General features: G+C 73.0%; 51 protein-coding genes and 4 pseudogenes (1 of these 55 cut by a window edge). 30 read left to right on the top strand and 25 right to left on the bottom strand.

The genetic code is table 11. The features are described from left to right. Positions 1-1,034: the 5' portion of a penicillin-binding transpeptidase domain-containing protein gene (locus ACFOYX_RS10455; RefSeq protein ID WP_322443638.1), read on the bottom strand. The gene continues 934 nt to the left of window position 1, outside the view; 1,034 of the gene's 1,968 nt are visible here — the first part of the coding sequence; it begins with the start codon at positions 1,032-1,034; its stop codon lies off the left edge, out of view. 286 nt (positions 1,035-1,320) lie between these two features. On the opposite strand from ACFOYX_RS10455, the gene ACFOYX_RS10450 reads away from it, so the two are divergent. After that, the gene (locus tag ACFOYX_RS10450; RefSeq protein WP_322443637.1) at positions 1,321-6,378 is read left to right on the top strand and encodes an NAD-glutamate dehydrogenase; all 5,058 of its coding nucleotides are present in this window, start codon (positions 1,321-1,323) and stop codon (positions 6,376-6,378) included. A gap of 69 nt (positions 6,379-6,447) precedes the next feature. On the opposite strand, the gene ACFOYX_RS10445 is transcribed toward ACFOYX_RS10450, so the two are convergent. Then, positions 6,448-7,227 (bottom strand): class F sortase, encoded by a 780-nt coding sequence (locus ACFOYX_RS10445; protein ID WP_322443636.1) that lies wholly within the window; start codon positions 7,225-7,227, stop codon positions 6,448-6,450. Next, the gene (locus ACFOYX_RS10440; protein ID WP_322443635.1) at positions 7,214-8,212 is read right to left on the bottom strand and encodes a hypothetical protein; all 999 of its coding nucleotides are present in this window, start codon (positions 8,210-8,212) and stop codon (positions 7,214-7,216) included. Before ACFOYX_RS10440 ends, ACFOYX_RS10445 begins: the two co-directional genes overlap by 14 nt. Positions 8,213-8,895: 683 nt before the next feature. Here ACFOYX_RS10440 and ACFOYX_RS10435 point away from each other — a divergent pair. After that, positions 8,896-9,099 (top strand): annotated as a pseudogene (locus tag ACFOYX_RS10435) (glycoside hydrolase family 6 protein); the annotation flags it as partial. A gap of 149 nt (positions 9,100-9,248) precedes the next feature. Here ACFOYX_RS10435 and ACFOYX_RS10430 read toward each other — a convergent pair. The 3 genes from ACFOYX_RS10430 to ACFOYX_RS10420 form a co-directional block, all read right to left on the bottom strand. After that, the gene (locus ACFOYX_RS10430) at positions 9,249-9,623 is read right to left on the bottom strand and encodes a hypothetical protein (protein WP_109805804.1); all 375 of its coding nucleotides are present in this window, start codon (positions 9,621-9,623) and stop codon (positions 9,249-9,251) included. Between the two features lie 293 nt (positions 9,624-9,916). After that, positions 9,917-10,819 carry a hypothetical protein gene (locus tag ACFOYX_RS10425; protein WP_322443634.1) on the bottom strand — a complete coding sequence of 301 codons (903 nt, stop codon included), beginning with the start codon at positions 10,817-10,819 and terminating at the stop codon, positions 9,917-9,919. A 13-nt stretch (positions 10,820-10,832) separates the two neighbouring features. After that, complete coding sequence (locus ACFOYX_RS10420) at positions 10,833-11,426, bottom strand: hypothetical protein (protein WP_109805806.1); 594 nt, start codon at positions 11,424-11,426, stop codon at positions 10,833-10,835. Between the two features lie 167 nt (positions 11,427-11,593). Here ACFOYX_RS10420 and ACFOYX_RS10415 point away from each other — a divergent pair. The 9 genes and pseudogenes from ACFOYX_RS10415 to ACFOYX_RS10375 all read left to right on the top strand — a co-directional run. Then, positions 11,594-11,824, top strand: a pseudogene (locus tag ACFOYX_RS10415) (hypothetical protein); the annotation flags it as partial. Positions 11,825-11,885: 61 nt separating this feature from the next. After that, complete coding sequence (locus tag ACFOYX_RS10410) at positions 11,886-12,338, top strand: catalase (RefSeq protein ID WP_322443643.1); 453 nt, start codon at positions 11,886-11,888, stop codon at positions 12,336-12,338. Positions 12,339-12,573: 235 nt separating this feature from the next. Further along, a complete protein-coding gene (locus ACFOYX_RS10405; RefSeq protein ID WP_322443633.1) occupies positions 12,574-14,916 on the top strand; it encodes a nitrate- and nitrite sensing domain-containing protein in 2,343 nt (780 codons plus the stop codon). Next, a complete protein-coding gene (locus ACFOYX_RS10400) occupies positions 14,916-15,338 on the top strand; it encodes a roadblock/LC7 domain-containing protein (protein ID WP_322443632.1) in 423 nt (140 codons plus the stop codon). The genes ACFOYX_RS10405 and ACFOYX_RS10400 overlap by 1 nt, the downstream gene beginning before the upstream one ends. After that, positions 15,328-15,717, top strand: coding sequence for a DUF742 domain-containing protein (locus ACFOYX_RS10395; protein ID WP_109805829.1), 390 nt, complete (start codon positions 15,328-15,330; stop codon positions 15,715-15,717). The genes ACFOYX_RS10400 and ACFOYX_RS10395 overlap by 11 nt, the downstream gene beginning before the upstream one ends. Beyond that, entirely contained in the window at positions 15,698-16,300 is a 603-nt protein-coding gene (locus ACFOYX_RS10390; RefSeq protein WP_322443631.1) for an ATP/GTP-binding protein, read from the top strand. The genes ACFOYX_RS10395 and ACFOYX_RS10390 overlap by 20 nt, the downstream gene beginning before the upstream one ends. A gap of 113 nt (positions 16,301-16,413) precedes the next feature. Further along, positions 16,414-17,451, top strand: a complete 1,038-nt coding sequence (locus ACFOYX_RS10385) for a lactonase family protein (RefSeq protein WP_322443630.1) — start codon at positions 16,414-16,416, stop codon at positions 17,449-17,451. A gap of 187 nt (positions 17,452-17,638) precedes the next feature. Further along, the gene (locus ACFOYX_RS10380) at positions 17,639-19,390 is read left to right on the top strand and encodes a VWA domain-containing protein (RefSeq protein ID WP_322443629.1); all 1,752 of its coding nucleotides are present in this window, start codon (positions 17,639-17,641) and stop codon (positions 19,388-19,390) included. Positions 19,391-19,598: 208 nt separating this feature from the next. Next, the gene (locus ACFOYX_RS10375; RefSeq protein WP_377533900.1) at positions 19,599-21,083 is read left to right on the top strand and encodes a sugar transferase; all 1,485 of its coding nucleotides are present in this window, start codon (positions 19,599-19,601) and stop codon (positions 21,081-21,083) included. Between the two features lie 42 nt (positions 21,084-21,125). Here ACFOYX_RS10375 and ACFOYX_RS10370 read toward each other — a convergent pair whose 3' ends face one another. Continuing rightward, on the bottom strand, positions 21,126-22,256 hold the full coding sequence (locus tag ACFOYX_RS10370) for a PP2C family protein-serine/threonine phosphatase (RefSeq protein ID WP_322443628.1): 1,131 nt from the start codon (positions 22,254-22,256) through the stop codon (positions 21,126-21,128). Between the two features lie 95 nt (positions 22,257-22,351). Between ACFOYX_RS10370 and ACFOYX_RS10365 the strand changes: the two genes are divergently transcribed. Then, positions 22,352-22,882, top strand: coding sequence for a MarR family transcriptional regulator (locus ACFOYX_RS10365; protein ID WP_322443627.1), 531 nt, complete (start codon positions 22,352-22,354; stop codon positions 22,880-22,882). 57 nt (positions 22,883-22,939) lie between these two features. On the opposite strand, the gene ACFOYX_RS10360 is transcribed toward ACFOYX_RS10365, so the two are convergent. Continuing rightward, positions 22,940-24,199, bottom strand: coding sequence for an ROK family transcriptional regulator (locus ACFOYX_RS10360; protein WP_322443626.1), 1,260 nt, complete (start codon positions 24,197-24,199; stop codon positions 22,940-22,942). A 48-nt stretch (positions 24,200-24,247) separates the two neighbouring features. On the opposite strand from ACFOYX_RS10360, the gene xylA reads away from it, so the two are divergent. The 3 genes from xylA (at position 24,248) to ACFOYX_RS10345 (ending at position 28,384) form a co-directional block, all read left to right on the top strand. Further along, on the top strand, positions 24,248-25,435 hold the full coding sequence (xylA, locus tag ACFOYX_RS10355) for a xylose isomerase (protein WP_322443624.1): 1,188 nt from the start codon (positions 24,248-24,250) through the stop codon (positions 25,433-25,435). A gap of 11 nt (positions 25,436-25,446) precedes the next feature. Continuing rightward, on the top strand, positions 25,447-26,907 hold the full coding sequence (gene xylB, locus ACFOYX_RS10350; RefSeq protein ID WP_322443623.1) for a xylulokinase: 1,461 nt from the start codon (positions 25,447-25,449) through the stop codon (positions 26,905-26,907). 64 nt (positions 26,908-26,971) lie between these two features. Beyond that, positions 26,972-28,384, top strand: a complete 1,413-nt coding sequence (locus ACFOYX_RS10345) for an MFS transporter (RefSeq protein WP_109805818.1) — start codon at positions 26,972-26,974, stop codon at positions 28,382-28,384. A gap of 87 nt (positions 28,385-28,471) precedes the next feature. Here the strand turns inward: ACFOYX_RS10345 and ACFOYX_RS10340 are convergent, their stop codons facing one another. From ACFOYX_RS10340 to ACFOYX_RS10320, 5 genes are all read right to left on the bottom strand, one after another. Continuing rightward, positions 28,472-30,127, bottom strand: coding sequence for a glycoside hydrolase family 13 protein (locus ACFOYX_RS10340; protein WP_322443641.1), 1,656 nt, complete (start codon positions 30,125-30,127; stop codon positions 28,472-28,474). A gap of 81 nt (positions 30,128-30,208) precedes the next feature. Then, a complete protein-coding gene (locus tag ACFOYX_RS10335) occupies positions 30,209-31,282 on the bottom strand; it encodes a LacI family DNA-binding transcriptional regulator (RefSeq protein ID WP_322443622.1) in 1,074 nt (357 codons plus the stop codon). A gap of 60 nt (positions 31,283-31,342) precedes the next feature. Then, positions 31,343-32,305 carry a carbohydrate ABC transporter permease gene (locus tag ACFOYX_RS10330; protein ID WP_109805821.1) on the bottom strand — a complete coding sequence of 321 codons (963 nt, stop codon included), beginning with the start codon at positions 32,303-32,305 and terminating at the stop codon, positions 31,343-31,345. A gap of 1 nt (position 32,306) precedes the next feature. After that, a complete protein-coding gene (locus tag ACFOYX_RS10325; RefSeq protein WP_109805822.1) occupies positions 32,307-33,356 on the bottom strand; it encodes a carbohydrate ABC transporter permease in 1,050 nt (349 codons plus the stop codon). A gap of 72 nt (positions 33,357-33,428) precedes the next feature. Further along, positions 33,429-34,772 (bottom strand): ABC transporter substrate-binding protein, encoded by a 1,344-nt coding sequence (locus tag ACFOYX_RS10320; protein ID WP_322441590.1) that lies wholly within the window; start codon positions 34,770-34,772, stop codon positions 33,429-33,431. Between the two features lie 261 nt (positions 34,773-35,033). On the opposite strand from ACFOYX_RS10320, the gene ACFOYX_RS10315 reads away from it, so the two are divergent. Continuing rightward, positions 35,034-35,807, top strand: coding sequence for a peptidoglycan DD-metalloendopeptidase family protein (locus ACFOYX_RS10315; protein ID WP_322441589.1), 774 nt, complete (start codon positions 35,034-35,036; stop codon positions 35,805-35,807). A 155-nt stretch (positions 35,808-35,962) separates the two neighbouring features. On the opposite strand, the gene ACFOYX_RS10310 is transcribed toward ACFOYX_RS10315, so the two are convergent. The 4 genes and pseudogenes from ACFOYX_RS10310 to ACFOYX_RS10295 all read right to left on the bottom strand — a co-directional run bounded on the left by ACFOYX_RS10310 (position 35,963) and on the right by ACFOYX_RS10295 (position 37,772). Then, entirely contained in the window at positions 35,963-36,109 is a 147-nt protein-coding gene (locus ACFOYX_RS10310) for a GPGG-motif small membrane protein (protein ID WP_201750034.1), read from the bottom strand. Further along, a pseudogene (locus ACFOYX_RS10305) lies at positions 36,100-36,878 on the bottom strand (metallophosphoesterase). Before ACFOYX_RS10305 ends, ACFOYX_RS10310 begins: the two are co-directional and overlap by 10 nt. 10 nt (positions 36,879-36,888) lie before the next feature. Next, positions 36,889-37,158 (bottom strand): hypothetical protein, encoded by a 270-nt coding sequence (locus ACFOYX_RS10300; RefSeq protein WP_109805826.1) that lies wholly within the window; start codon positions 37,156-37,158, stop codon positions 36,889-36,891. Next, entirely contained in the window at positions 37,155-37,772 is a 618-nt protein-coding gene (locus tag ACFOYX_RS10295; protein WP_336636228.1) for a nucleotidyltransferase, read from the bottom strand. The genes ACFOYX_RS10300 and ACFOYX_RS10295 overlap by 4 nt, the downstream gene beginning before the upstream one ends. 119 nt (positions 37,773-37,891) lie before the next feature. Between ACFOYX_RS10295 and ACFOYX_RS10290 the strand changes: the two genes are divergently transcribed. After that, complete coding sequence (locus ACFOYX_RS10290; RefSeq protein ID WP_322441588.1) at positions 37,892-38,620, top strand: dTMP kinase; 729 nt, start codon at positions 37,892-37,894, stop codon at positions 38,618-38,620. On the opposite strand, the gene ACFOYX_RS10285 is transcribed toward ACFOYX_RS10290, so the two are convergent. Continuing rightward, positions 38,605-39,294 carry an SDR family oxidoreductase gene (locus tag ACFOYX_RS10285; RefSeq protein ID WP_322441587.1) on the bottom strand — a complete coding sequence of 230 codons (690 nt, stop codon included), beginning with the start codon at positions 39,292-39,294 and terminating at the stop codon, positions 38,605-38,607. The two genes, ACFOYX_RS10290 and ACFOYX_RS10285, sit on opposite strands and share 16 nt — an antisense overlap. A 309-nt stretch (positions 39,295-39,603) precedes the next feature. Here ACFOYX_RS10285 and ACFOYX_RS10280 point away from each other — a divergent pair, with 309 nt between their 5' ends. From ACFOYX_RS10280 to ACFOYX_RS10270, 3 genes are all read left to right on the top strand, one after another. Continuing rightward, positions 39,604-40,518, top strand: coding sequence for a MurR/RpiR family transcriptional regulator (locus ACFOYX_RS10280; RefSeq protein WP_109804932.1), 915 nt, complete (start codon positions 39,604-39,606; stop codon positions 40,516-40,518). Further along, a complete protein-coding gene (murQ, locus tag ACFOYX_RS10275) occupies positions 40,515-41,462 on the top strand; it encodes an N-acetylmuramic acid 6-phosphate etherase (protein ID WP_322441586.1) in 948 nt (315 codons plus the stop codon). The genes ACFOYX_RS10280 and murQ overlap by 4 nt, the downstream gene beginning before the upstream one ends. Before the next feature lie 457 nt (positions 41,463-41,919). Beyond that, the gene (locus ACFOYX_RS10270) at positions 41,920-42,909 is read left to right on the top strand and encodes a sigma-70 family RNA polymerase sigma factor (protein ID WP_322441601.1); all 990 of its coding nucleotides are present in this window, start codon (positions 41,920-41,922) and stop codon (positions 42,907-42,909) included. 86 nt (positions 42,910-42,995) lie between these two features. On the opposite strand, the gene ACFOYX_RS10265 is transcribed toward ACFOYX_RS10270, so the two are convergent. Continuing rightward, positions 42,996-43,964, bottom strand: coding sequence for an NlpC/P60 family protein (locus tag ACFOYX_RS10265; RefSeq protein WP_322441585.1), 969 nt, complete (start codon positions 43,962-43,964; stop codon positions 42,996-42,998). A gap of 502 nt (positions 43,965-44,466) precedes the next feature. Between ACFOYX_RS10265 and ACFOYX_RS10260 the strand changes: the two genes are divergently transcribed. Then, positions 44,467-44,994 (top strand): DUF6232 family protein, encoded by a 528-nt coding sequence (locus ACFOYX_RS10260; protein WP_109804927.1) that lies wholly within the window; start codon positions 44,467-44,469, stop codon positions 44,992-44,994. Positions 44,995-45,051: 57 nt separating this feature from the next. Here the strand turns inward: ACFOYX_RS10260 and ACFOYX_RS10255 are convergent, their stop codons facing one another. Beyond that, positions 45,052-45,378, bottom strand: a complete 327-nt coding sequence (locus tag ACFOYX_RS10255) for a DUF3817 domain-containing protein (protein ID WP_109804926.1) — start codon at positions 45,376-45,378, stop codon at positions 45,052-45,054. Positions 45,379-45,403: 25 nt separating this feature from the next. Continuing rightward, on the bottom strand, positions 45,404-45,817 hold the full coding sequence (locus ACFOYX_RS10250; RefSeq protein ID WP_322441584.1) for a hypothetical protein: 414 nt from the start codon (positions 45,815-45,817) through the stop codon (positions 45,404-45,406). 121 nt (positions 45,818-45,938) lie between these two features. Between ACFOYX_RS10250 and ACFOYX_RS10245 the strand changes: the two genes are divergently transcribed. Genes ACFOYX_RS10245 through ACFOYX_RS10235 form a run of 3 tightly spaced genes read left to right on the top strand, consistent with a single transcriptional unit; the run spans position 45,939 to position 47,151 of the window. Next, positions 45,939-46,253: a DUF6158 family protein gene (locus tag ACFOYX_RS10245; protein WP_109804924.1), complete on the top strand. Its 315-nt coding sequence runs from the start codon at positions 45,939-45,941 to the stop codon at positions 46,251-46,253. After that, a complete protein-coding gene (locus ACFOYX_RS10240) occupies positions 46,253-46,582 on the top strand; it encodes a hypothetical protein (protein WP_322441583.1) in 330 nt (109 codons plus the stop codon). Before ACFOYX_RS10245 ends, ACFOYX_RS10240 begins: the two co-directional genes overlap by 1 nt. Positions 46,583-46,611: 29 nt before the next feature. Continuing rightward, positions 46,612-47,151: a DUF1360 domain-containing protein gene (locus ACFOYX_RS10235; RefSeq protein ID WP_322441582.1), complete on the top strand. Its 540-nt coding sequence runs from the start codon at positions 46,612-46,614 to the stop codon at positions 47,149-47,151. Positions 47,152-47,202: 51 nt separating this feature from the next. On the opposite strand, the gene ACFOYX_RS10230 is transcribed toward ACFOYX_RS10235, so the two are convergent. From ACFOYX_RS10230 to ACFOYX_RS10220, 3 genes are all read right to left on the bottom strand, one after another. Beyond that, positions 47,203-47,412: a hypothetical protein gene (locus ACFOYX_RS10230; protein WP_109804933.1), complete on the bottom strand. Its 210-nt coding sequence runs from the start codon at positions 47,410-47,412 to the stop codon at positions 47,203-47,205. A 101-nt stretch (positions 47,413-47,513) separates the two neighbouring features. Continuing rightward, positions 47,514-47,747, bottom strand: coding sequence for a hypothetical protein (locus ACFOYX_RS10225; RefSeq protein WP_255544558.1), 234 nt, complete (start codon positions 47,745-47,747; stop codon positions 47,514-47,516). Between the two features lie 352 nt (positions 47,748-48,099). Further along, the gene (locus ACFOYX_RS10220; protein ID WP_238454392.1) at positions 48,100-49,185 is read right to left on the bottom strand and encodes a 3-deoxy-7-phosphoheptulonate synthase; all 1,086 of its coding nucleotides are present in this window, start codon (positions 49,183-49,185) and stop codon (positions 48,100-48,102) included. A gap of 314 nt (positions 49,186-49,499) precedes the next feature. On the opposite strand from ACFOYX_RS10220, the pseudogene ACFOYX_RS10215 reads away from it, so the two are divergent. After that, positions 49,500-49,673: pseudogene (locus ACFOYX_RS10215) on the top strand (translocation protein TolB); the annotation flags it as partial. Positions 49,674-49,761: 88 nt separating this feature from the next. Further along, positions 49,762-49,974, top strand: coding sequence for a hypothetical protein (locus ACFOYX_RS10210; protein WP_322441581.1), 213 nt, complete (start codon positions 49,762-49,764; stop codon positions 49,972-49,974). On the opposite strand, the gene ACFOYX_RS10205 is transcribed toward ACFOYX_RS10210, so the two are convergent. Beyond that, positions 49,941-50,666 (bottom strand): phosphodiesterase, encoded by a 726-nt coding sequence (locus ACFOYX_RS10205; RefSeq protein WP_322441580.1) that lies wholly within the window; start codon positions 50,664-50,666, stop codon positions 49,941-49,943. The two genes, ACFOYX_RS10210 and ACFOYX_RS10205, sit on opposite strands and share 34 nt — an antisense overlap. Before the next feature lie 81 nt (positions 50,667-50,747). Between ACFOYX_RS10205 and ACFOYX_RS10200 the strand changes: the two genes are divergently transcribed. From ACFOYX_RS10200 to ACFOYX_RS10185, 4 genes are all read left to right on the top strand, one after another. Beyond that, a complete protein-coding gene (locus ACFOYX_RS10200; protein WP_322441579.1) occupies positions 50,748-52,040 on the top strand; it encodes a pitrilysin family protein in 1,293 nt (430 codons plus the stop codon). Continuing rightward, positions 52,037-53,383: a pitrilysin family protein gene (locus tag ACFOYX_RS10195; RefSeq protein ID WP_322441578.1), complete on the top strand. Its 1,347-nt coding sequence runs from the start codon at positions 52,037-52,039 to the stop codon at positions 53,381-53,383. Before ACFOYX_RS10200 ends, ACFOYX_RS10195 begins: the two co-directional genes overlap by 4 nt. Positions 53,384-53,624: 241 nt before the next feature. Beyond that, positions 53,625-54,650 (top strand): aspartate-semialdehyde dehydrogenase, encoded by a 1,026-nt coding sequence (locus ACFOYX_RS10190; RefSeq protein ID WP_109800089.1) that lies wholly within the window; start codon positions 53,625-53,627, stop codon positions 54,648-54,650. Positions 54,651-54,946: 296 nt separating this feature from the next. Then, positions 54,947-55,387, top strand: coding sequence for a PPOX class F420-dependent oxidoreductase (locus ACFOYX_RS10185; RefSeq protein WP_322441577.1), 441 nt, complete (start codon positions 54,947-54,949; stop codon positions 55,385-55,387). Positions 55,388-55,396: the final 9 nt, after the last annotated feature.

Here is a 55,396-nt window from a genome sequence, read left to right as displayed (position 1 = left end):
TCGCTGCGGAACACCTCCGGGCCGGTCGTCATCCCCCGCTCCCCGGGCTTGGGCCGCTCGATGACGACGGTGAGCCCCGGAACCCCGCGCAGGCGGTCGTCGTACCGGCCCTGGAGGCCGCCGTGGCCGACCAGGTCGCCGGCGACGTACTTGTCGGGGTGCGCCTTCAGGTCGTCGGCCTGCGCCGCGTCGACCGAGCCGAGCAGCGCGCGGGCGAACTCCCGGGTCGGTGCCAGGTCCAGCGTGTCGGTCGGGAACTTGGTGCCCGGCAGGTCGTAGATCCGCGGCTTGATCTGCCGGTACGCCTCTTCGCGCAGGGTCACCACCTCGACCAGGGCGGTCGGCTCGGCCTCGGCGAGGCGTTTCGGCAGATCGGACAGGTCGACCGGCGGCACCAGCGCGGGCCGGATCGCCTTGAACGCGGCGTCGAGCTGCCGCACCAGCTTCGGCACGTCGGTGACCTCGCCGGGCTGCACGCCGACCCGGACCACCCGCCGGGGCGCCACGATCGGGGCGCCGGCGCCGTCCAGCACCGCGGCCCGGCGCGCGGCGTCCCGGCGCAGCGCCAGCCGGTCGCCCTCCTCCAGTTGCTCCTGGACCAGCGTGGGTTCCCAGATCACCTGCCACTGGTCGTCGCCGCCGCGCTTGAGGCGTACCGGCCGGTCGTACGCCCAGCGGGTCTGCCCCGGCAGCGTCCAGACGACCTCCACCTGGGCGGTCGCGGTGTCCGCGGTGACCTTGGCGTCGCCCTTGCGCTTCACCGCCGGCGGGGTGTCCACCAGTTCCCCGCAGAGCGCCCGGATCTGCTTGGTCACCTCGGCCGCCGGCACCCGGGCGCCGGTCGCGTCGATGAAGCCGACCGTGTGCAGGTCGCCGGAGCGCCAGCCGGCCAGGAACGCGTCGACGCTGTGCTCCGGGCCGTCCTCGGCCGAGCACCCGGCCAGCGCGCCGGCGGCGAGCACGGCGGCGGTCACCGCCGCGAAGACGGGTCGGAGCTGTGATCGGCGGCGACCAACGGGGTACGACACGAGCATGAAGCTGTCCCTCCGGTACGAAACTGCCCTGCACGCTAGTACGGGCCGCGCTCCGCCACTGCCCCGCCACCGCTCCGACGTGCGGAAAGACGCGCTGTGGCAGTGTGATGAACATCGCGAGCCGGGGTACTCCGCGACCGGCCGACCACGTACCCGCAACGGGTGAAAGGACAGAGTCCCGAACCGGACGTCCGGCCGGTGGTCCGCCGACGAACGGGCAGAGCGGCAGGCCTAGGCTGGGCGGCAGAGTGACCCACAACGCGGTGGGTCGAGGGGAGTGGCACCGATGGACCGGCGTCCGGCGATCAAACCGGGACCCGACCTCCGGCAGGCTGACACCGGCCGGGACGACAGCTTCGATTCGGCGACCGACGGGGATGGTTTCGACCGTCTCGACACAGGAGTGACCGGAATGACCGGTTCGAGCGTCGACACCCTCTACGACCTGGGCCTGCCGGCACGGGCGCTGGGCGACGACGTGGAGGACGCCGAGCTCGACGAACCGGTACCGAACGCCGAGCGCCTGGTGGCCCAGGCGGTCGCCCTGGCCGGGGACGACCACGACGCGGCGACCCTGGTCGGCCGGTTCTGGCGGTTCGCGCCGGACGAGGAGCTGATCGGCTTCACTGCCGAGGAGATGCTCGACGCGGCCCGGGCGCACCGGGACCTGGCCCAGCAGCGGGTTCCCGGCGAGTTGAAGCTGCGCATCCACGAGCCGGACGCCGAACAGCACCACACCGTCATCGAGATCGTCACCGACGACATGCCGTTCCTGGTCGACTCGGTGACCGCCCTGCTCAACTCGCACCACCTCGACGTGCACCTGCTGGTCCACCCGCTGGTGGTGGTCCGCCGGGAGCCGCTCGGCCGGTTGACCGAGGTGTCGGCCGACGTCGAGCCGGACGACGCGATCGCCGGCGACCTGGTCGAGAGCTGGATGCGGATCGAGATCGACCCGGTGCGCGACGCGGCCGAGCGGGAGAAGCTCCGCCGGGAATTGCAGCGGGTGCTCACCGACGTCCGGGAGGCCGTGGAGGACTGGCCCAAGATGCGGCAGCGAGCCCTCGCGCTCGCCGACGAGCTGGCCGCCGCCCGGACCTCCGACAGCCGGCCGCCGGTGCCGGAGAAGGACATCACCGACTCGGTGGAGCTGCTGCGCTGGCTGGCGCACGACCACTTCACCTTCCTCGGGTACCGCGAGTACCGGCTGGTCGACACCGACGGCGGGGAGGGCGGGCAGGCGCTGGAGGCCGTGCTCGGGACCGGGCTGGGCATCCTGCGCTCCGACTCGCCGGAGGCCCGGGCGCTGTCGTCGATGACCCCCGAGGCGCACGAGAAGGTGCTGGAGAAGCGCCTGCTGATCATCACGAAGGCCAACTCGCGGGCCACCGTGCACCGCTCGGCCTACCTGGACTACATCGGCTTCAAGATCTTCAACGACGCCGGCGAGGTGGTCGGGGAGCGACGCTTCCTGGGTCTCTTCTCCACCGCGGCGTACCGGACCAGCGTCCGCGAGCTGCCGGTGGTCCGCCGCAAGGTCGCCGAGGTGCTCGACCGCTCCGGGCTGAGCCAGCGCAGCCACTCCGGCAAGGACCTGCTGCAGATCCTGGAGACCTACCCGCGCGACGAGCTGTTCCAGATCAAGACCGACGACTTGTACCACGCGGTGATCGGCGTGCTGCGGATGGCCGGCCGCCGGCAGCTGCGGGTCTTCCTGCGCCGGGACGGGTACGGGCGGTTCATCTCCTGCCTGATCTACCTGCCCCGGGACCGGTTCACCACCCAGAACCGGCTCCGCATGCAGGACATCCTGCTGCGCGAGCTGAACGGCGTCGGGGTGGACTACACCACCCGGGTCACCGAGTCGATGCTCGCCCGGGTGCACTTCATCGTCCGGACCGACCCGACCAACCCGCCCGGGGACATCGACGCCGACCTGCTCGCCGAGGAGCTGGCCGACGCGACCCGGCTCTGGGACGACGACTACCGGCTGGTGCTGGAGCGCAAGCTCGGCGACGAGCAGGCAAAGCACCTGTTCAGCCGGTACGCCGACGCGTTCCCGGAGGGCTACAAGGACGGGCACACGCCGTACGAGGCGATGAAGGACCTGGCCAAGCTCGAGCTGCTGGAGGAGCCCGGCCAGCTCGAGATGCACCTGTTCCGCAAGCAGCTCGCGCCGCGGCCGGGGCGGCCGGGCGCGGACGTCGACGAGACGATGGACGTCCGGTTCAAGGTCTACCGGTACGGCGAGCCGATGATGCTCTCCGCCGTGCTGCCGGTGCTGCACTCGCTCGGCGTCCGGGTGGTCGACGAGCACCCGTACGAGGTGGACCGGATCGACGGTCGGGTCTTCCTCTACGACTTCGGGCTCCGCCTGCCCGAGGCGCACCAGGAGCTGGCCGAGGTCCGCCCGCATGTGGAGAACGCCTTCGCGGCCGCCTGGCGGGGCGAGGCCGAGGTGGACGGCTTCAACGAGCTGGTGCTCCGCGCCGGGCTCACCTGGCGGCAGGTGGTGGTGCTGCGGGCGTACGCGAAGTACCTGCGCCAGGCCGGCACCGTCTTCTCCCAGGAGTACATGGAGCAGACCTTCATCGCGTACCCGCGGATCACCGAGCTGCTGGTGGAGCTCTTCGAGGCCCGGTTCGCCCCGGGCGCGACCACCCTGGACGAGCGGCGGCAGCGCGGCGACGAGCTGGTCACCGCGATCGGCGCGGCGCTGGACGACGTGGCCAGCCTGGACCAGGATCGCATCCTGCGGTCGTACCTGACGCTGATTCAGGCGACCCTGCGGACCAGCTTCTACCAGAAGCCGGCCGGCGGGCGGCCCAAGTCGTACGTGGCGTTCAAGCTGGACCCGCAGGCCATTCCGGACCTGCCGGCGCCGCGGCCGAAGTTCGAGATCTTCGTCTACTCGCCGCGTTTCGAGGGCGTGCACCTGCGGTTCGGGCCGGTGGCCCGGGGCGGGCTGCGCTGGTCGGACCGGCGGGAGGACTTCCGCACCGAGGTGCTGGGTCTGGTCAAGGCGCAGATGGTGAAGAACACCGTGATCGTGCCGGTGGGCGCCAAGGGCGGCTTCGTGCTGAAGCAGAAGCCGGGCGACCGGGACGAGGCGGTGGTCTGCTACAAGGAGTTCGTCGGCGCGATGCTGGACGTCACCGACAACATCGTCGGCGGCGAGATCATCCCGCCCGACGACGTGGTCCGGCACGACGCGGACGACCCGTACCTGGTGGTGGCGGCGGACAAGGGCACGGCGACCTTCTCCGACATCGCCAACGAGATCTCCACCGCGCACAACTTCTGGCTGGGCGACGCGTTCGCCTCCGGCGGCTCCGCCGGGTACGACCACAAGAAGATGGGCATCACCGCCCGGGGCGCGTGGGAGTCGGTGAAGCGGCACTTCCGCGAGCTGGGCCACGACACCCAGACCGAGGACTTCACCGTGGTCGGCGTCGGCGACATGTCCGGCGACGTGTTCGGCAACGGGATGCTGCTGTCGGAGCACATCCGGCTGGTGGCCGCCTTCGACCACCGGCACATCTTCCTCGACCCGGATCCCAACGCCGCCACCTCGTACGCCGAGCGGAAGCGGCTGTTCGACCTGCCCCGTTCGTCCTGGGAGGACTACAACCCGGAGCTGATCTCGGCCGGCGGCGGCGTCTACTCGCGGACCGCCAAGTCGATCCCGGTCAGCCCGCAGGTGCGCGCGGTGCTCGGCCTCGACGACGACGTCAACCAACTGTCGCCGCAGGAGCTGATGCGCGCCATCCTCACCGCGCCGGTCGACCTGTTCTGGAACGGCGGCATCGGCACCTACGTGAAGGCGTCCAGCCAGACCAACACCGAGGTGGGCGACAAGTCCAACGACGCGATCCGGGTGGACGGCAAGAGCCTGCGCTGCCGGGTGGTCGGTGAGGGCGGCAACCTGGGCTTCACCCAGCACGGCCGGATCGAGTACGCGCAGAACGGCGGCCGGATCTACACCGACTTCATCGACAACGCGGCCGGGGTGGACACCTCGGACCACGAGGTGAACATCAAGATCCTGCTCAACACGGCGGTCGCCGACGGCGAGCTGACCATGGAGGCGCGGGACGGGCTGCTGGCCGAGATGACCGACGAGGTCGCCGAGCTGGTGCTGCGGGACAACTACGACCAGGCCCGGGCGATCAACAACGCCCAGGCGCAGGCCGCCTCGCTGCTCCCGGTGCACCGGCGGATGCTCAACGAGCTGGAGCGGTCCGGCCAGCTCGACCGCGCGCTGGAGGCGCTCCCGCCGGACGAGGAACTGGCCGTCCGGACCGAGGACGGCTTGACCGCGCCGGAGTTCGCGGTGCTGCTGGCGTACGTCAAGATCGTGCTGGAACGCGAGATCGTGGCCGACGGGCTGGCCGACGAGGAGTGGACGACCGACGTCCTGGTCAACTACTTCCCGACACCGTTGCGCGAGCGGTTCGCCGACCGGATGGGCCGGCACCGGCTGCGCCGGGACATCGTCACCACCGTGCTGGTCAACGAGGCGATCAACCGGGGCGGCATCTCGTTCGTCTTCCGGGTGGTCGAGGAGACGGCCGCCTCGGCGGCGGACGTGCTCCGGGCGTACGTGGTGGTGCGCGAGGTGTTCGGCCTGGGTGCGCTCTGGGACGCGGTGGAGGCCCTGGACAACAAGGTCTCGCCCGAGCTGCAGACCAGCGTCTACCTGGACACCCGGCGGCTGCTCGACCGGGCGGTGCGCTGGCTGGTCAGCAACCGGCGCTCGCCCATCGACGTGCCGGGGGAGATCGACCGGCTGCGGGACGGGGTCGCCCGGCTGCTGCCCGGCCTGGAGAACCTCTTCTACGGCAGCGAGCGCGAGGCCATCGCGGCGCACATGGACTCGCTGACCTCGCGGGGGCTGCCCCGCGAGCTGGCGGAGCAGGCGACCCGGCTGATGTACAGCTTCGGCCTGCTCGACGTCGTGGAGACCGCCCGGTCCGCCGGCCGGGACGTGGGCGAGGTGGCCTCGGTCTACTTCGTCCTCTCCGACCGGTTCCGGGTGGACGCCCTGCTGTCGAAGATCTCGCTGCTGCCGCGGGAGGACCGCTGGCAGACGCTGGCCCGGATGGCGCTGCGCTACGACCTGTACGCCGCGCTGGCCGCGCTCACCGCGGAGGTCCTCGGGTCCACCCCGGACACCCTCCCGCCGCACGAGCGGGTGCAGGAGTGGGAGCAGGCGAACGCCACCTCGATCCACCGGGCGCACCGGGCGATGGGGGAGTTCGACGAGTCCCGGGCCGACCTGTCCGCCCTGTCGGTGCTGCTGCGGCAGATCCGTACCCTGGTGCGGACCTCGGCCGCCGCCTGACCCGGACATGCCCCGGCGCGGTCCGGTCGGTCGGTCACCCGACCACCGGGCCGCGCCGGGGCGTCCGCGTCACTGCGTCATGGTGGCGAGGACGATGATGTTGTTCAGGTAGCTGCCGGCGCTCTGGTCGAACACCCCACCGCAGGTCACCACGCGCAGGCTCGGCTTGTCGCTGGGGCCGTAGACCAGCTCCGTGGGGAACGCCGTCTTCGGGTACGACTTCACCTCGTCGACGGCGAAGGTGACGCTCCGGCCGTCCTCCCGGGCGACCGTGATGGTGTCCCCCCGCTGGAGCGCGCCGAGGTTGAAGAAGACGGCCGGCCCGAGCTTGGCCGAGTCGACGTGGCCGACGATCACCGCGTTGCCGACCTCACCCGGGCTGGCGCCAGGGGAGTACCAGCCGGCCAGCTGGGCCTGGTCGAGCGGGGGTACCTGGACCGTGCCGTCGGGGTTGGTGCCGAGCGACATGATCTCGGCGTCCACCCCGATCCGCGGGATCGAGATGGTCGTCGGGTTCGACCGGTCCAGGCCGACGGGGGCGAGGTCCGGGTTCGGCGCGTCCGTCGCCTCCTCGGCGGCGGACGCCTGGTCGGCGGACTGGGTCCCGTCGACGGCGGCGGGGGCGCTGGTGGTCAGATCGCCCGGCCCGGCCTGGGCGGCGGTCGGGTCGCCGGGACCGGCCTGGGCCAGCGGCTGGGGCGGGCGGGGCGGCGGCACGGTCCGCACGGACGCCCCGATCAGGCCGGCGCCCACCATGGCGAGGAGGACGACGACGGCCGCGCCGGCGGCGCGCCACGGTCTCCCGTGACGGCCGCCGGCCGGTGTCGCCGTCGTGTCAGCCGAGGTCATTGGCCCGACGCCGACGCAGCAGGACCATGCCACCCAGGGCGGCGGCGCCGATCACGCCCACCCCGCTGGCGGCCATGCCGCGGTCGAGGCTGGTGGTGGTCATGCCACCGTCACCCCCGTCGACGTGGCCACGCGGCATGCAGCCGTCCCGGTCGTCGTGGTCCCGACGGTCCTGGTCCTTGTTGTCCCAGTCCCTGTGGTCGCGGTCCTTGCCGTCGTGGTCCTTGTTGTCGCGGTCCTCGCCCTTGCCGTCGTCGTGCTTGTTGTTCTCGTCCTTGCGGTCCTCGCCCTTGCCGTCGTCGTGCTTGTTGTTCTCGTCCTTGCGGTCCTCGCCCTTGCCGTCGTCGTGCTTGTTGTTCTCGTCCTTGCGGTCCTCGTCCTTGCGGTCGCGGTCCTTGCCGTCGTGGTCCTTGTTGTCGCGGTTGTTGCGGTCCTCGTTCGACTGGTCGTCGGCCATGCCCCCGCCTTGGCCGCCGGACCCCGACTGCCAGGTCTCGTCGTGCTTGTTCTTCTCGTCCTTGCCGTCGTCGTGCTTGTTCTTCTCGTCCTTGCCGTCGTCGTACTTGTTCTTCTCGTCCTTGCCGTCGTCGTGCTTGTTCTTCTCGTCCTTGCCGTCGTCGTGCTTGTTCTTCTCGTCCTTGCCGTCGTCGTGCTTGTTCTTCTCGTCCTTGCGGTCCTCGTCCTTGCGGTCGTGGTCCTTGCCGTCGTGGTCCTTGTTGTCCCAGTCCTTGCGATCCTCGTCCTTGCGGTCCCAGTCCTTGCCGTCGTGGTCCTTGTTGTCCCAGTCCTTGCGGTCCCAGTCCTTGTTGTCCCAGTCCCCGTGGTCCCCAGGGCAGAACTCAAGAAGACTGACCTGCGGCTTGGCCACGACGTTGCCCGTGTACGCGTGTCCGGCCGCGTACGCCGCCCCGGGCGAAAACAGCAGCAGGGACGCGCCGCCGAGAGCGGCACCCGCAACGACCTTCCCGAGCATCTTCTTTCCCATGACCTGCGTCACTCCATCCCTGTTTGTCCTGATCCCGACGACAGTCGAGCTACGACCGACGTTAGCCCGTTTCGTGACTTATCCGAGGAAAGATTCGTGTTCTAGAGTTTATTGACGAAACGGGGCATAGGAGTGCTACGCGGCTTGTGCCGGGGTTAGGGACGCGGGGTGACCTTCCGTGCCGCCCGGGCGGCTGCGGCCTCACTGGGTGCGGAGATTCCTCAATCCGCCGGGCCCTGCCCTGCTCGGTCGGCCTGCGGCGATCCGACCCCGCTGTGCCGCCCCGTCCCCGCAGGGTGGTTCGCCCCTTACGGTTGCGGCGATCATCGAGCCATTACTATGGAAGCGCTCTCATTCAAGAATTGCTGGAGGCGGTTGGGGGAGCCGACGTCAGGTGTCGAGGGCACCCGGTTCGCCGGGCGACATCCGACCAGCCGACCGACGGTCCCCACGCCGGTCGCGCACCACCACGCCCGGCCGGGTCGGGCACCCCCGAAGAAATCCCGTGGCGCCGCCGGCCGTCCGCGCCGGACGTCCAACGGGCCGTTCCGCCGGGCCGTACGCCGATCCGGTCCCGCCGAAGGAGATCAGTGGCATGAATGTGTGGAGAAGGCTGTCCGGCCGAAAGCGGGCGATCGCGCTGACCGGTGCGAGCGTCCTGGTCGCGGGCGGGCTGGTGACCTTCCCTGGCCAAGCTGGGCGCGATCGGCAACGTCTACAACTACATCGACGCCGCGCGCCACGGCTGGATCGGCTGGGACAGCAACTTCCGGCCCGACCGCCGGCAACAGATGAGCGGCGCCCTGCCGAACGCGCCGATCTCCGGCGCCTGGTTCCCGGCTCAGTTCCGGGAGCTCAAGCGCAACGCCTACCCGCCGCTGTCCTGACCCACCGGCAGGCCCACCCGCCGCGGCGGGAGTGAGGCACCACCAGCGGCAGGTTCCCCGGGCCCCTGATCCGACCGTCCACCGGTCGGGCCAGGGGCCCCGCCGTGTCCTCCGCCCGGGTCGGCTCGTTTCGGACACCCGGAACGTGCTCAGGGGACGGTCTTCTCGATCGCGGCCCGGCCTAGCTCGGCCAGGTCCCGGCGGGCCCGCTCCAGGTTCTCCGGGGTGAGGTCCTGGCCCCGGGCCATCACCAGGTCCTCCGGTTCCCACGGCTGCTCCGCGCCGGTACGGATGTTGTCCCCACCCGCGCCGGTGCCGGTTCCGGTGGCCCCGGTGCCCGCCGCGTACGGGTCACCGAGGAGGTCCGGGGATCCGGTGTCGGGCACCGCGCCGTCGGGCTCGGTGAAGACCGGATTGTCCCGGTCGGCGCCGCCACCGGTTCTCAGCTGCGGCACCGTGCTGTCGTCGTCCACCGCGGCGGCCACCTCGGGGCTCTCCTCCAGCGGTCGGTCACGATCGCTCATGCTGCTGCCCTCCTGTCCGCAGACGCGTTCCCTCGTCTCGCGTACCCCGTCCGGACCGGGCCATGCCGGGAAGGTCAGATCTCCCGGGCCTCCCCGGTGGCCGGCGGCTCCGCCGGGCGCAGCCACTGCCAGAGGACCATCAGGAGGCCGAAGACGAGCATCACCGCCCGGCCCAGAGGTTGATCCGCACCCCATGGGCCTTGTCGATCTCGGCCGCCGAGTCGAAGAGCCTGACCAGGCCGAACCGCGAGACGGCGGCGCCCCGGCCGGTGACCGGCCGGGGCGGGTGCCGCTCAGCGGCCGAGGACGCGGTCGAGGAAGTCCCGGTAGCCGCGGACGGCGATGCGGAGCTGCTCGGTGTCGGCCGAGCCGGCGTCCTGCCAGCCGCCCAGCTTGGTCTTCTGCGCTTGCAGCGCCGCGGAGAGGGCTTCGATGGCCTCCTCGACCAGCGACTGCGCCTCGCCGACCGCGGCCCGCGGGTCGTCCACGAAGCGGAGCTGGACGTCCCGCCAGCGGGTCCGGAAGCCCTCGGCGGTCTCCGGTTCGAAGAGCGTGGCGGCGTCCGCCGGCACGGCGCCCGGGGCCGGCCGGACCGCCCCGGCGAGGCCCGCCCCGGCGGCGGCGCCGGCCGCCGCGGTGCCGCTGTCCGGGTCGACCATCGTCGGCTCGGCGCGGCCGTAGCCCGCCGCGCCGGCGGCCACCGCGTCGTCCCGGTCGCTCGGATGCGCGGCCGCCCACCGGTCTGGGTCGTGCAGCCGGTCGCCGGCCGTCGGGTCGGCCCGCTCGTCGTCGAACGCGTCGGTCCGCCCCGGGGCGCCGTCGCCCGGCCGGGCGGTGTCCTCGCCGCGCGGGTCCCGTTCGTCCTCCGGCCGGCCGCTGGCCATCGCCGAGGCGGCCACCGCGTCACTGACGGTGGTCGCCCCGAAGGCGGTGGGCAGCGGCGCCGGCTCGTGGAACTCGGGTCGGCCGGCCCGGTCGGTGTCGGCCGCCTCGCCGTCCGGGTCCCGGGCGCCGGCCACGGCCGGGTCGTCGAAGGTGCCCCGGTCGTCCAGCGCGTCCTCGGGTACGTCGGCCCGCCCTGCCCGGTCGGGCCGGTCGCCGTGCGGGGCGTCATCGCCCGGCGGCGGCACCGCGACCGGCGCGGATCGTACGGCCTCGGGGTGGTCGTTCGTGACCTGCTGCTCTTCCTGGCGCATCGCGGCAGCCTCCTCAGCGGCTCGTGGCGTCGTGCGGGTGGTCGGGGCGGCGCTGCGCCGGCGGCTGGTGCCCGACCGGGTCCTCGCCGAGCAGATCGGCGAAGAGGGCCCGGTAGTGCACGACCGCCTGGCGGAGCTCCTCGGTGCTGGTCTCGCCGCGCTCGGTGCGCAGCCGGATCTCGTGGGCGTCCCGGTAGTGGGTCAGGGTGCGGGCGTGCTCGACGGAGAGATGGGCGATCTGGTCGGAGAAGTCCCCGGTGGGGTACCCACGCTCGGCGATCAGCCGGCTGACCAGCTCGTCGGCGTCGCCCACGGTCTCGGCCGGGGAATCGACGAAGCGGACCTGGAGCTCCTCCCAGGCGGCCGCGTACCGGGCCCGGGACTCGGGCTCCAGCGGGGTGAGTTCGAGTTCGGCGTGCCGGCGCTCCCGGTCCCGCAGCTCCCGCTCGGCCGCGCTGCGGCTGTCCCGCTCGGCGACCACCCGGTCGTACTCGGGGCCGAAGCGCTGCCGGAGCGAGCGGCGGCGGGCCGCCAGCACGGCGACCGCGGCCAGCGCCGCGAGCACCAACACGACGATGACTGTGACGACTACCTGCGTGGGCGACATGGCTCCTCCTTCGCCCGCTGGTATTCCCTCCGCCCACTGATCGCCAATCCCGATCCGGGGGACTTTCCTGGCCGATCGCCCGCCCGGGCCCTCGCCGGGTATGGCGAGGCCCACCCGACCACCCGTCCCACAAACTTGACTCATTCCAAAAAACGCCCTTGGGGGTGATGCCGGTCGAGTCCGACGCCGAACGCCTCCGTGCGCCCAGGCTGCGCGTGACGCCGACTGCTGCGCCGGATCGCCCCGGCCGGCGGCCCCGCCCGGTTCGAGCCGGGCGGCCGATCAGGAGGAGAGCGATGAGCGACCAGGCCGGGAAGCCGATCCTCACCACCCGTCAGGGCCACCCGGTCCACAACAACCAGCAGCAGCGGACGGTCGGCTCACGCGGCCCGGCGACGCTGGAGCACTACCACTCCCTGGAGAAGATCAGCCACTTCGACCGCGAGCGCATCCCCGGAGCTGGACTTCGACCCGCTGGACGACACCAAGACCTGGCCGGAGGACGTCTTCCCGCTGCGCCCGGTCGGCGTGACGACGCTCAACCGCAACGGCACCAACTTCCACAACGAGAACGAGCAGATCGCTCTCGGCACCGGCGTGCTGGTGGACGGGCTGGACCTCTCCGACGACAAGATGCTGGTCGGCCCGACGTTCTCCTACTCGGACACCCAGCGCTACCGGGTCGGCCCGAACCACCTCCGGCTGCCGATCAACGCACCGCGGGAGGACGTCCAGGTCAGCACCAACCAGGACGGTGGCCAGATGTCGTACCACGTGGACAATCGGGGCGGCGGCCCGCGCATCAACTTTGAGCCGTCCTCAGTGGCGGGCCTGCGCGAGGCCGACGATTCCTACCGGGGGGCGTACGGCCGCCGGGTCGCCGACGGCCTCGGCATCTCGGTCAACGCCTGACCCCCACGCCGGCCACGAGCGCCCCGCCGGTCCGTCCGGCGGGGCGCTCGCCTGCGAACGGTGTCCACAGCGGAGCATCCCGGACAGTAGTGATCGGCGAGACGGCCGGTAGTGCATCCGCCGGGGATTACGTATCCTGCCGAAGGTGCCCGAGCCGGGGCCCGGCGCCGTCGCCGGGTGGCACGCCCGGCCGGCGCCGGCGCCACCCCTGCGACACCTTCCGGGCGAGGTCTGATTGAACACCCGCGACTGGCCGATCCGCGCCAAGTTGACCGCGCTGGTCATCGGCCCGGTGACCGCGCTGCTGGCGCTCTGGATCTTCGCCACCACGCTGACCTTCGGCCCCGCCCTCGACCTGCTCGCCGCCCGCACCCTTCTCTACGATCTCGGCCGCCCCGGCGAGGCCGTCGTCGCCGAGCTGCAACGGGAACGCCGGCTCTCGGTGGTCCAACTCGCCGGCGACACCACGCTGCCCGCCCTGGCCGAGCAGCGGCTGCGCACCGACCGGGCCGTCGCCGAGCTGCGCCGCCGGGTGGCCGGGGACGACCTGCGCGACGCCGCCGACGACCTGCTCGACACCCGGCTCGACCAACTGGTCGCCGCGCTGGACGCGCTGCCCGCCGGCCGGGGCTTCATCGACGGCCGGAAGGTGGACCGGTCCGGCGCGGTCGGCCTCTACAGCGGGATGATCTCCTCGGCCTTCCAGGCGTTCTCCGCCATGGCCATGCTGCCGGACACCGAACTCAACCGGCAGGCGCTGGCGCTCACCGCGCTCGGCCGCTCCCGGGAACTGCTCGGCCAGGGCGACGCGCTGCTGGCCGGCGCGCTGACCGCCGGCCGGTTCGCCGAGGGCGAGCACGACCAGCTCGTCCGGACCATCGACAACCAGCGGTTCCTGGCCGAGGCCGCAGTGGCCGACCTGCCCGCGCCGGAACGGGCCGCGTACCGGCGGCTGACCGAGGGAGAGGCCTTCGTCCGGCTGAGCGCCCTGCAGGACGCGCTGATCCGCGCCGACGGCCTGCCGCCCCGGCTCGACGTCCGCAGCTGGGAGTCCAGCCAGGCCGCAGTGCAGCAGGGGCTGCGGGCCTTCGAGCTGAGCGGGGCCGACAAGCTGGCCGAACGCTCGGTGCCGATGGCGATCGGCATCCTGGTCCGGCTGGCCGCCGCCGGGGTGCTCGGTCTGCTCGCCGTCGTGGCCTGCGTGCTGGTCGCGCTCCGCGTCGGCCGGTCGCTGGCCGGCCGGCTGACCGGCGTCCGTACCGCCGCCCTGGAGATGGCCGAGCACCGGCTGCCCGACGTGGTCGCCCGGCTGCGCCGCGGCGAGGAGGTCGACGTCGCCCGGGAGGCGCCCGAGCTGGACCACGGCGGCGACGAGATCGGCCAGGTGGGGCACGCCTTCAACGAGGTGCGCCGGACCGCCGTCCAGGCCGCGGTCGACGAGGTCACCCTGCGCCGGGGCCTCAACGAGGTCTTCCTCAACCTCGCCCGCCGCAGCCAGGGGCTGGTGCACCGGCAGCTGGCGCTGCTGGACCGGCTGGAGCGGCGCACCGAGGACCCGGACGAGCTGGCCGGCCTCTTCCAGGTCGACCACCTCGCCACCCGGCTCCGGCGGCACGCCGAGGACCTGGTCATCCTCGCCGGCGCGGCGCCCGGCCGGGGTTGGCGCAACCCGGTCGCCGCGGTCGACGTGATCCGCGGCGCGATCTCCGAGGTCGAGTCGTACGACCGGGTGGACGTCGGTGTGGTGCAGCCGGCCGGCGTGCTGGGCCGGGCCGTCGGTGACGTGATCCACCTGCTCGCCGAGCTGATCGAGAACGCCACCGTCTTCTCCCCGCCCGGCACCCGGGTCGACGTCTCCGGGCAGGTCGTGCCGAACGGGTACGCCGTCGAGATCACCGACCGGGGACTGGGCATGTCCCCGCGGGTCCTCGAGGACGTCAACCGCAAGCTGGCCCGGTCGCCGGAGTTCGACCCGGCCGACAGCGCCCGGCTCGGCCACTTCGTGGTGAGCCGGCTCGCCGCCCGGCACGGCGTACGGGTCCAGCTCCGGCCGGCCACCCCGGCCGGCACCACGGCGGTGGTGCTCATCCCGGCCGACCTGGTCACGGACGAGCCGGCCGTGGGACCGGCCGGCCCGGAGGCCGGGGCGGCGACCGGCGACGACCGCCGGATGGCCAAGGTGACCCGGCTGAACTCCCTGCCCCGGCCGAGGTCCACCCGGCCCGGCCGGGAACGGCCCGAGTCGGCCACCCCGGTGGTGCCCTTCATCGCCGGCCGCGGCTCCTCGGTCGAGGCCGCCCCGGACGGCGACGGCCTGCCCCGACGGGTCCGTCGCCGCGGGCCGGCGGCGCGTCCCCGGCCGGCGGTCGCCGACGCCCCGGCCCACCGACCGCCGGAGGAGGCCGGCCGGACGATGTCCGCGCTCCAGGCCGGCACGGCCCGCGGTCGCCGGGACGGCGCGCGGGCGACCGCGAATCCGGCCGCGCCGACCGCCGACACCGCTTCCGATCCGGCGGCCGGCGCCGCCCCGCCGACGCCGGCTCCGGAACCGCCTACCGCAACGGAGAGGGACGCCTAGTGGTGCACACGACGAGGCAGAACGTCGATCTCGACTGGTTGCTCGACAAGCTGGTGGGGCGGGTGCCCGCCGCCCGCCAGGCGGTGGTGCTGTCGGCGGACGGGCTCCTGCTCGGCGCCTCGGCCGAGCTGAGCCGCAGTGACGCCGAGCACCTCTGCGCCCTGGCCTCCGGCTTCTCCAGCCTGGCCAAGGGGGCCACCCGGCACCTGGCGGGCGGCGCGGTGCGGCAGACCGTGGTGGAGATGGAGTCCGCGTACCTGTTCGTCACCGCCGCCGGGCAGGGCGCCTGCCTGGCGGTGGTCAGTGACGCCGACGCCGATATCGGCCTGGTGGCGTACGAGATGGCGATGCTGGTCATCCGGGTCGGCGAGAACCTCACCGCCCCGCCCCGGACGGCGTTGGGTGCGGCCGATGCGGGCTGAGTCGCCGGGGCCGCAGCACGAGTGGCTGGACGCCGCCGCGGGTCCGGTGGTCCGCCCGTACACCCTCACCGGCGGCCGGGTCCGACCCGCGGTCGAGGGCTTCGACCTGGTGGCGTTCGTGCTGGCCGCGCCGACGGCCGACGCCGCCGGGCACCCCGGGCTGCAGCCGGAGCACCGACGGCTCGTCGAGCTGGCCCGCCGGCCGGTCGCCGTGGCCGACCTCGCCGCGGACCTGGACCTCGCCGTCGGCGTGGTCCGGGTGCTGCTCGGCGACCTCCTCGCCCGCGGCCTGGTCGCGGTGCACCGGCCGCCGACCGCCGCACACCTGCCCGACGACAACATCCTCAAGGCGGTGGTCAATGGACTCCGTGCCCTATGACCGGGAGGGGTCCGGTCAGCGGATCCCGTTGGCCCTGAAGATCCTCATCGCGGGTGGCTTCGGGGCCGGCAAGACGACGCTGGTGAGCGCGTTGAGCGAGGTCCGGCCGCTGCAGACCGAGGAGGTGCTGACCGGGGCCGGCATCGGCACCGACGACGTCTCCGGTGTGGAGCAGAAGTCGACCACCACGGTGGCGATGGACTTCGGCCGGATCACCATCAACGAGGACCTGCAGGTCTACCTCTTCGGCACCCCCGGCCAGGACCGGTTCTGGTTCCTCTGGGACGAGCTGGCCTTCGGGGCCCTCGGCGCCGTGGTGCTCGCGGACACCCGTCGGCTGGCCGACTGCTTCCCGTCGATCGACTATTTCGAGCAGCGCGGCATCCCGTTCGTGGTGGGGGTGAACTGTTTCGACGGGGCCCGCCGGTTCAGCCTGGAGTCGGTGCGCGACGCCCTCGACCTCGACCCGGACGTGCCGCTGGTGCTCTGCGACGTCCGGGACCGGCAGTCCGGGAAGCTGGTGCTGATCTCGTTGGTCGAGCACGTCGCCCGGCAGCGCGGCGAGCCGGTGCCGGTGGCCTGACCCGGCGGGCCGCGCCCGGCCGCCGATTTGGTCCCGGGAATCAGGGCTGAACCGCCGGCTTCCCGGGAAGCCTCTGGTTGGATCGACGGAGGAAGCGGCGGAAGGTGGGCTTGGTGACCGGGCAGGCGACGATCGTCCACATCGGTGGCTACACGGCGGAGAGCGGCGGCCGGGCGGCCGGGATCGTCGCCGCCCGGCGCGATCCGGCGTCGGGGGAGCTGACCCCGCTGGGCACCGCCGTGGTCACCGCGTCGCCGTCGTTCCTGGTCCGGCACCCGGCGCTGCCCGTGCTGTACGCGGTCAACGAGCTGGCGGAGGGGCAGGTCAGCGCGTTCCGCGCCGCCCCGGACGGTGACCTGAGTCCGCTCGGGGTCCAGCCGACCGGGGGCGCCGAGCCCTGCCACCTGGCGGTCGCCCCGAGCGGGCGGCACCTCTTCGTGGCCAACTACGGCGGCGGTAGCGTGGCGGTCTTCCCGCTCGACGCTGACGGCGTGCCGGGGGAGCGCAGCGACCTGGTCCACCACGAGGGGCACGGGCCGGACCCGGAGCGGCAGGAGAAGGCGCACTGCCACATGGTCTCGCCGGACCCGGGCGCCGGGCCGCTGCTCGCCGTCGACCTGGGCACCGACTCGGTCTACCGGTACGACCTCGACGTCGCTTCGGGCCGGCTGGTGCCCCGGGCCCCGCGGCTGCGTACGCCGGCCGGGACCGGGCCCCGGCACCTGGCCCGGCACCCCGACGGACGGCGCTGCTGGCTGGTCGGCGAGCTGGCCGCGACGGTCACCGGGTACGACCTCACCGTCGACGGCGCGCTGCACCAGCGCGAGCGCCTGGACGCCAGCGGGCGGACCGGGTACGTGCAGCCCAGCGAGGTCGCCGTCGGGCCGGACGGCCGCTTCCTCTACGTCGGCAACCGCGGGGTCGGCACGATCGCGGTCTTCTCGGTGGCCGACGGGTCGCCGCGGCTGTTGGCCGAGGTCGACACCGGCGGGGAGTGGCCCCGGCACTTCGCACTGACCGGGGAGCACCTCTACGTTGCCGACGAGCGGGCGGACATGATCAGGATCTTCCGGGTGGACCCGGACACCGGGGTGCCGACGGCGGTGGGGGAACCGGTGCCGGTGGCGAGCCCGACCTGTGTCCGGCCGTAGTCGGACGCTCACCGAAGCGACTCAACTGACTGTCCGTAGTGGATTTCCGCCACACCGGATGACTGACTGCTCACTCATGGTTGCGGTTTTGCGATCAACTGTTTCTTCTGCGTAACTTTCAACCGAACGGTTGTGGCAGTAACCCCACGAGATACGCAAGATGGTCACCGTGTCTGGCCGCCATCGCATGCGTTCAAGCCTTCGTGGGGCAGGTGCCGCCGTTGCGGCAACCGTGCTCGTCGTCGTCGTCGGTTCCTGGTTCGGTTACCAGCAACTGGCGGGGCCGTCCTGCTCCGGACGGATCCAGCTGTCCGTCGCGGCCGCCCCGGAGATCGAACCCGCCGTCAAGGCGGCCGCCGACCAGTGGGTCGCCGACGGGGCGGCGGTGGGGGGCACCTGCATCGGCGTGAACGTCTCCTCCTCCGAGCCGGTCGACGTGGCCGCCGCCGTGGCGAGCAAGCACGGCGCGACGCTGGCGGGTGTCGGGCAGGCCAGCGGCACGGCGGTCACCCCCGACGTCTGGGTGCCGGACTCATCCACCTGGCTGCTGCGGCTGAAGAACGGCGGCGCCACCGCCTTCGCCCCGGCCAACGGCGCCTCGATCGCCCGCAGCCCCGTGGTGGTCGCCATGCCCGAGCCGGTAGCCACCCGGGCCGGCTGGCCGGAGAAGAAGTTCAAATGGACCGACCTGCTCGCGCAGGTCACCACCGGCAAGTCGCCGCTGCACGCCGGCATCGTGGAGCCGACCCAGGACGCGGCCGGCCTCTCCGGCCTGCTCTCGCTGACCGCCGCCGCCAGCTCCACCGGCTCCCCGGGGTCGCCGGACGCGCAGGAGGCGATGGTGGGCGCGCTGCGGGCGCTGGCCACCAACCGGTCGTCGATAAGGCAGGACCTCCTCGCGCGGTTCCCGCGTTCCTCCGACCCGACCGCGATCGCCAACGGACTGGGCGCCGCTGCGCTCTCCGAAGAGGACGTCATCGCGTACAACCAGACCAAGCCGCCGATCCCGCTCGCGGCCCTTTACCTCGATCCGCCCCCGATGCCGCTGGACTACCCGTTCGCGGTGCTGCCGGGTATCGAGCCGGCCAAGGGGTCGGCCGCGAAGGTGCTCTTCGAGGTGCTCACCACCCCCGGCTTCCGCAACCGGCTGGCCGCGCAGGCGCTGCGCTCGCCGGACGGCAACTGGGGTGCGGGGTTCAAGGCACCGCAGGGCGCGCCGAGCCCGGCGGGCGGCGGGGCCACCGGCGCGCCGACCGGTCAGGGCGCGGCGGCCGGCCTGGATCCGGTCGCCATCGCGAAGGCCACCACCACCTGGGCGGCCGCCACCCAGTCCGGCCGCATGCTGGCCGTCGTCGACGTCTCCGGCTCGATGAAGAAGCCGGTGGCGACCGCGAACGGCGCCACCCGGGAACAGGTCACCGTGGCCGCGGCCAGCCAGGGCCTGAACCTCTTCGACGACTCCTGGGCGATCGGGCTGTGGACGTTCTCCACCGAGCTGGTCGGTTCACAGGACTGGCGACCCGTGGTCCCGATCAAGCCACTGTCGAGCAACCGGGGCGCCCTGGCGCGGGGGCTGGCCGGGATCAAGCCGTCGAGCGGCGACACCGGCCTCTACGACACCATGCTGGCCGCCTACAAGGAGGTCCAGAAGGAGTGGGAGCCGGGCAAGGTCAACTCCGTGGTGCTCTTCACTGACGGCCAGAACGACGACAAGAACGGCATCTCCCGGGCGGACCTGCTTCAGCAGCTGAAGAAGATCAAGGACCCGGAGCAGCCAGTGCGGGTGATCATCATCGGTATCGGTACCGAAGTCAGCAGGTCCGAGCTCGAGACGATCGCGAAGGAGGCCGATGGCGTCGCCTTCGTCGCCACGGACCCGACCAAGATCGGTGAGATCTTCCTGCAGGCGATCGCGGCGCGCCCGCCCGCGCCCCGCTGATCCGCCAGTCAGCGAGAGGGTTCCGCCGTACCGGGAGAACCGGTACGGCGGAACCCTTCCCGGCCCACGTGGGCCGGGAAAACTGACGGCAATACGTCCGAAGCAATCGGCGTCCATAGTTATCCAGGCAAGATGTCGGAGTGCTCCGCCGCCGGTCCCGATCGGGACCGACCGGCCGGAGCCGTCCTGAGCGAAACGGGGAGGGCCGGTGACCTCGGCGACACTGTTGACCCCCGCCAGGACCCCGTCGCGGCCGAGGGGCGACCGCCCCGGGCCGGCGGCGCGTGCCGACGAGCGGGCCTACATCCGACTCCTGGCGGTGCTGGACACCGCCGTTCTGGCGGTGGCCATCCTCGTCGGGTACGTCGCTCGCTTCGGCGACGAGGAACCCAGCGGTTCGGAGATCCCGTACGTCGTGGTCGCCCCCGGCCTGCTGCTGGCCTGGCTGATCTCACTGCGTGTGCTGCGCTGCTACGACGACCGGGTGCTCGGCTACGGGGCCGACGAGTACCGGCGGGTCAGCTCGGCGAGCCTGCGCCTGGCCGGTGGCATCGCCATCACCGGCTACATCGCCGATGTCGGCGTCTCCCGCGGCTTCCTGGCGATCTCCTTCGCGGTCGGCACGGTCGGGCTGGAGGTGGCCCGCTTCGCCGCCCGCAAGCGGCTGCACCGCGCCCGCGACCGGGGCGCCGGCTGGAGCCGCAAGGTGCTGGTCGTCGGCGACACCGCACACGTGCTGGAGCTGGTGCACACCCTGCGCCGGGAGCCGTACGCCGGCTACCACGTGGTCGGGGCGTGCATCCCCGACGCGCTGCTCGCCCCGGTGCCGCAGCGGCTGGGCGACGTGCCGGTGGTCGGCTCGTTCCGGGGCATCCCCGAGGCGGCCACCGCCATCGGCGCGGACACCGTGGCGGTCACCGCCTCCGGCGAGCTGACCGCGACCCGGCTGCGCCGGCTCGGCTGGCAGCTCGAGGGGACCGGGGTGGACCTCGTCGTCGCCCCGGCGCTCACCGACGTCGCCGGTCCCCGCATCCACACCCGGCCGGTTGCCGGCCTGCCGCTGATCCACGTGGAGGCCCCCGAGTTCCGGGGCGCCCGCAAGCTGGTCAAGGGTCTGGTCGACCGGTCCCTGTCGTTCGTGGCGCTGACCCTGCTGCTGCCGCTGCTGGTGGTGATCGCGCTGGCCATCAAGCTGGGCAGCCGGGGGCCGGTGCTGTTCCGTCAGACCCGGGTCGGTCAGGGCGGCGAGGAGTTCGGCGTCTTCAAGTTCCGCACCATGGTGGTGAACGCCGACGCCCTGCTGGCCGAGCTGGCCGCGCGCAACGAGACCGACGGCCTGATGTTCAAGATGCGCGACGACCCCCGGGTCACCCGGATCGGCCGGCTGCTGCGCAAGTGGTCCCTGGACGAGCTGCCCCAGCTGGTGAACGTGCTGCTCGGCCAGATGAGCCTGGTCGGCCCGCGCCCGCCGCTGCCCTCCGAGGTGGCCCGGTACGACGGCGACGTGGCCCGGCGGCTGCTGGTGAAGCCCGGCATGACCGGTCTCTGGCAGGTCAGCGGCCGGTCCGACCTGAGCTGGGAGGACGGCATCCGGCTCGACCTCTACTACGTGGAGAACTGGTCGCTCGCCGCCGACCTGACCATCCTCTGGAAGACGTTCGGCGCGGTGGTCAACAGCCGCGGCGCGTACTGAGCCACGGGCCCCGGCGAGTCGATGCCGGGGCCGGCGCTCCGGTCAGGGCTGCGGCCCGAGCCAGTCGAGGCAGACCACCACGGCGTCGTCCACGAGGTCGCCGGCGACGAACGCCCGCAGGTCGCCGAGCAACGACCGGACCGCGTCCAGCGGCTCCATCGGCCCGGTACGCCGCAGGAAGCGGTCCAGCGCCGTCTCGCCGTACCGGACCTGCTGCCCGGTCGCGTCGACGACGCCGTCGCTGACCACGAAGAGCCGGTCGCCGCGGCGCAGCTGGAACTTCTGCTCCCGGTAGTCCGTGCCCTCGAACATGCCCAGCGGGAACTGCTTCTCCAGGACCTGCTCGCTGACCTCGCCGTCGCGCAGCAGCACCAGGCGCGGCGATCCGGCGTCGACCACGGTGAGCAGTCCGGACGCCAGGTCCAGCTCGAGCAGCAGTGCGGAGAGGTGCTGGGCGCCCCGGTGCAGGGCGTAGATCGCCTGGTCGGCCAGGGCGGCCTGGTCGGCCAGGCCCAGCTCGGCCCGGCGGGCGTTGCGCAGCGCGTGGGTGCCCAGCGAGGTCAGCATGGCGGCGGCCACCCCCTCGCCCGAGCCGTTGATCACCGAGAGCAGGAGCCGGTGGCCGTCGTCGGACCAGTCGAAGCTGTCGCCCCGCACCGCGTACGCCGGTTCGAGCTGCCCGGCCAGCCTGAACGACGGGCGGATCCGGCTGCGCCCGGGCAGCAGCTCCCACTGCATCTCGGCGGCGAGGGTGAGTCGCCGGCTGCGCCGCGCGATCAGGTAGATGTCCGTGCTGGGCGAGACGGCGGCCAGTTCGTGCCCGAGCGCGGTGGCGATCGCGTCGAGCTCATGGACGGCGGCCGGGTCGTCCGGCACCGGGGAGAGACGCAACACACCCCGTCGCTCGCCCCGCATGCCCACCGGGAACCAGCCGACCCCGTCGGCGACGATCGGCTCCTGGTGGTCGAAGCACCGCCAGGCCGGGTGGCCCGGGCTGGCGATCGGCTCGCCGCCGGCCAGCGGCAGCAGTTCCGCCAACCGGTAGTCGACCTGGTAGAGCTCCACCCGGGTGATCTGGTACGCCCCTTTGAGCTCGCCGGCCAGCCGGTCGATCAGGAGGTCGGCCGGAGCCTCGGTCAGGGTCCGGCGGGCCAGATCCTCCGGTCCGCTCATCTTTGCTCCTTTGCACAGGTCGATGCCCTGGTGGGGCGGGTAGTCTCGGGCCCACCATGGCCGAAGAAACCGGTCCCTACGGACCAGATGCGAGTATGGCCGCCGCCCTGGACGAGGCGGCGGGCACCCTGCTGGCCGTCTGGGAGGCGGCCCGGGAACGGACCACGAGCCGGCTCTCCAGCGCCCAGTTGCGTGCGGTCATGGTCGTCGAGCAGCACGACGGGATCAATCTCCGCCGGCTCGCCACGCTGACGGACATGCTGCTCTCCTCGGCCAGCCGGCTCTGCGACCGGCTGGTCGCGGCCGGGATGCTGGAGCGGGAGCCGGGTCGCTTCGACCGGCGGGAGATCTCCCTGCACCTCACCCCGGAGGCGGTCCGGCTCCTCGCTGAGCTGCGCTCCGACCGCTGGCAGCGGCTGGACCGGGTCCTCACCGCGATGACTCCGGACGGGCGGGAGGCGCTGCTGCGCGGCATGCGCGAGTTCGACGAGAGCGCCCGGCGCCAGGAGCCCACGGCGGTCTCGGAGGCCGGCTGGCCGGTGGCGCAGGGGTCCCGCCGCGAAGAGCCGGCGGCGGAGTGGGCGGGCGACCCGGCCGGTGAGCCACCGGTGGCCCGGACGGCCTGATCCGCCGAGCCCCGCGGCCCGGGTCAGGCGGGCGCCAGGTGGTCGCCCTCGGTGGTCTCAGCCGCTGTGGGCCAGCCAGCCGACCGGCCGGTCCACGATCCGGCGGACCACCGACGCGGCCCCGCCGACGGCCGCGGACCGCGCGCCGAGGGCCGCCGGCCGTACGGTCACCGGGGACCAGGCCGCGGTGAGCACGCGGCGGGAGAGCTCCGCGACCACCGGCGGCTGGAGCCAGGGGGCGAGCGGGGCGTACCCGCCGCCGAGTACCACGGTGTCCAGGTCCAGCAGGTTCACCACACCGGCGACGGCCACCCCGAGCGCGGTCCCGGCGTCCGCCAGCGCGGTGCGGGTGGCCGGGTCGCCGGCCGCGGCGAGCTCCGCCAGCCGGGTCGCGGCGGTGTCCGCGGGCAGGTCCGCGCCGGCCAGTCCGGCCGCGGCCAGGACGACCTCCTGTCCCGCGTACCGCTCCAGGCAGCCGCGGCCGCCGCAGCGGCAGGGCCGTCCCTCGGGATGCACGGGGATGTGACCGATCTCGCCGCTCCAGCCGCGCGCGCCCCGGTACAGCCGTCCGTCGAGGACGATCCCGGCGCCGATCCCGATCTCGCCGGAGATGTGCAGGAAGCTCGCCGACCCGGGCGGACCGGCGTGCAGCTCGCCGAGGGCGGCCAGGTTGGCCTCGTTCTCCACCACCAGCGGCGGCACCCCGTCGACCGGCTCGGTCAGCCGGTGCCCGGCGAGCAGCGCGGGCACGTCCACGTCCCGCCAGCCCAGGTTGGGGGCGAGCCGGACCAGGCCGCCGGCGTCGACCAGGCCCGGCACGGCGAGGGCCGCGCCGGCCAGGGTCAGCCCCTGCCGCGCGGCCGCGGCGCGGGCGTCGGCGGCGAGCGCGGCGAGCCGGGCCAGCGCGTCTGCGGGGGAGACCGGCCGCAGGTCGGCGCGGCGCACGACGTGGTGCCGGACCGTGCCGGCCAGGTCCACCACACAGGCCGCGAGATAGTCGACGTTGACCTCCAGGCCGAGCCCGGCCGGCCCGTTCCCGGCCAGCACCAGGCCGCGGGCGGGCCGGCCGGCGCCGGTACGCGGCGCGGGGTCGGCCTCGGCCACCAGCCGGCCGCCGATCAGGTCGTCGACCACCGCGGAGACGGTGGCCCGGGTGAGGCCGGTCTCGGCCGCGATCTCGGCCCGGGAGGGCGGCCGGTCGGCGGTGGCGATCCGGCGGAGCACGACCGCGAGGTTGAGCTCGCGGAGGCTGCCCTGCCGGACGGCGCCGGCGGTGCTGGGGCTGGTCACCCCTTGACAGTGCCACACGGCGATCATTTAATTCAACCGTTGAACAAATTGCGGCGACACCATCGGAGGTCTGCCATGGCACCCCGTCCCACCCCCGCCGACAAGTTCTCCTTCGGTCTCTGGACGGTGGGCTGGCAGGCCCGCGACCCGTTCGGCGACGCCACTCGGCCCGAGCTGGACGCGGTCGAGGCGGTCCACCGGCTCGCCGAGCTCGGGGCGTACGGGATCACCTTCCACGACGACGACCTGGTCCCCTTCGGCGCGGACGCGGCCACCCGCGACGCCCGGCTGACCCGGTTCCGCAAGGCGCTCGACGAGACCGGCCTGGTGGTCCCGATGGTCACCACCAACCTCTTCACCCACCCGGTCTTCAAGGACGGCGGCTTCACCAGCAACGACCGCGACGTCCGCCGATACGCGCTGCGCAAGGTGCTGCGCAACGTCGACCTCGCGGCCGAGCTGGGCGCCCGCACCTTCGTGATGTGGGGCGGCCGGGAGGGCGCCGAGTACGACCTGGCCAAGGACGTCCGCTCGGCGCTGGACCGCTACCGCGAGGCGGTCGACCTGCTCTGCCAGTACGTCGTCGACAACGGCTACCAGCTGCGCTTCGCCCTCGAACCCAAGCCGAACGAGCCGCGCGGCGACATCCTGCTCCCCACCGTGGGGCACGCGCTGGCGTTCATCTCCACCCTGGCCCGCCCCGACCTCGTCGGGCTCAACCCCGAGGTCGGCCACGAGCAGATGGCCGGGCTGAACTTCGCGCACGGCATCGCCCAGGCGCTCTGGCAGGGCAAACTGTTCCACATCGACCTCAACGGCCAGCGCGGCATCAAGTACGACCAGGACCTGGTCTTCGGCCACGGCGACCTGCTCAACGCGTTCGCCCTGGTGGACCTGCTGGAGCACGGCGGTCCCGACGGGGGTCCGGCGTACGACGGGCCGCGGCACTTCGACTACAAGCCCTCCCGCACGGAGGACATGACCGGGGTGTGGGCCTCGGCGGCGGCGAACATGCGGACGTACCTGCTGCTCAAGGAACGGGCCGCGGCGTTCCGGGCCGACCCCGAGGTGGCCGAGGCCCTCGCGGCCAGCAAGGTCGGCGACCTGGCCACGCCGACGCTGAACCCGGGCGAGGGCCACGCCGACCTGCTCGCCGACCGCGCCGCGTTCGAGGAGTTCGACGTGGACGCCACGGCCGCGAAGGGCTTCGGCTTCGTCCGGCTCAACCAGCTCGCCGTCGAGCACGTGCTCGGCGCGCGCTGAGGCGGGCCGGCATGCCGCTCGTCGCCGGGGTCGACTCGTCCACCCAGTCCTGCAAGGTCGTCATCCGGGACGCGGAGACCGGCGCGCTGGTCCGGCAGGGCCGCGCGCCGCACCCGGACGGCACCGAGGTCGACCCGCGGGCCTGGTGGGACGCCCTGCGCGCGGCCGTCGAGGCCGCCGGCGGGCTGGCCGACGTCGCCGCCGTCTCGGTCGCCGGCCAGCAGCACGGCATGGTCTGCCTGGACGAGGCGGGGGAGGTGGTCCGGCCGGCGCTGCTGTGGAACGACACCCGGTCCGCCGACGCCGCCCGGGACCTGGTCGAGGAGGCCGGCGGCGACGGGACCGGCCGCCGGTTCTGGGCCGAGGCGACGGGCAGCGTGCCGGTGGCCAGCTTCACCGCCACGAAACTGCGGTGGCTGGCCCGGCACGAGCCGGCGAACGCGGACCGGGTGGCGGCGGTCTGCCTGCCGCACGACTGGCTCACCTGGCGGCTGGCCGGCGCCCCCGAGCTGACCGCCCTGCGCACCGACCGGGGCGACGCCAGCGGCACCGGCTACTGGTCGCCACGGACCGGTGAGTACCGCCTCGACCTGCTGGAACGGGCCTTCGGCCGGCGCGTGCGGGTGCCGGCCGTGCTCGGGCCGGCGGACCCGGCGGGGGTGCTCGACCCGGCGGCGCTGGGCGGCGGCGCGGGGGCCGGCGCCGCCGGCGTGCTGCTCGGGCCGGGCACCGGGGACAACGCCGCCGCGGCCCTCGGCGTCGGGGCCGGCCCGGGCGACATCGTGGTGTCCGTCGGCACCTCCGGCACGGTCTTCGCGGTGGCCGACGCCCCGGCCGCCGACCCGACGGGCGCGGTGGCCGGGTTCGCCGACGCCACCGGACGGTTCCTGCCGCTGGTCTGCACGCTCAACGCGGCCCGGGTGCTGGACGCCGCCGCCGGGATGCTCCGGGTCGGGCTGGACGAGCTGGCCGAGCTGGCGCTGGCCGCCCCGCCGGGCGCGGACGGGCTGGTCATGGTGCCTTACCTGGAGGGGGAGCGGACCCCGAACCGGCCGCTGGCCACCGGCTCGGTGCACGGGCTGACCCTGCCCAACGCCACCGCCGGCCACCTGGCCCGGGCCGCGGTCGAGGGGATGCTCTGCGCGCTCGCCGACGGCCTCGACGCGCTGACCGCCCAGGGCGCGCGGGCCGACCGGGTCGTCCTGGTGGGCGGCGGCGCCCGGTCGGCGGCGGTCCGCCGGATCGCGCCGCAGGTCTTCGGCTGCCCGGTGGTCGTGCCGCCGCCCGGGGAGTACGTCGCCGACGGCGCCGCCCGCCAGGCCGCCTGGATCGCCCTGGGCGGCGCGGCGCCACCCGAGTGGCCGTTCGCCGACACCCGGGAGTACGCCGCCGACCCGGTGCCCGCCGTCCGTGCCCGCTACGCGCAGGCCCGCGAACGCACCGTCGACCGGCTCGGCGGACCGGAGGAGTGACCCGCCCGCCGCCCCGGTGGGGGTCGTCACCGGGCCGTGATCTGCTCCTGGTTTGCTGCCCGACGTGAGCGGCACAAAGATCGCCCGGCGCGGGAACGCGGCCCACCGCCTCTACAGCGTGGTGGTCTTCGTGGTCCTCGCCTCGCTGGACAACGTGGCGATCGGGCTGGTGCCGCCGCTGTACGGGCCGATCTCCGGCGCGCTCGGGGTCCCGCAACGGCTGCTCGGCCTGGTCACCGCGGTGAGCTTCCTGGTCAGCGCGGTGGCCGCGGTCGGCTGGGCGTACGTCGGGGACCGGACCAACCGCAAGCCGCTGCTCATGGTCGGCACGCTGATCTGGGCGGCCGGCACCGGCGGCGGCGCGCTGGCGCAGAACTACCCGACGTTCCTCGCCGCTCAACTCGTCGCCGCGGTCGGGCTGGGGGCGGTCGGCTCGGTCGGCTTCTCCGTGGTCACCGACCTGATCTCGCCCCGCCGCCGGGGCCTGGTGATGAGCTTCTGGGGACTGTCCCAGGGCGTCGGCACCCTGGCCGGCACGCTGACCGGCGGGATCCTCGGCGCCACCGACTGGCGGCGGCCGTTCCTGGTGCTCACGGTGGTCGGGCTGGCCGCCACCGTCGCCTACCTGTTCACGTACGACATCCGGCGCGGGCAGAGCGAGCCGGAGCTGGCCGAGGCGCTCGAGGCCGGCGCCGACTACGACTACCGGATCACCCGGGCCGACCTGCCGCGGATCCTGGCCCGGCGGACCAACCGGTGGCTGATCCTGCAGGGGCTCACCGCGCAGGCCGCGTTCGGTTCGCTGGTCTGGCTGCCGGTGCTCTTCGCCCAGCGGGCCGAGGCGCAGGGCTATTCGACGGCCACCGCCGTGGTGGTGGGCAGCGTCTTCGCCACCCTGTTCCAGCTCGGCGGGGTCCTCTCCATCGTGGGCGGCCTGGTCGGCGACGCGCTGCAACGGCGTACGCCGAGCGGCCGGGCCCTGGTCGCGGCGGTCGGCATCCTCGCGGCCGTGCCGTTCTACCTGGTCCTGTTCTTCGTGCCGATCCGGATCGACGTGCCGGACGGCGCCGGCTCCGGCGCGGTGGTCGCCGCCGTGCTGGCCAGCGTGGTCACCGAGCCCACGGTCGGGCTGAGCCTGCTGACCGCGGTGGTCGCGCTCGCGCTCACCTCGGCCAACTCGCCGAACTGGTTCGCGCTGATCGCCGACGTCAACCCGCCCGAGCACCGGGGCACCGTCTACAGCCTGGGCAACCTGGTCAACGGGGTCGGGCGGGCGGCCGGCAACGGGCTGGTCGGGGTGGCCTTCGCCGGGCTGCGCGCGGCCTTCCCGCCGCCGCTGAACTACGCCGTCGGGCTGGCCGCCTTCCAGCTCTTCTTCATCCCCACCGGCGTCATGTACTGGCTCGCCGCGCGCACCTCACCCGGCGACATCGAGTCGGTGCACGGCCTCCTGCACGCCCGCGCCGACCGCCTCTGACCGCCAGACGAAACGAGGCGGTGCGTCCAGGAACGGACCGGCCCGCCGGCGCCGCTGTGAGGCGGCGGCCGACGGGCCGGGTGGTGGTCAGGCGCGGACCCAGACCGTCGCGTCGGTCGGGACCCGCCCGTCGTCGTCCAGCGGGGCGCTGCAGTGGAGCACCTCGCCGGCCGGGGCCGGGACGGCGGCCGGGCCGAAGTTGGTCAGCACGGTCAGGGCGCCGTTGCGGAAGGCGAGCACCTCGTCGCCGGTGGAGAGCCACTTCAGCGGGCCCCGGGCCAGCCCGTGCTCGCGCCGCAGCCGCAGCGCGGTCCGGTACAGCTCGTACGTCGAGCCGGGCACCCCGCGCTGCCGGTCCAAGGCGTACTCGGCCCAGCTCGGGGGCTGTGGCAGCCAGCTCGCGTCGGTCGGTCCGAAGCCGTACGACGGGGCGTCGGCCTCCCACGGGATCGGCACCCGGCAGCCGTCCCGGCCGCGCTCGGTGTGCCCGCTGCGCTCCCAGGTCGGGTCCTGCCGGGCCTCGTCGGGGAGCGTGGTGTGCTCCGGCAGCCCCAGCTCCTCGCCCTGGTAGAGGTAGGCGGAGCCGGGCAGGGCGAGCATCAGCAGACTGGCCGCCCGGGCCCGGCGCAGGCCGAGCGCGGCGTCGGGCTGCGGGTCGCCGATGCCGATGCCGTTCGGCCGCGGCGCGCCGATCGGCAGCGCGAGCCGGGAGGCGTGCCGCACCACGTCGTGGTTGGAGAGCACCCAGGTGGTGGGGGCGCCGACCGCGTCGGTGGCCTCCAGCGAGCGGGTGATCACCGCGTACTGGGCCGGGGCGGTCCAGGCGGCGAGCAGGTACTCGAAGTTGAACGCCTGGTGCATCTCGTCCGGACGGACGTAGTGGGCCAGCCGCTCGGCCGGCTCCACCCACGCCTCGGCGACCAGGATCCGCTCCCCGCCGTACGAGTCGAGCAGCCGCCGCCACTCCCGGTAGATCTCGTGCACGCCGTCCTGGTCCCACATCGGCGGGCGGGGCTTGTCCACCTCCTGGCCGGAGAGGATCTCGTGCGGCTCCTGCCAGTCGGCCAGGTCGGCTTGCTTGATCAGCCCGTGGGCCACGTCCACCCGGAAGCCGTCGACGCCCCGGTCCAGCCAGAACCGGAGGATGTCCAGGAACTCGGCGCGGACGTCCGGGCTGTCCCAGTTGAGGTCGGGCTGGCCGGTGTCGAAGAGGTGCAGGTACCACTGCCCGTCGGGCACCCGGGTCCACGCCGGCCCGCCGAAGACGCTCTGCCAGTCGTTCGGCGGCTCGGCGCCCTGCGGTCCCTTGCCGTCCCGGAAGACGTACCGCTGCCGCTCCGGACTGCCCGGCCCGGCGGCCAGCGCCGCCTGGAACCAGCGGTGTGCGGACGAGGTGTGGTTCGGCACCAGGTCGACGATGACCCGCAGGCCGTGTGCCTTCGCCTCGGCGATCATCTTGTCCGCGTCGGCGAGGGTGCCGAAGAGCGGGTCGACGTCCCGGTAGTCGGCCACGTCGTACCCGGCGTCGGCCTGCGGGGACGGGTAGAACGGCGACAGCCAGACCGCGTCGACGCCCAGCTCGGCGAGGTGACCGAGGCGGGCGGTGATGCCGGGGAGGTCGCCGATGCCGTCGCCGTCGGAGTCGGCGAAGGAACGCGGGTAGATCTGGTAGATGACGGCCTCGGTCCACCAGCCGGTGGCCGGGCCGCCGGCCGTTTCCTGCTGCGTCACGTCGGTGTTCAGAGCCTTCTCCCCTTGTGTCGAACCGTGCCGCCCGGTGGTCGGACGGTTGCTGCCCTGCCGTCCGCGGGACGGCCGAATTCTTCAGTTTGCCCCGGGCGGGGCGGTCGACTCCCGCACGACCAGCCGAGTGGGCAGGATCACTGGCGGCGCCGGCGAGTTGCCGGGGGCGTCGCCGCCGCGCGGCGCCGGCAGGCGCCCGGCGTACGGCTCGACGGTGCGGGCGCCGAGCGGGTCGAGCAGGATCCGCGCGGCGAGCAGGCCCTGCTCCGCCGCCGGCTGCGCGATGGTGCTCAGCCCGAGCACCTTGGCCAGGTCGTGGTCGTCGATGCCGATCACGCTGACGTCCTGCGGCACCCGGAGCCCGGCGTCCCGCAGGGCGGTCATCGCGCCCATCGCCATCTCGTCGCAGGCCGCGAAGATGGCGGTCGGCGGTTCGCCCCGGGCCAGCAGCTCGGCGGTGGCCCGGTTGCCGCCGTCGATGGTGAACTGCGACTCCACGTCCAGACTGGGGTCGGGGCGGATCCCGGCCGCGCGCAGCGCCGCCTGGTAGCCCAGCCGCCGGTCCAGGTGGGTGGTGAAGGCCAGCTCGTCGTCCGGGTCGCCGGAGATGTGCGCGATCCGGGTGTGGCCGAGGTCGAGCAGGTGCCGGGTGGCGGTCCGCGCGGCGGCCACGTCGTCGATGCGTACGCAGGGCCAGCCGGGCATCACCGTGCCGGAGCTGATGGTGACGCCGGGCAGGTTCAGCGCGGCCAGCGCGGTCACCTCCGGCGGGCGCAATGGCGTGGCGACCAGGATGACCGCGTCCACCCGCTTGTGCAGGCTGGCCGTGCGCAGCACCCGCTGCCGGGTCTGCTCCCGGCCGCCGAGGTTGTAGAGCAGCAGGTCGTAGCCGGACTCGTGGAGGAATTCCTCGACCGCCTCGACGACCGTGCCGAAGAACCACCGGGTGATCCGGGGGACCACCACGGCCACGGTGCCGGTCTTCCCGCCGGCCAACCGGGACGCGTTCGGGGAGACCGCGTACTGGAGCTGCTCGGCGGCGGCGAGGACCCGGCGCCGGGTCGCGGCCGAGACGGTCGGGAGACCGCGCAGCGCCCGCGAGACGGTGGCCGTGGAGACCCCGGCCAGGCGGGCGACGTCGTCAATCTTGGTCATCGTTCCCCCGCTCCATCCGCGCCCGCCGCCGCCGGGGACCGGCGGCGGCGGACCGACGGGTCAGCCCTTGACGCTGCCGGCGAGCAGGCCGCGCACGAAGTAGCGCTGGAGGGACAGGAAGACGGTCAGCGGTACGACGATCGACACGAACGCGCCGGCCGTCAGCCGCTGCCACTCGTTGCCCCGGGTGCCGGCCATCTCGGCCAGCCGGACGGTGAGCGGGGCGGTCTCGTCGCCGCCCCCGGCGAAGATCAGCGCGACCAGCAGGTCGTTCCAGACCCAGAGGAACTGGAAGATGCCGAAGGCCGCCAGGGCCGGGGTGACCAGCGGCAGGACGATGGTGCGGAAGATCTTGGGGTGGGTGGCCCCGTCGACCCGGGCCGCCTCCATCAGGTCCCTGGGCAGCTGCGAGATGAAGTTGTGCAGCAGGAAGACGGCGAACGGGAGCGCGAAGCAGGTGTGCGCGAACCACACCTGGGCGAACTTCTGCTCGTCGACCAAGCCCCAGGCGGGGAGCACGGTGACCCCCGCGACGGTGACGCCGGTGGAGAAGAACTTCAGCAGCGGCACCAGGGCCATCTGCAGCGGCACGATCTGCAACGCGAAGATCGCGATGTAGAGCCAGTCCCGACCCTTGAAGTTGATCCAGGCCAGCGCGTACGCGGCCAGCGACGCGAAGGCGAGCGGGAAGAGCACCGACGGGATGGTGATCGCCAGCGAGTTGATGAAGTAGCTGGCGAGCTGGCCGGACGAGGAGGAGGTGCTGAAGAGCACCTGCTGGTAGTTGTCCAGAGTGAACTGCGGGTTGGTGAAGAACGTCCACCAGCCGGTGGTCTTGATCTCGTTCTCCGGCCGGACCGACGAGATCAGCAGGCCGAAGGTGGGGATGGTCCAGACCAGCGCGATGACGATCGAGACGAGCGTGGCCGTACGGCTGTTCAGCCGCTTGCGGACGCGGGCGGCGCGGGTGGTCTTCTCGGTGGCCTGGGTGCCGGCCGGAACGGTGGGCGTGGCGGTGGTCATCTCAGCCCTCCCGCTGCTGACGCAGGTTGCGGATCTGGTAGATCACGATCGGGATGACCAGGACGAAGAGGAAGACCGCCAGGGCCGAACCCTGGCCGTTCTCGCCGTACCGGAACGCGTGGTTGTACATCTCGGTCGCGATGACGCTGGTGTCGTAGTTGCCGTTGGTCGCGGTCCGGACGATGTCGAAGACCTTGAGCGTGGCGATCGAGAGCGTCACCACCACCACGATCAGCGCCGGCCGGATGCTCGGCATGGTGATCCGCCAGAACATCTGCCACGGGGTGACCCCGTCGAGCCTGGCGGCCTCGACGATGTCCGCCGGGATGGCCTTGATCGCGGCGGAGAGCACCACCATGGCGAAGCCGGCCTGGATCCAGACCATGATCACGATGAGCAGAAAGGTGTTCAGCGGCGATTCGAGCAGCCACTGCTTGGGCTCTCCGCCGAGGCCGACGACGATCTGGTTGAGCAGACCGATCTGCTCCTGACCGTCGCCTCGGTAGGCGTAGACGAACTTCCAGATGATGGTGGCGCCGACGAACGAGATGGCCATCGGCAGGAAGATCAGGGACTTGGCGACCGCCTCGAACCGGGCCTTGTCCACCAGCACGGCGTAGAGCAGGCCGAAGGCGGTGGCCACCAGCGGGACCAGGAGCACCCAGATCAGGGTGTTCACCAGGACCCGGATGATCGAGCCCTCGGAGAACATCCAGCCGTAGTTGCGCAGGCCCACCCAGTCGTTGCTGCCTCTATCCATGAAGGAGAGCAGCGTGGTGCGGATCGCCGGCACCACCAGCCCGATCGTGAGCAGCAGCAGCGTCGGCAGCAGGAAGAAGAGCGCGAAGAGCCCCTCCCGCTCCTTGCGCCGGCGGGGCAGCGGGGTGCCGCTCGCCGAGGCGGCGATCAGCTGAGCCTCGCGACGGCGGGCGAACCAGGCCGGCACCGCGTCGAGGAGCAGGAGCAGGCCGCCCACCACCGCGACGAAAGCGATCAGCCCGTACATCAGCATGAGGAACTTGGGCTGTTCCTCCGCGAAGTCGAACTCCATCGACCCTCCTTCAAGGGTTCGGTCGGGGACGGTGGTCCGGCCCGCGCGAGCGGGCCGGACCACCGTCTCAGATCACTTCGGCCAGCTGCTTTCGATGCCCTGGAGCACCGTGGCGGTGTCCTTGCCGTTGATCCAGTCGACCATGCCCTTCCAGAAGGTGCCCGCGCCGACCGCGGCCGGCATCAGGTCCGAGCCGTCGAAGCGGAAGACGGTCTTCGGGTCCTGCAGGATCTGGACGGAGAGCTTGTCCACCGGGTTCGGCACGTTGTTGATGTCGAGCTTGTTGTTCGCCGACAGCCAGTCGCCGATCTTGGCGCGGCTGTTGACGTACTCGCCGGAGGCCAGGTAGGTCTGCACCGCCTGGACCTCGGGACGGTCGGCGAACGCCGAGACGAACTCGCCGGCACCCAGCACCGGCTTGCCCTTGGCGGGGTCGACGGCCGGGAAGTAGAACGCGAAGACGTCGCCGTCCTCGGCCACCTTGGTGCCCTGCGGCCACTGGTTGGCGTAGAAGGACGCCTGGCGGTGCAGGGCGCACTTGCCGGTGGTGATCGGCGTGCCGGCCTCCTGGAAGGAGGTGGTGGCGATGCTCTTCACGCCGCCGAAGCCGCCGTTGACGTACTTCTCGTTCTTGAGGATGGTGCCGGCCTTGTCGAGCGCCTCGGCGACCTTCGGGTCGTTGAACGGGATGCCGTGGGTGGTCCACTGGTCGTAGACCTCGGGGGTCTGCGTCCGCAGCATCAGGTCTTCGATCCAGTCGGTGGCCGGCCAGCCGGTGGCGTCACCGGACTCGATGCCCGCGCACCACGGCTTGGTGCCGCTCGCCGCGATCTGGTCGCTGAGCTTGATCAGGTCGTCCCAGGTGGTGGGGACCTGCCAGCCCTTCTCCTTGAAGGTCTTCGGCGAGTACCACACGTAGGACTTCACGTTGGAGCCCAGCGGAACGCCGTAGAGCTTGCCGTCCACGGTGCTGTACTTCAGCCAGTCGGGGGTGAAGTTCTGCTCGGCCAACGCCTTGGTGTCGGCGCCGACCGCCTTGATCTTGCCCGAGTCGACGAACCGCTTGAGCAGACCCGGCTGCGGGATGAAGGCCAGGTCGGGGGCGTTGCCGCCGTCGACCCGGACACCCAGCTGGGCCTCGAACTCGCCGCTGCCCTCGTGGTCGATATCGATGCCGGTGCAGTCCTCGAACTGCTTCCAGGACTGATCGAGGCGGTCGGCCTCGATGTCCCGGATCGACGAGTAGATCGTCACCTTCTTGCCGTCGTGGCCCTGGTACTTCTCGTATGCGGCGCACTCGGGGGAGCTCGCCTTGTCGCTCTTCTTGTCGTTGCCGGTGCCGCAGGCGGTGGCGCCGAGCGCCAGCCCCAGTACGCCGGCGATCGCGAGAGCCTGGCGTGATCTGGCAAACGCCATGCCGATCTCCTTCCTTGCCGGCGCGTGGGGGAACCGAACCCGCGCCGGTCCGATGGTCGTCCCCACATGTAAGCGCTTGCATCAGCCCGAGTCCACCCCCTGCCGGACACGGCCCGGTAACAATCCCGAAACCCGCTCACCGGCCGTGGGCGCGCTCCCACCAACCGCACTTTCCGGCCCGCTCCGGCCCCTTCCCATCGATGCAAGTTTCTGTCACGCTGAACCGATCGGATCGAAGGATTTCGACATAGGAGGTGCTGGATGCGTAGACGGTGGTTCAGCCTCGTGGCGGCCGGCCTGTTGGTCGCGGCGACCCTGCTGCCCGCGGCCCCGGCGATGGCCGCGCCCACCTTCAAGGTGCCCTTCCCCTGCGGCCAGTCCTGGTCTGGGCAGACCCGCTCCGACCACAGCCCGGCGTACGCGATCGACTTCAACCGCACCGACGACCTGGGCGACCCCGTGGTGGCCAGCGCGCCGGGCACGGTCGACCGGGTCACCGACCTCGGCGGCACCAGCTATGGCAAGTACATCCGGATCGACCACGGCGGTGGGTACACCACGTACTACGCCCACCTCAACGGCTTCAACGTCTCGGTCGGCCAGAGCATCGGCTACGGCAAGGTCATCGGCTGGGTGGGCAGCACCGGCGGCTCCACCGGCCCGCACCTGCACTACGAGCAGCGGCTCAACGGCAACGACATCCAGGCCCGGTTCAACGGCACGCTCGCGCTCTACTGGGGCACCAAGACGTACACCAGCGACAACAACTGCTCCTCGACCACCGCCACCGGGACGGTGAACACCGCCGGCGCGGACCTGACCGTCCGCTCCGGGCCGGGCACCGGCTACAGCGCGGTCGGCTCGGTCGCCGACGGCACCACGGTGACCATCTACTGCCAGACCTCCGGCACCACGGTCACCGGCACGTACGGCACCAGCTCGATCTGGGACCGGATCGGCACCGGCCGGTACGTCTCCGACGCGTACGTGCAGACCGGCTACGACGGCTACATTCCGAACGTCCCCCGCTGCTGACCTGCGGGCCGGCCGGACCCGGGCTCGGGCCGGATCCGGGACAGCCCGCCGGACCGCACGACGCCGGGGTCGTCGTGCCCGGTTGCTCCGGTCTGGGAGGACGGAGCACCGGACCCGACGACCCCGGCGGGTCAGGGATGGTGCGGAACCGGCGTCTAATTGTTGAAGATGCTGACGCCACCCGGGCCGACCAGCAGGCCGACCACGATGAGGACGATGCCCCACAGGATCTGCCGGCGGAACAGCGCGAGGATGCCGGCGACCACGAGTACGACTGCGATAATCCAGAGAATCAGCTCCATGGCCGCTGAATACCCGGCCATCCGACCCAGGAAACCTGGGTCACCCGACCAGATGATCTCCCAGGTGGAAGATGCTGTACGCCTGTTTGATCACGGGGTGGGCGACGTTGCGGACCCGCACCCCGCCCGGGGTGGTGCCCCGCTCCGTGCCGTGGTGGGCGTGCCCGTGCAGGGCCAGCGCGGTCGGCGCCGAGTCGATCGCCTGGCCCAGCTGGTAGCAGCCGAGGAACGGGTAGATCTCCAGCGGCTCGCCGGCTAGCGTGTCCGGCACGGGGGAGTAGTGGGTGAGCGCGACCAGCAGGTCGCACTCCAGCCCGCGCAGCGCCTCGGCGAGCGCCTCCGCGCTCTCGTTGGTGGTCCGGACGAACGACTTCATCTCGGGCTCGCCGAAGTCGCTGGCGCACCGCCCGGCGAAGCCCCCGCCGAAGCCCTTCACCCCGGCCACGCCGAGCCGCCCGCCGGCACACTCCACCACCGTCCCGGTCCCCTCCAGCACGGTGATTCCGACGTCCTCCAGCACCTTCACCACCTGCGGCACCTGGTCGCACTGGTGGTCGTGGTTGCCGAGCACGGTGATCACCGGCACCCCGAGATTGCCGAACTCCTGCGCCACGCAACGCGCCTCGGACTCGGTCCCGTGCCGGGTCAGATCGCCGGCGAGCAGCAGCACGTCGGCGCAGCCGGGCAACTCCTCCAGGGCCGGCCGGAACCGACCGACCACGTCCTCGTCCAGGTGCACGTCGCCGACGGCGGCGATCCGGATCACGATCCCACCTCCCTCACGGCAGCTCTTCGGCCTGGGTGGGCGCCTGCGCCCGGATCACCCCGATGTCGCTGGTGATCGGGAGGTCGGGAAACCGCTCGGCCACCCGGCGCAGGATCTCCTCGCGCCGGTGCGGGCTCTCCACCTCGCCGTAGAGGACCAGGCCCCGCTCGCGGTGGACCACGGTGATCCCCTGCTCGGCGACGGCCGGATCCTCGGCCAGCAGCCGGTGGATCTCCGCCTCGACGTACTCGTCGGGCGGCGCGCCGCCGTGCTCCTCGGTCACGGTGTCTCCCTTCCTCCGGGTGTGCCGTCGTGCGGCAGCACGTCCAGCCGGTCGAGCAGCACCAGGAACGCCTCCGCGTACGGCGAGTGCTGCGTCTCCTTCCGTACCCGCTCCCAGTCGATCTGTTCCCGCAGCGAGCGGGCGAGCGGCAGGGCCCGGGCGAAGTCGCAGTAGTGCTGCGAGAAGCTGAGCAGCTTGTGCACCATGAGCTGGCTCGCGGAGAGCACCGGCATGTGGATCGCGTCGACCGGGCGCACGATGGTGTCGGCGAACGTCTCCTCGGTGACCGGGGTCTCGATCGGCCGGTGGATGAGGTCCACCATCCGACCCTCGTCGTAGACCTTGACCAGCCAGTCCTCGGGCGGGCGCTCGGCGGTAAAGCCGGCCGCGACCAGGGCCTCCAGGGCCCGGTCCACGTCCTGCTCTCGGAGCAGGAAGTCGACGTCGTGGTCGCTGGAGTGGCCGCCGTGGGCGTACACGGCGAAGCTGCCGCCCAGGGCGAACGGGATCTCGGACTGCTTGAGCACGGCGGCGACCTTCTTCAGCGTGTGGACCAGGGTCTCGTCCCCGCGCTCGGCCATCTGGGTCTCCCGTCGTCGTCTCGGCGTGGGAATGAAGTTGCGTACCCGGCAATCCGGTCGGCCACACCTGGCCGTGACACGGTGTGGCGTCGACGGGCACGGGAAGGGACAAATCACCGAGGGGCGAGCGCGGGTCGGATAGCCTCGGGAAGGTGGGCGGATCACTGCGGGCGTGGCGCGGCAGGGCCCGACTCCGTACGGTCGCCCTGATCGGCATCGATGGGTCGGGCAAGACCACCCAGGCGCACCGGCTCGCGGAGGCGCTCAGCGCGGCCGGCCACCCGGCCACCTACCATCGCAACGCCGGCGGCCGGCGGTGGCTCGGCCGGCTCGCCCACCGGGTCGGGCGTCCGGACGCCCAGCGGCTCGTCGGGCGGAACGGGATGCTCGCGATCGAGTCCGCGCTCCGCTGGCTCGCCATCGCCCTCGCCCTGTTGAGCTGCCTGATCACCGGCCGAACCGCGGTGATGGACCGCTACTCCGCCTGCCAGTACGCGAGCATCCGGGCGCACGGTGGTCAGCGGTGGGAGCGGTTGGCCCGGGCCGGCTACCGGCTCTTCCCGGCCCCGCGGGTGACCTTCCTGCTGACCGTGGACCCGGCCGAGGCGTACCGGCGGATCGAACGGCGGGGCACCGACCACGAGAGCATGCGCTGGCTCACCGCCGCCGCCATCGCGTACCGGACGTTGCCCGAGTATCCGAGCTTCGTGGTGGTCGACGCGGGCGGCTCCCCGGAGGAGGTCTCCCGTCGGATCCGGGCCCACCTCACCGAGTGGCTGCCGGCGACCCCGCCGGCCGACCCCGGCACCGCGCCGCCGGCCGGCCCGCCGTCGAACGGCGCGGCGCCGGCCGGTCCGGTGAGGGCTCAGGCCCGGCCGTAGACCGGGATGCTCGCGCCGCTGGTCGGCGCCGACTCGTCGGAGGCCAGGAAGCGGATCACCGCGGCGATCTCGGCCGGGGAGACCCAGCGCCGGTGGTCGGCGTCGGGCTGAGCGGCGCGATTCGCCGGGGTGTCGATCACGCTGGGCAGCACCGTGTTGCAGCGGACCCCGCGCGGCCGGTACTCCACCGCCACCGCGTTGGCGAAGGCCAGCACGGCGGCCTTGGCGGTGGCGTAGCCCGCCGCGCCGGGGAAGGGGGCCACGGCGGCCCGGGCCGAGACACAGACCACCGCGCCGCCGCCGGCCGCGACCAGGTGCGGCAGCGCCGCCTGGGTGACCAGGTACGTCGGGCGCAGGTTGATCCGGAGCATCCGGTCGAACTCCTCGACCGGGGTCTCGTGCACCAGCCCGCCGCTGGCGTACCCGCCGACGAGATTGACCACGGCGCGCAGCGGCGCGGCGGGGTCGGCCGCGGCCAGCTCGACGGCCCGGGCGGCCCCGGCGGGTTCGAGCAGGTCCGCGGTGAGCCGGACCGGTCCGGCCCCCGCCGGCTCCGTCGCCGCGCCCTCACGCTCCGGTACGACCACTCGCCAGCCGGCCCGGAGGAAGGCGGCGGTGACCGCCCCGCCCAGCCCACCCGTGCCTCCGGTGACCAGCACACTGCGCTCCGCCATGGCCACACGCTAGCCGTCTGCCGCGTCCGGCCGGGGCCCGGGGCGGGCGGGTTCCGACCGGCCCGCGCGCCGGCCGGTGGGCCGTCGCGTCGCGATCCGGGTGGGCCGGGCGCCCCACTCCGTGACCTGCGCCGGGTCGCCATGGCGGCCCGCCGACCGGCCGGCACGGTGGAGTCGGCCGGTCCGGAGGAGGCGGCGGGGCTGGGGGAATGGCACCCTTGCCGCGGGGCCGCCACGACGAGCGCGGTACTTTTCCGGATACGCGTGGTGATGGTTGACGCTCACGCCTCATGAAAGTAAGTTTCATCCGTGGCGAAGAGTCCGAAGATTTCTGCGAGTCACGAGCCAGGTGGACTGATCGTCCACATCAGTGGCCTGCTCCCGTCGCTGTCCCCGGCCGAACAGCGGGTCGCCCGGCTGGTCGTCGCCGACCCGGCGGACGCCGCCCGGCGCACCATCACCGACCTCGCCACCGCCGCCGAGACCTCCGAGGCGACCGTCATCCGGTTCTGCCGGTCGGTGGGCATGGACGGCTACCCGCAGCTGCGGATCCGGCTCGCCGCCGAGGCGGCCCGCCGGATCGAGCCGCCGGACGCCCGGGTGGTCGGCGGCGACATCCCGCCCGGCGCCGACCTCGCGCAGATCATCGCGACCATCGCGTTCAACGACGCACGGGCCGTCGAGGAAACCGCCGAACAGCTCGACCCGGCCATCTGCGAGCAGGTCGTCGAGGCGATCGGCGGAGCCGGCCGGATCGACGTGTACGGCGCCGGCGCCAGCGGCTTCGTCGCCTCCGACTTCCAGCAGAAGCTGCACCGCATCGGCCGGACCGCCTTCTACTTCCCCGACGTGCACACCGCCCTCACCTCGGCGGCCCTGCTCGGCCGGGGCGACGTCGCGGTCGGCATCTCGCACACCGGCACCACCTCCGATGTGATCGAGGTGCTGGAGCAGGCGCGGGCGCGGGGCGCCACCACGGTGGCCCTGACCAACTTCCCCCGGTCACCGATCACCGAGGTGGCCGACTTCGTGCTCACCACCGCGGCCCGGGAGACCACCTACCGCTCCGGCGCGATGGCCAGTCGACTGGCCCAGCTCACCGTGGTCGACTGCCTCTTCGTCGGGGTGGCGGCGCGCAACCGGGCCCGGGCGAAGAAGGCCCTGGAGGCGACCGCGGAGGCGGTCAAGTCGCACCGGGTGGGCGCGACGCGGAGGCGCGGATGACCGCCGGCCGGGTGGAGCGCGACGAGTTGTCCGCGGTCCGGCCGGTGGTGCGCGTCGGCGCACCGACCGAGCGACGCAACCCGCACAGCGTCGACCTCGACCTGATGTCGACCCGGGACGTGCTCACCGTCATCAACGACGCGGACCGCCGGGTCCCGGCCGCGGTGGCCGCCGTCCTCGACGAGATCGCGGAGACCGTCGACCTGGCGGTCGCGGCGCTGCGCGGCGGGCACCGGGTGCACTACTTCGGCGCCGGCACCTCCGGGCGGCTGGGCGTCCTGGACGCGGCCGAGCTGGCCCCCACCTTCAACTCGCCGCAGCACTGGTTCTGCTCCCACCTGGCCGGCGGCCCGGACGCGATGTGGCGTGCCGTCGAGGACGCCGAGGACGACGACCGGGCCGGCGCCGCCGAGGCCGCCGAGTGCGTACGCCCCGGCGACCTGGTGGTCGGACTTGCCGCCAGCGGGCGCACCCCGTACGTCCTCGGGGCGCTCGCCGCGTCCCGGGCGCAGGGGGCCGGGACCGTGCTGCTCTGCGCCAATCCGGAGGCCGAGGCCGCCTCGTCGGTGGACGTCTTCATCGGCGTGGACACCGGACCGGAGGTCGTCACCGGGTCGACCCGGATGAAGGCGGGCACCGCGCAGAAGTTGGTGCTCAACACGTTCTCCACCGCCGTGATGGTGCGACTCGGCCGGGTCTACTCCAACCTGATGATCGACATGGTGGCCACCAACGCCAAACTCCGCGGCCGGATGATCTCGATCCTGATGGAGGCCACCGGCTGCGCCGAGGAGGTCTGCCGGCGGGCGCTGCACGAGGCCGACGGCGACCTGAAGACCGCCCTCGTCTCCCTCGTCTCCGGCGCCGAGGTCTCCGCCGCCCGGGCCGCCCTGGCCCGCTCCGCCGACCAGGTCCGCGGCGCGCTGGCCCTGCTCGCCTCCTGACCCGGCCCGCGCCCCGCCCCCGGCCCACCCGGCCCGCTCCCGGTGCGACGCGCGTCACGCCGCGTTCCGGGACGTCTTTCGCGCTGCGGATTGTTCATCGAGGGGTGGGGTAATCCTCACCCGTGGTTGAACCGACCGGTCCACCGACGCGTGTCCGGCAGTGACCAGGATCGCATCAAGGCGGTGACGCGGGTCGCTGTGTTCATGGAATTCGCAATGGTGCGATTTCGTGGACGCACGACGATTCCGCTGATCCGTCGCTTCGTTCCCGGAGCGGCGACCGAGCCGATCGACCGGGTCCTGACAGCAAACATGGACCGGGCTCTCAGCTACTACTCAGGCATTCGTGACACTTTCGACTCACGACATGGAATCCCCGACACGTCTCATCTGTTGTGTAGGTGTCAGCGCCGGTGGGCACAGCGGAAGTTACGGGGGAGGGCTGATGGACGTGGGGATGGCAAGGAACCGGGCAACCGGCGCGAGCGAGGGGACCGTGGGCACCGTGGACAAGAACATCGGCATGCGAACCGACGAGGTTGCCGAGGAGCGCGACCTGGTCGGCGTCTACCTGCACGAGATCTCCCGTACGCCGCTGCTGGACGCCGCCAAGGAGGTCGACCTCTCGAAGGCGATCGAGGCCGGCCTCTACGCCGAGCACCTGCTCGGGGAGGACCGCGTACCGGACGGCGTCGACCGGGAGGACCTGGAGCGGCTGGTCGCCGACGGTGAGCGGGCGAAGGACCTCTTCATCCGCGCGAACCTGCGACTGGTCGTGTCGATCGCCCGACGCTACGTGCGGTCCGGGATGCCCATGCTGGACCTGATCCAGGAGGGCAACACCGGTCTGGTCCGGGCGGTCGAGAAGTTCGACTACGAGCGCGGCTACAAGTTCTCCACCTACGCCACCTGGTGGATCCGCCAGGCGATCAGCCGGGCGATCGCCCAGCAGGAGCGCACCGTGCGGCTGCCCGTGCACCTGGTGGAGGACGTCAACCGGATGCGTAACGTGGCCCGGCAGCTCACCCGCGAGCTGGGCAGCGACCCGGAGCCGGAGCAGATCGCGGCCGCCCTCGGCGTCACCGTCGAGCGGGTCAACGAGCTGCGCCGCTGGTCGCAGGACACCGTCTCGCTGGACACCCCGGTCGGCGACGACGGCGACACCAACCTCGGCGACCTGGTCGCCGACAGTGACGCCCCGTCGCCGGAGGACATCGTCCTCAGCGGCCTGGAGCGGCAGCGGATCGAGGGGCTGCTCAACCACCTCGACGACCGGTCGGCCGGCATCATGCGGGCCCGGTACGGCCTCGAGGACGGTCGCGAGCACTCGCTGACCGAGGTGGCGTCGCGCTTCTCGCTCTCCCGGGAGCGGATCCGCCAGCTGGAGATCCAGGCCCTCGGCCGGCTCCGTGAGCTGGCTCGGGCCGAGGGGCTGCAGGCGGCCTGACCTGGTAGTAACGGACAACACGAACGGCCGGCGTCCGATAGGGGGACGCCGGCCGTTCGCCGTCTCGTAAGTCGGTGCGCGTCGGGTCAGCGCACCCGACCGTATCCCTGGATGGGCATCATGTTCATGTCCCGCTTGAGGACGTTGCGGCCGGCGCTCGGCGCGTCGATCGCCTGGCCGCCGCCGACGTAGAGGGAGACGTGGCCCAATCCCTCGTAGAAGATCAGGTCGCCGGGTTGCAGTGAGCTGCGGCTGATGCGCGAGGTGGCGTCCCACTGCATCGCCGCGTTGTGCGGCAGCGACTTCCCGGCCGCCCGCCACGAGGCCAGCGTCAGCCCGGAGCAGTCGTACCCGTCGGGGCCGTCGGCCCCCCAGACGTACGGCTTGCCGATCGCCCCGTACGCGTATCGCACCGCCACCCCGGCCGAGCCGGAGATCGCCGGCGCGCTCGCCGCAGAGGTCGATCTGGTAGGCGCCTCGGTGGCCCGCCCGTACGCCTGCCGGCGCAGCTCGTAGAGGCGGTCCAGGTCGGCCTGGATCTTCTTCTTGCCCGCGGCGAGCTGCTTCGCCTGGGCGGCCTCCCGGGCCAGCGTGGCGTCCAGTCGGGTCTTCTCGTCGATCAGCTTGCGTTGGTTGGCGGTGAAGCCGGCGATCGTCGCCTGGTGCTGCCGGGTCAACTGGTCCAGCGTGCCCAGCCGGTCCGGCAGCGAGCTGACCGAGCCCCGGTCCAGCAGGGCCTGGGCCGTCCGCAGCCCACCGGTCTTGTACGCGGTGACGGCGATCTCGCCGACGTCGGCGCGGCTCCGCTCGGCCCGCGCCTGCAACGGGCCGATCCTGGCCTGCAGGCCGGCCGCGGTGGCCTTGTTGGCCTTGATCTCCTCGTTGAGCTTGTTGTAGGACTCGACGATTCGCTCCAGCTCAGTCGAGGACTTCTCGATCTGCTTCGTCAGCTCGGCGGGGGTGGGCTCGGCCCGAGCCACCGACGCCGGGGCGATGAGCGCGGCCGAGAGGCCGGCGACCGCCAACGAGCGCAGCAGGATCCGTAAGGACGACAAGAGCGGAAGGCTCCTCTCCCACGGTCGCCGGGCCGGCGTTGCGCCCGGACGACACCGGCCCGGGGCCATCCGGGTGGATGGCGGTCGACCGGTCCGGCCCGGACAACCTAACCCGGGACGGGAGTCACCCGCAGTTGAAGCAGGGGCGAATGTTGGCAAAGTGTCAGGAAGTACTGCTGGGTCGGGTTACGCTTCGTGACCGCTTCGCCCGCCAGCCGTCGCCATCCCGTACCGGTCCGCGTGCTCCGCGCGGTTCGGGTGATTCGTCGTTCTGGGCGGATGTCGTCAGGGGCCGCTCCGCAAAATCATGACAAAGACCGAAATGGATCCTGTTTGTCGGCATCCCCCGCCCGCCGTGGCGCCCCGAGGACGCGGAAAACAGCAGGTCCGGGTGGCGCGGCCGCAACACAATGAAGCGCGGAGCCGGGAATCCCGTCGGACGGCATCGGCACAGCTCACCGGCGGCGCAGACAGCCCGGCGCGCCAGCCCTGGGAGGACGCCGTGCAGACCGATGGCTCCGCCACCCACCCGCCCCGCTCGCCCAAGCCGACGGGCGTCACCCCGACCCTGCTCTACGCGCGACCCGGCATCGTCGTCACCGGCGAGCGCTTCACCGTCGGCCGGAACAGCTGGCCGATCGCCGAACTGACCCAGCTCCGGACCAGTCGCGGCCCGCACGACCGGCTCGCCGTCCGCGCCGTCGTCGTCACCGCGGCCATGATCGGCGGCGTCGGGGTGCTGCTCGGCTTCACCGGCGGGCTGCAGCGGCTCACCGCCGGGGCGTACCTGACGTTGGGGACCGTCGGCCTGCTGCCGCTGGCGCTGGTGCTGCTCGGCGACCGCTGGCGGCCGCCCGCGTACGAGCTGTGGGGCCGACACCGCGGCACCGAGGTGCTGCTGTTCAGCAGCGACGACGAGCGGCAGTTCGGCCAGGTGACCCGGGCGCTGCAACGGGCCCGCGAGGGCGCCCGCCACGGCGGGTGGAGCGATCCGCTCGCCGCCGCCGACCCGTGGCGGCCGAACCGCTGACCGCCACGCCCGAACCGCTGACCGCCGGGCCGGCCGCCGACCCCCCCGGCCCGGTGGTCAGCCGGCGACCGGCTCCGGCGTCCGGGGCCGCTCGGCGGTCAGCCAGCGGCTGACCCGGCGCTCCGCGTAGAACGAGACGAACGGCACCGTGCCGGCGAGCATCACCAGCAGCATTCGCTTCAGCGGCCAGTCGGCCCGGCGGGACAGGTCGAACGTGGCGGCCAGATAGAGCATGTACAGCCAGCCGTGCGCGGTGCCGACCACCGCCACCACGGTCGGGTTGTCGAAGCCGTACTTCAGCGGCATGCCGATCAGGACCAGCACCGCCAGCGCCACGCCCACGATCCAGGCGATCACGCGGTACCGGGTAAGGGCTCCGCCCACCGTCGTCCGTCCTTCCACGCCGGCCTCAGCCGGGATAGTCACCGGGCCGCGCGCCCGGGTTGGCGTTCAACCATGACAGGTAGTGGTTGTACTCGGCGAGCTCGCCGTCCTCGGCCCCGTCGGCGGGCACCGGCACCCGGCTCACCCGCACCGGCCGGCGTACCCCCGGGGTGGCCGCGGCCGGGTCGGAGCCGGCGGTCGCCGGCGGCGCGGTCGGCCGGTCGGCATCGGTGCCCCGCAGCGTGTGCCGCACCTCACGCCACCAGAGGAAGACCACGAAGCCGGCGAAGACCGGCCACTCGATCGCGTACCCGAAGCTGAGCGTGTTGCCCGAGGCGGCCCGGGTGACCTGCCACCAGCCCAGGCCGAGAAAGCCCACCACCAGCACGACCATGGCCACGTGGCGGGCGATCCACGCCGGTGTCCAGAGCCGCTTCATGCCCCCGAGCGTACCGGGGCCACCCGCCCTCTCCGACGCGGTGTCGTAGTCGGTGGGGTTTGGTGGCATCCCGGCTGGGCATCCGTCTAGACGCCAGCCCGAACGAGACGAGGGGGCGACGATGACCGAATCAGTACGCCGGACCGGTGACGCCAGCCCGGAGCAGCGGCTGCCGGAGTGGGACGGCGACCACGTCAGGAACGCGGCGACCGCCGACGTCGACGGCGAGTTGCTCGGGGTGGACCCCTCCGAGCTGGGCGATGAGGACCTGATCCGGGAGATGCAGAGCCTGCACCGCACCCGGCTGGACACCCTGCGGCACGCGGCCGACTCCGCCCTCGCCCACCACCTGCGCCGCACGGCGGAGCTGGAGACCGAGTACCTCGCCCGGCACCCGGGCCGCGAGGTCGACCCGAGCCGGCTGCGGGACGTCTGATGGGGGCGCACGTCGAACGCGGCATGTCCGCGCCGCCCGAGGTGGTCTTCAACACGGCCATCGACCCGGACCGTGCCGCCGCCTGGCTGCCCGAGCCGCTGCGGCAGGACGGCGACCGGCGGCCGGAGGTGATCAGCATCGAGCAGATGCGGGCCCGGTGGTGCAGCGACTCCGCGCCCGGCTGGTCGGCCGAGATCCAGGTGGAGGCGGCCGACGCCGGCGGCGCCCGGGTCCGGCTGGACCTGGCCGGCGGGGACACCGACGAGCTGGCCGACGAGACCCTGACCAACCTCGCCCGCGAGGTGGCCGACAACCTGACCGCCGGCTGAGCCGGGCGATGACGAACCGAGGAGACCGGGTGACCACCAGCGGTCTGAGGCAGAAGGTGGGGCGGCTGCGCCAGGCGTACGCGCCGCACGAGCACCGGCCGCTGGGCGGGTACCTGATGGCGATGGGCACCTACGGCGCCGTCACCGCGGCCCTGGCCGGCGTCGTCCGGGCGACCGGGCGGCCGGTGCCGGAGCGACCCGCCCCCGCCGACGTGGTGCTGCTCTCGATCGCCACCCACAAGCTCAGCCGGCTGCTCGCCAAGGACGCGGTCACCAGCCCGGTGCGGGCCCCGTTCACCCGCTACGACCACCCGATCGGCAGCGGCGAGGTGATGGAGCAGGTCCGCGACCAGGGCAGCCCCACCCGGCACGCCATCGGCGAGCTGCTGAGCTGCCCGTTCTGCCTGGCGGTGTGGGTGGCCACCGCGCTCACCGGCGGACTCGTGCTGGCCCCCCGGCTCACCCGGCTGGTGGCCACCGCGCTGACCGCCGTGGCCGCCTCCGACTTCCTCCAGATGGGGTACGCGGTCGCCCAGCAGGCGGCCGAGGGCGGTCACGACGAGAAGTGACGTACGACGAAAGGGGCCGGCGTCGGTGCCGGCCCCTTTCGCTCGTCCCGATCAGGTGGGGGTGGTCCCGTGGTCCTCGCCGGCCCAGCCGCGTGCCGCCTCCGGCTCCCGCTCGTCCTCGTCCGCGCCGGTGATGATCTCGTCATCCACCGCGGTGTCCTGGTGCTCGCCCGAGAAGTCGGGATCCGTGTCCGGATCCGGTCCCTTCGGCGGCTGGCCGAGCGCCTCGATGTGCTCGTGCCCCGCGTCGCGGTCGGTCATCGCACTGTCCTCTCCGTCGTCCGGGTCCTCGGCGCGGTTCCGGCGGCGTCCGGGCCGCAGCACGCTGTCCGCCGCCGTACCGGTCCGTCGCCGGCCGGTCCTCACGCCACGGTGCCGCCGAGCAGGTCGGCTGCCTCGTCGACCGAGTACTCGCCCTGTGGAAGAGCGGCGATCCGGGAGAGCAGCTCCGCCGGGAGTTCCGCGGCGACCGCCCGGCGGTAGATGACCGCCTGAGTGATCCGCTCCTGACCGTGGTAGATGTCGTCGAGCAGTTCGTCGACCTGCCGGGTGTCCGGCTGGTCCGTCACGGGTGCGTCATCGGTCACGCCGATCAGCTACCCGGGCCCGAATCGGTCAAACGTCCCCGGTCGTGGCGCCGGGGGCGGGGTGACGGCGGACACGGCCCGGCCCGGAACACCGGGGCTGGTCGGGTCGTTGTGCAGAGCGTCGGTGTGCCCAGTGTCCCCGGGCCTCACCTAAATTGCCTTCGCGGAATACCGTTCGGCTGGAGCCGCGTCGTGCCACTCGCCGAGAGGCGACCTGCACACCGACACCCAGCGCCGCCCCGGCCCCCCGGCCGGGGCGGCGCTTTCGTACCCCACCCGTTGCGTTGATCATGAAGTTGTTGCCGCGACCCGCCGTGCCGGCCGGCAACACGGGGCCGTCCGGCGGGGGCGGGTGGGGTGGTCAGGCGGGGGTGGGGAGGGTGGCGCGGCGGGTGCGGACGGCGGTGGCCAGGTCCGTCAGGACCTCGGCCGTGGTGCCCCAGCCGAGGCAGGCGTCGGTGACCGACTTGCCGTACTCCAGCTCGCGGGTGGGATCGAGGTCCTGGCGGCCGGGCTGGAGGAAGCTCTCCAGCATGATGCCGACGATGCCGCGCTGGCCGGCGGCGAGCTGGGCGGCGACGTCCGCGGCCACCTTCGGCTGGTTGCGGTGGTCCTTGCCGCTGTTGGCGTGGCTGGCGTCCACCACCACCCGCTCCGGCAGCCCGGCCGCGCGGAGCAGGTCCAGCGCCCCGGCCACCGACTCGGCGTCGTAGTTCGGGCGCCCGCCCCCGCCGCGCAGCACCAGGTGGCCGTCGGCGTTGCCCCGGGTGTGCATGATCGCCGGGGTACCGGAGAAGTCGATGCCGGGGAAGACATGCGGCACGCCGGCCGCCCGGATCGCGTCGACCGCGGTGGAGATGCTGCCGTCGGGCCGGTTCTTCATGCCGATCGGCATGGACAGCCCGGAGGCGAGCTGCCGGTGCACCTGGCTCTCGACCGTCCGGGCGCCGATCGCGCCCCAGGACACGGTGTCGGCGATGTACTGCGGGGTGATCGGGTCGAGGAACTCGCAGCCCACCGGGAGGCCGAGGCGCAGCACGTCCAGCAGGAGCGCGCGGGCGGTCCGCAGGCCGGTGTTGACGTCGCCGGAGCCGTCCAGCCCGGGATCGTTGATCAGGCCCTTCCAACCCACCGTCGAGCGCGGCTTCTCGAAGTAGACCCGCATCACCACCAGCAGGTCGTCGGAGAGCCGGTCGGCCACCTCGCGCAGCCGGCCCGCGTACTCCAGGGCGGCGGCCGGGTCGTGCACCGAGCACGGGCCGACGACCACCAGCAGGCGGTCGTCGGCACGGTCCAGCACCCGGCCGACCGCGCGCCGACCGGCCAGCACGGCCTCGGCGAGCGTCGCGTCCAGCGGCAGGTGGTGGTGGAGCAGGGCCGGGGTGGTCAGCGGCACGACACGGTCGATCCGCTGGTCGATGACCCGATGGGCGTCCGGGGTCGTCACGGTGGGGTTCCTTCCGCCGACCGTGCCCCGGGGCCGGCGCCCGAGGTCGAGCCGGCTGCTCGTACGCAAAAGGGCAGGGAAGCGATCCCTGCCCAGCCGGCTCGAAGAGGAGTGACGTCAGATCATGGTGAAGTCACCGGCTCCTCCAGCCGGCTGCCTAAACCATCGATACGACCGCGTCACGTCCGCCAGCGTACCCGACGGGACGGACGGGCTCACCAGGTCGTCGGGAAAGCCTCGCCTCACGTTCACCTCCTTCGATTCGACCCCCGGTAGTTTCGGCGGCACCGAACGCGAATTCGTGGAGGTTCCTGATGGACCGACGTACCGTCCTGCGCGCCACCGTCGCCGGTGCCGCCGCCTTCTCCGGCAGCCTCTGGGCCGGCGCCGCGCATGCCGCCCCGGCCCAGCCCGGCGTCGGGCCGTACGGGCCGCTGGGCAGCGCCGACGCCAACGGCATCCAGCTCCCCGCCGGGTTCACCAGCCGGACGTACCTGCAGGGCGGGACGGCGGCGGGATCACCTATGAGGTGCGCGGCCCGTTCCGCTGAGCCCCGCGCCGGGTAAGTGGGTCGGCATGAGTCACGAGCAGAACGACCAGGACCGGGTCGAGTCCCGGGCCCACCTGCTGCCCGAGGAGGCGACGGTGGGCAGCGACGACCCGGAGGCCCAGGCCGGCGCCATCCTCACCGAATCGGACATCCGGGAGGACCAGAAGATCGCCCCCGACACCGTTCTGGAGCACCGTACGTCGGATCAGACGGTGACCCCGAGCGAGCCGCCGGACTGAGCCGACGCGCCGCGGGCCAGGCGGGAACCCCGGTAGGTCCGGTCGCGCAACCGCGCGATCGGACCCACCACCCGCAGCCCCGGCGGCACGTTGCCGATCGGATCGAAGGCCAGCGCGGCGTCCTCCCGGGCGCCGCGCTGGTCGACCAGGCAGACCTGCCCGAACGGCCGCCACGGCCCGACCGCCGAGGCCACCGCCAGCACCAGCCGCGGCGCGTCCACCCGGGCCGCCGCCGCGGAGACGTCGGCGAGGCTGCGGCCCAGGTCGGGGGAGTCCGGGTCGGCCAGCGCGGCCAGGAAGAGCCGCCGCCGGCCCGCCCGGAAGGACATGATCGAGCTGTACGTCCCGGTGAAGCGCCGCCGGGGCAGCGGCAGGTTCCGCAGTACCGGCGCCGCCCCGCTGGACGAGACCACCAGGTCCACCGGCGGCTCCGGGTCCCGGTGGAGCCGCACCCCCAGGCCCAGCACGTCCGGCCAGCCCGACGGGGTCGGCACCCCCTTGGACAGGCGGACCGTCGCCGGGTAGCGGCCGGGCAGGTCCAGCAGCGGAACGCCCGTCTGCGGCCCCGACGTACCCCAGATCATCGCCTCGGCGGAGAAGGTCCGGCCGGTCGGATGCAGCAGCCGGGCGTGCCGCCGGCGGGCCAGGGCGGCGGCCGCGCGTTCGGCGGCGGCGGGGGGAAGGCTGGGCATGCTCCGCGAGTACCCCGGCCCGGACCGTCGATGGGCCCCGCTCGTCACCTTTCCGCCCGCGAGATCGGATAGCGTCGTGCCATGCCCGACAGCGGTTACCCCTGGCCCATCGAGACGACCCGACTGGACAACGGCCTGCGCGTGGTGGTGAGCGAGGACCGCACCGCGCCGGCGGTCGCCGTGAACCTCTGGTACGACGTGGGGTCGCGGCACGAGCCGGACGGGCAGACCGGCTTCGCCCACCTCTTCGAGCACCTGATGTTCGAGGGCTCGGTGAACGTGGCGAAGACCGAACACATGAAGCTCGTCCAGGGTGCCGGCGGCTCGCTCAACGCCACCACCAACCCGGACCGGACGAACTATTTCGAGACCGTCCCCGCCGAGCACCTGGAGCTGGCGCTCTGGCTGGAGGCCGACCGGATGGGCGGCCTGGTGCCGGCGCTGACCCAGGAGACGCTGGACAACCAGCGCGAGGTGGTCAAGAACGAGCGGCGCCAGCGCTACGAGAACGTCCCGTACGGCGACGCCTGGTTGCGGCTGCTGCCGCTGCTCTACCCGCCCGGTCACCCGTACCACCACGCCACGATCGGCTCGATGGCCGACCTGAACGCCGCCGAGCTGGCCACCTTCCAGGCCTTCCACACCACGTACTACGCCCCGAACAACGGGGTGCTCACCGTGGTGGGGGACGCCGACACCGCCGAGGTCTTCGCGCTGGCCGACAAGTACTTCGGCGCGATCCCGGCCCGCGAGGACATCCCGGTCGCGCCGGACGGGCGTACGGTGCCGGCGACCGGGCGCCCGGCGGTGGAGACGGTCACCGCCGACGTGCCCGCGCCCCGGGTCTATGTCGCGCACCGCACCCACCCCTACGGCACCCCCGGGTACGACGTGACCACCGTGCTCGCCACCGTCCTCGGCACCGGCCGGGGCAGCCGGCTCTACCAGCGCCTCGCCGACGGCGAGCGGATCGCCCAGCCGGACCTGGTCGGGGCGTACGGCGTCGACCTCGCGCACGGGCCCGCCCCGCTGATCGCCACCGCCACCGCCCGCCCCGGCGTCACCGCCGACCGGTTGGCCGCCGGACTCGCCGACGTGGTCGACGAGCTGGCCACCGTGCCGGTGACCGCGGCCGAGCTGGACCGGGCCAAGGCGCTGCTGAGCACCCAGTGGTGGCGGCACATGTCCACGGTGGACGGGCGCGCCGACGTCCTCGGCCGGTACGCCACCCAGTTCGGCGACCCGGCGAAGATCGGTGAGCGCCTGCCCGCCTGGCTCGCGGTCACCGCCGAGCAGATCGCCGAACAGGCCGCCGAGCTGCTCGGCGCCGCCGACCGGGCCACCCTGACCTACCTGCCCGAGGAGACCTCATGACGCTGATCGCCGCCCGTCCCGGCCCGGGCGCCGCCCGCCCGTACCGGTTCCCGCAGGTGGTCCGCCGTACCGTCGCCGGCGGGCAGGTCGTCGCCGCGCACCTGCCCGGGCAGAACCTCGCCGTGGCGCTGCTGCTGCTCGACGCGGGCGCCGGGCGGGAGCCGGTCGGCAAGGACGGCGTCGGCGGGGTGCTCGCCAAGGCCCTGGAGGAGGGGACCGCGCAGCGGGACGCCACCGCGTACGCCCTGGCGATCGAGGCGCTCGGCACCGAGTTGGTGACCGGGCTGGACTGGGACTCCTTCCAGGTGAGCGTGCAGGTGCCGGTGGAGCGGCTGGGCGCCGCCGTGGAACTGCTCGCCGAGGCCGTCCGGACGCCCCGGCTCGACCCGGCCGACGTGCGGCGGGTCCGCGACGACGAGGCGACCGCGCTGCGGATGGACTGGGCCAACCCGGGCCCGCGGGCGGACGCCGCGCTCCGGGCCGACCTGTTCGGCGCCGGCAACCGGTGGGGGCGGCCGATGTACGGCGACCCGGATACCGTGGCCGGGCTCGACGTGGACGACGTCACGGTCTTCCACTCCGAGTGGTTCATCCGCCCGGGGACGCTGATCGTCGCCGGTGACCTGGAACGGATCGACCTGGACGCGCTCGCCGCGGCGGCGTTCGCCGGCGCCGGCGGCGGTCCGGTGGAGAAGCGTGGCCCGATCGAGGTGACGCTGCACGACCGGCGGCGGATCATCCTGGTGGACCGGCCCGGGTCGGTGCAGTCCACGCTGCGTCTGGGTCACCCGTCCCCGCACCGGGCCCACCCCGACCATGTGCCGATGACGCTGGCCGGCACGGTGCTCGGCGGGGCGTTCACCTCCCGGCTCAACCACCTGATCCGCGAGGTGCGCGGCTACACGTACGGCATCCGGGGCGACTTCGCCTCGTCCCGCCGGTTCGGCCGGTTCGCGGTCAGCTCCGGGGTGCAGACCGCGGTGACCGCCCCGGCGCTGGTCGAGGCGGTCGGCGAGATCACCCGGACCCAGCTGACCGGGGTGACCGAGGACGAGCTGGCGGTGGCCCGGTCCTGGCGGGCCGGTCAGCTCTCGGTGGAGCTGCAGAGCCCGCGCGCGATCGCCGCCGCGCTGACCACGCTGGTGGTGCACGACCTGCCGGACGACTACCACGCCCGGCTGCGCGAGGCGCTGCTCGCCGCCGACGTCGAGCAGGTCTCCGCGGCGGCCGCGACGCACCTGCACCCGCACGCGCTGACCCTGGTCGTCGAGGGGGACTCGGCGGTGATCCGGGACGAACTCGTGGCGGCCGACCTCGGCGAGGTCGTCGACCACGCCGGCTGACCGCGCGGTGTGACGTCGGTCGCGGTGCCGCCGGCCGGGGCGTTCCGGGATCGGCGGCGAATGCTTCGGCGCTGGGGCCCGGTGGCGCGGGATCTTCCGGGCCAACGGGCCGTCCGGCGGCGTCGTTCCGGGCCCCGGGTCGGACCGGTGCCCGTTGCCGGCCGGTGAGCAGGCCGGTCGCCGGCCCGGGCGGTGGGAAAGCCTTCCCCGCCGGGGCGGGGACGTGGGTAGCCTCGCGGGCATGAGGATCGGCATTGTGGGGGCCACCGGCCAGGTCGGTGGCGTGATGCGGCAGGTGCTGGCGGAGCGCGCGTTCCCGGCGGAGCAGGTGCGGTTGTTCGCCTCGGCGCGGTCGGCCGGGCGCACCCTGCCGTGGCGGGACGGCGAGGTCGCCGTCGAGGACGCGGCCACCGCGGACTACCGCGGGCTGGACATCGTGCTCTTCTCCGCGGGCAAGGGCACCGCGAAGGAGCTGGCCCCCCGGGTCGCCGCGACCGGCGCGGTCGTCATCGACAACTCCTCGGCCTTCCGGATGGATCCGGAGGTGCCGCTGGTGGTCGCCGAGGTCAACCCGCACGCCGCCGCGAACCGGCCGAAGGGCATCATCGCCAACCCGAACTGCACCACCATGGCCGCGATGCCGGTGCTGCGCCCGCTGCACGAGGAGGCGGAGCTGGCCGGCCTGGTCGTCTCGACGTACCAGGCGGTCTCCGGCGCCGGGCTGGCCGGCGTCGCCGAGCTGGACGAGCAGGTCCGCAAGGTCGCCGAGCACGCCAGCGGCCTGGCCTTCGACGGTGCCGCCGTGGAGTTCCCGGCGCCGCGGTCCTTCGCCCGCCCGATCGCCTTCAACGTGCTGCCGCTCGCCGGCTCGATCGTCGACGACGGCTCGTTCGAGACCGATGAGGAGCAGAAGCTGCGGAACGAGAGCCGCAAGATCCTGGAGATTCCCGGGCTGAAGGTCTCCGGCACCTGCGTCCGGGTGCCCGTCTTCACCGGCCACTCGCTCCAGATCAACGCGCGCTTCGCCCGCCCGATCACCCCGGCCCGCGCCCGCCAGCTGCTCGACGGCGCGCCCGGCGTGGCGCTGTCCGACGTGCCCACCCCGTTGCAGGCCGCCGGCCAGGACCCGACGTACGTCGGGCGGATCCGGGCCGACGAGACCGTCGAGCACGGTCTGGCTCTGTTCTGCTCGAACGACAACCTGCGCAAGGGTGCCGCGCTCAACGCCGTGCAGCTCGCCGAGCTGGTCGCCGCCGAGCGCCGCTGACCCCCGCCGCCGCTGGCCCCCGCCGCCTGCGGCTCGACCAGCCGGTGTCGGCCGCATCCGGTGGCTGCCTCGGCCGGCTGGTCGGACGCCGCCACCTGATGTTCCCGCGAGCGATATGCCTGAGCGTCATATTTATGACTGTCAGGCATATCGCTCGTCGGGCATATGCCTTCGCCGGACCGGTTTGCCGAGACGGCGCCGCCCGGGACCGGAGTCGCAGGGCGGGAACCGTCGCGGTGGACGCGAATGTGCGCTGAGATGGAGTCGGCAACAAGCGACTCGACGCGGAGGACGCCATGGCGGACGACAAGACCCAGCGGGCCCTGACCGACCTGATCGCCGGCCGGTGGCTGGGCGTGCTGGCCACCATCAAGCGGGACGGCCGGCCGCAACTGTCCAACGTGGTCTACTCCTTCGACCGCGACCGGGGCCTGATCCGCGTCTCGATCACCGACGGCCGGGCCAAGACCGCCAACCTGCGCCGCGACCCCCGGGCGAGCTTCCACGTCAGCAGCGACGACGGGTGGACGTACGCGGTGGCGGAGGCGCGGGCGGAGCTGACCCCGGTGGCCGAGCGGCCGGACGACGCGACCGTGGAGGAATTGATCGGGCTCTACCGGGCGGTGCAGGGCGAGCACCCGGACTGGGACGACTTCCGGGCCGCCATGGTCGCCGAGCGCCGCCTCGTGCTGCGGTTGCACGTGGAGCGGGTCTACGGCATGCCCCCACGCGGCTGACCGCGTGCC

It is taken from the genome of Micromonospora sp. GCM10011541 (assembly GCF_042650725.1).
GTDB lineage: Bacteria > Actinomycetota > Actinomycetes > Mycobacteriales > Micromonosporaceae > Micromonospora > Micromonospora sicca.
Note: the sequence above shows the minus strand (reverse complement) of the source record. Positions and strands in the feature narration are given on the sequence as shown.

What these genes read in the sequence shown, in the direction of transcription:
- ACFOYX_RS10450 (WP_322443637.1), top strand. Translation starts at nt 1,321, where the DNA reads ATGGACCGGCGTCCGGCGATCAAACCGGGACCCGACCTCCGGCAGGCT.
- ACFOYX_RS10445 (WP_322443636.1), bottom strand. Translation starts at nt 7,227, where the DNA reads ATGACCTCGGCTGACACGACGGCGACACCGGCCGGCGGCCGTCACGGG.
- ACFOYX_RS10440 (WP_322443635.1), bottom strand. Translation starts at nt 8,212, where the DNA reads ATGGGAAAGAAGATGCTCGGGAAGGTCGTTGCGGGTGCCGCTCTCGGC.
- ACFOYX_RS10430 (WP_109805804.1), bottom strand. Translation starts at nt 9,623, where the DNA reads ATGAGCGATCGTGACCGACCGCTGGAGGAGAGCCCCGAGGTGGCCGCC.
- ACFOYX_RS10425 (WP_322443634.1), bottom strand. Translation starts at nt 10,819, where the DNA reads ATGCGCCAGGAAGAGCAGCAGGTCACGAACGACCACCCCGAGGCCGTA.
- ACFOYX_RS10420 (WP_109805806.1), bottom strand. Translation starts at nt 11,426, where the DNA reads ATGTCGCCCACGCAGGTAGTCGTCACAGTCATCGTCGTGTTGGTGCTC.
- ACFOYX_RS10395 (WP_109805829.1), top strand. Translation starts at nt 15,328, where the DNA reads ATGCGGGCTGAGTCGCCGGGGCCGCAGCACGAGTGGCTGGACGCCGCC.
- ACFOYX_RS10390 (WP_322443631.1), top strand. Translation starts at nt 15,698, where the DNA reads ATGGACTCCGTGCCCTATGACCGGGAGGGGTCCGGTCAGCGGATCCCG.
- ACFOYX_RS10380 (WP_322443629.1), top strand. Translation starts at nt 17,639, where the DNA reads ATGCGTTCAAGCCTTCGTGGGGCAGGTGCCGCCGTTGCGGCAACCGTG.
- ACFOYX_RS10370 (WP_322443628.1), bottom strand. Translation starts at nt 22,256, where the DNA reads ATGAGCGGACCGGAGGATCTGGCCCGCCGGACCCTGACCGAGGCTCCG.
- ACFOYX_RS10365 (WP_322443627.1), top strand. Translation starts at nt 22,352, where the DNA reads ATGGCCGCCGCCCTGGACGAGGCGGCGGGCACCCTGCTGGCCGTCTGG.
- ACFOYX_RS10360 (WP_322443626.1), bottom strand. Translation starts at nt 24,199, where the DNA reads ATGATCGCCGTGTGGCACTGTCAAGGGGTGACCAGCCCCAGCACCGCC.
- xylA (WP_322443624.1), top strand. Translation starts at nt 24,248, where the DNA reads ATGGCACCCCGTCCCACCCCCGCCGACAAGTTCTCCTTCGGTCTCTGG.
- xylB (WP_322443623.1), top strand. Translation starts at nt 25,447, where the DNA reads ATGCCGCTCGTCGCCGGGGTCGACTCGTCCACCCAGTCCTGCAAGGTC.
- ACFOYX_RS10335 (WP_322443622.1), bottom strand. Translation starts at nt 31,282, where the DNA reads ATGACCAAGATTGACGACGTCGCCCGCCTGGCCGGGGTCTCCACGGCC.
- ACFOYX_RS10330 (WP_109805821.1), bottom strand. Translation starts at nt 32,305, where the DNA reads ATGACCACCGCCACGCCCACCGTTCCGGCCGGCACCCAGGCCACCGAG.
- ACFOYX_RS10325 (WP_109805822.1), bottom strand. Translation starts at nt 33,356, where the DNA reads ATGGAGTTCGACTTCGCGGAGGAACAGCCCAAGTTCCTCATGCTGATG.
- ACFOYX_RS10320 (WP_322441590.1), bottom strand. Translation starts at nt 34,772, where the DNA reads ATGGCGTTTGCCAGATCACGCCAGGCTCTCGCGATCGCCGGCGTACTG.
- ACFOYX_RS10315 (WP_322441589.1), top strand. Translation starts at nt 35,034, where the DNA reads ATGCGTAGACGGTGGTTCAGCCTCGTGGCGGCCGGCCTGTTGGTCGCG.
- ACFOYX_RS10310 (WP_201750034.1), bottom strand. Translation starts at nt 36,109, where the DNA reads ATGGAGCTGATTCTCTGGATTATCGCAGTCGTACTCGTGGTCGCCGGC.
- ACFOYX_RS10285 (WP_322441587.1), bottom strand. Translation starts at nt 39,294, where the DNA reads ATGGCGGAGCGCAGTGTGCTGGTCACCGGAGGCACGGGTGGGCTGGGC.
- murQ (WP_322441586.1), top strand. Translation starts at nt 40,515, where the DNA reads ATGACCGCCGGCCGGGTGGAGCGCGACGAGTTGTCCGCGGTCCGGCCG.
- ACFOYX_RS10270 (WP_322441601.1), top strand. Translation starts at nt 41,920, where the DNA reads ATGGCAAGGAACCGGGCAACCGGCGCGAGCGAGGGGACCGTGGGCACC.
- ACFOYX_RS10250 (WP_322441584.1), bottom strand. Translation starts at nt 45,817, where the DNA reads ATGAAGCGGCTCTGGACACCGGCGTGGATCGCCCGCCACGTGGCCATG.
- ACFOYX_RS10245 (WP_109804924.1), top strand. Translation starts at nt 45,939, where the DNA reads ATGACCGAATCAGTACGCCGGACCGGTGACGCCAGCCCGGAGCAGCGG.
- ACFOYX_RS10240 (WP_322441583.1), top strand. Translation starts at nt 46,253, where the DNA reads ATGGGGGCGCACGTCGAACGCGGCATGTCCGCGCCGCCCGAGGTGGTC.
- ACFOYX_RS10230 (WP_109804933.1), bottom strand. Translation starts at nt 47,412, where the DNA reads ATGACCGACCGCGACGCGGGGCACGAGCACATCGAGGCGCTCGGCCAG.
- ACFOYX_RS10210 (WP_322441581.1), top strand. Translation starts at nt 49,762, where the DNA reads ATGAGTCACGAGCAGAACGACCAGGACCGGGTCGAGTCCCGGGCCCAC.
- ACFOYX_RS10205 (WP_322441580.1), bottom strand. Translation starts at nt 50,666, where the DNA reads ATGCCCAGCCTTCCCCCCGCCGCCGCCGAACGCGCGGCCGCCGCCCTG.
- ACFOYX_RS10200 (WP_322441579.1), top strand. Translation starts at nt 50,748, where the DNA reads ATGCCCGACAGCGGTTACCCCTGGCCCATCGAGACGACCCGACTGGAC.
- ACFOYX_RS10195 (WP_322441578.1), top strand. Translation starts at nt 52,037, where the DNA reads ATGACGCTGATCGCCGCCCGTCCCGGCCCGGGCGCCGCCCGCCCGTAC.
- ACFOYX_RS10190 (WP_109800089.1), top strand. Translation starts at nt 53,625, where the DNA reads ATGAGGATCGGCATTGTGGGGGCCACCGGCCAGGTCGGTGGCGTGATG.
- ACFOYX_RS10185 (WP_322441577.1), top strand. Translation starts at nt 54,947, where the DNA reads ATGGCGGACGACAAGACCCAGCGGGCCCTGACCGACCTGATCGCCGGC.